Source organism: Dermacoccus sp. MPR-E5 (assembly GCF_058809565.1).
Genome location: NZ_JBXASS010000009.1, coordinates 1 through 57543, shown reverse-complemented (window position 1 = coordinate 57543; position 57543 = coordinate 1). Strand labels below are relative to the sequence as shown.

The window sequence follows — 57543 nt, the reverse complement described above, 5'->3', positions numbered from 1 at the left end:
CCTGTTGCTCGCACATGGGCTGGTGGGGGTGCGGTCGGCCGACTCACGAGGGGATCACGATCGGTTCGCGAGCGAGCGCGAGCCCCGTCACACGCTGACGCGCGTGCTCGGGGCGCTGGGTGCCGTGTCGTCGCTCATGAGTCTCGACCACGTCATGCCGGCGCCGGCGCCCATCCCGCGCGGGGTGGCGGAGGGCGTCTCGCTGCTGGCGCTCGCAGTTGCTCTCGTCGTCGTGGCGTTCGACCTGCTGCGACGCCCGCGCGACATCACCGCACCCTGACACACCCCGCCTCCCTCGATGTTGCCCGGGTGTCACGGCGCCCGCGCCCCAAGAAGTGGGCAACATCGCGGCCTTGGACGCGCGCCGCGCCACACGAGGAGTGGGGGAGTGCGCCTCAACCGCCGAGGCGGCGCAACGTCGGCCAGACGGCGCCCCATCCTCCTCGCGGGTCGGAACATCGCAGCATCGTCGTGCCGTCGAGGCCGAACGGGTCGTGCGGCGCGATGAGCCGTCCAGCGGGGTCGCAGCGTGTGAACGCCGCACGGATGCGGTGCTCGTCCCCACCGACGGCGAGGACGTCGTGCGTGTCCCCGTCGCTGCGTGGCGGCCCGAGGCTCCAGAGCGCGTTGTGCCACGAGGCGACGTCGGCACGCGGCACCCCGAGCGCAGGGCCGTACTGATGTGCAGCTCCGGCGAGGGCATACGAATCGGTGACGATGGCCGCACCCGTCGGACGGGCTGTCGCCATCTGGGCGGCGAGTGACGGCCAGTCGGTCTGGTCGCGCTGCATGGGGTCGAGGGCGGAGACGATGGAGAACGCCGGTGACGAAGCGGGCACGATCGGTAGGCAGATGAGGGCTGCGACGACGGCGTTCGCCGTCACGACGATGGGCGCGCGCCGCCACACGTGCTCCTCGTCCGCAGCCGCCCGCGCCCAGCCGACCGCGACAAGCGGCAAGAACACCGCGACCGCGTAGTAGGGCTGCGCAGGGGAGACGAGCGCGAACACGAGGACGATCGCGGCCATGACGGCGAGCACGGGCCCGGTGCGCTGTTGTGGTGGGTCCGGGGCGATGCGGCCGGCGTGACCGTCGTCGGTGGAGAAAGGATCGTTCGTGACGCCGCCGAACGCCTTGACGCGGGCGTCGTCAGCGGGACCGCTGCGCCAGCCGTTCGCCTCGGCGTGCCCACCGCCGTCGTCGCCGCCGTCAGCTCCGGGGTGGGCGGCACGACGACTTCCCGGGTGCCACCACAACCCCCGCCACGCGACCTGCACGAACGGCGGTCCGACGAACACGACGAGCAGCGGCACGACGAGCCATCGGTTGAGCGCGCCATGGCGGGCGACGACGTCGGCCGAGACGTCGAGCATCGGCACGCCGTGAACGATCTGCGCCCCCACTTGGAACCCGCCGACCGCGACGAGCAACGCGGCGCCGCACCAGGCGTCACGGGTGCGCAGCACCCACCGGGCGCACGCGGCGAGCGCGACGAAGACCGCCGCGACGAGCACGAGGACGAGCAGCTTGTTCCAGCACGCCACCCCAGCCGCCGCGCCGGCCCACGTCAGCGCATGGCGACGCCCCGTCAGCGCAGCGACGACACCGAGCACGACGAGCTGCCACGCGAGCAGATCGAGGCTCGCCGTCAGCATGACGTGCCCCATGAGCAGCGGATAGACGGTGAACGCATGCGCCCACGCGGCGATGCGCTGCACCCTCACATCAGCGCCGAGAAGCCGCGGAAACAGCCCCGCGACGAGCGCGCCCGCCCCCGCCGCGAGCGCGGCCGGCAGCCGTTGCACCCACACCGCGTCACTCACCGACGCCGCTGCGTGCGCGAGCCAGACGGTGAGCGGCGGCTGATCGTCGTACCACCACGCGGGCGGCAACATGCGAAAGTACAGCTCGTCGCCGTGAAAACCGTGGCGCGAAGCCGTCGCGAGCAGCACGATCATGACAGCCAGCGCTGCCGGAGCACCGGGGCGCCACCACGGCTGCGCCTCGACGAACCGCGCCGACACACGCCACCTCGATGAAATCGACGCGGACAGCGTCACGTCATGCCCCGCCGACGAACTGTTCGATGGCGGCGACGGCCACGCCCGCGCCGTCCTCGGTCGCCACCTGACGTCCGAGATCCGCTGCACGCTCGCGCATTTCAGCACTCATCGCTGCGCGCAGCCGACGCGTCAGCAACCCCGCGGTGAGCAATCGACGCGGCAGCGGCGCGGGTGCGGCGTCGAGCGTGTGGAGGCGGTGCGCCCAGTGGTACTGGTCGGCGAAGTGCGGGACGACGACGCTGGGCGCGCCCGTGGCGAGCGCGGTACCTGTCGTCCCCGACCCGCCGTGGTGGACGACGGCGCGCACCTGCGCGAACAGCGCGTGGTGCGGCTCGTCACCGATGCCGACGACGACGCCATCCGCCTCGCGCGGCGCACCGTCGAGCTGGACGAGCGCACGCACGCCGAGTCTCCGGCACGCCTCGGTGACGACGTCGACGACGCGGCCCGGTGAGTTCTGGTGCATCGAGCCGAACCCGACGGCGATCCACTCGTCACCGGAGGCGAGCAGCGCCCGGGTGCGCTCCGACAAGCCCTCGTGCGGCGCCTCGCGCCACCACCCCGTGACGACAGTGCGGGAGTCGTCCACCGGGTCGGCGAGCAGCGGGCTGTACGCGTGCAGCGAGCCAAGAGTCGCCGTCGTCAGGCCCGTGGGGTGGGCGGCGCGCAGGTCGAGTCGGCCGTCGGCCCATCCGCCGTCGACGCCCGCGAAGTACGGTTCGACGCGCCGCAGCGCTCCACGCGCGCGACGCCGCACACCGGTGGGCAGCGTCCACGCGTACGGCAGCAGCGGCATCGGCCCGTCGAGCCTGTCGAACTCGGGCCACAGGTGCGCGCGGACGACGGGGACGTCGGCGCGCATCGCCTCGTCGACGGCGGCGATCGCGAAGCTCGAGGCGACGAGGACGTCGGCGCCCGCGAGCGCCTCACGCGTGGTCGGCCCGAACGACTGCAGGAACTCGGCGAACACGTTGCGCGTGCGGTTGAGCGCGCGCAGATCACCACGCCGCAGTGCGGTGCCCGCCGGGCCGGCGAGGAGGGCACCCGGATCGCTCGCCACCGTCACGACGCGCGGGCCGTCCGGCATGACGTGCGCGAGCGACGCGTGGGTGACGACGGTGACGTCGTGCCCACGGGCGACGAGACGCGCGGCGAGCACCCCGAACGGGACGGCGTCGCCGCGGCTGCCGGCGGCGGCGATGACGACCCTCATGCAGCCCGCTCCGACGGGTGAACGCACGGGGTTTCGGTGCTCGCGTCGCGTTCGCGCGGGCGTCGGAATCGCATGGCACACCTTCGAATAGCCGGACGGGTGCCCTCATCGTAGTGCCGCCACGACGGCACGAACGGGCCCGCAGAGTCGCCGCGGCACGGTCGCAAACGCCAACCCCCATGGTCGAATTCCGTGATTTTCCAACGCCTCCGGGGCGCTCGCATCGGCGCGTCGGCGGCTATGCTCATGGTTCGGACCCGCGGGCAGGTCACCCTCACCTGCGACCGGCCGATGGACGTTCACACCCCGTCACCCGTGGAGGCACTCGTGACAGACCCCGAGGCCCTCCTCACGCATGGCTACCGCCAGGCGCGCGACATCACCCGCATGCACGGCACGACGTACTACTGGGGGACGCTGTTCCTGCCGCCGCAGCAGCGCCGCGACGTCTACGGCCTGTACGCCCTGTGCCGCCTGGCCGACGACATCGTCGACGAGCCCGACAAGGCCACCGGGCACGGCCTCGACGCATCGTTGCCGCCGGGGGAGCGTCTCGCGCAGTTCGAACAGCGCTTCCAGGCCGACCTCGCCGCGGGGCGCAGCGACGACCCGTTGTTCGCCGCCATCGTCGACACCGCCCGGCGTCTCGACCTCGATTCCGGTTGCTACGACCGCTTCTTCGGCGCCATGCAGCTCGATCTCGTCCGCACGTCGTGGGCGTCGTGGCCTCAGCTGCGCGACGAGTACATGGAGGGCTCGGCCGCCGTCATCGGCGAGATGATGCTGCCTGTGCTGCGCCCGCGCTCGCGGGAGGCCGCGTTCGCTCCGGCCCGCGCGCTGGGGCTCGCGTTCCAGCTGACGAACTTCCTGCGCGATGTCGGCGAAGACCTCGAACGCGGTCGCGTCTACCTGCCCGCCGACGAACTCGCCGCGCACGGCGCCGACCCGTGGCTGCGCCGCGTCACCCCGCAGTGGCGCGCGTTCATGGCCGAGCAGATCGCCCGAAACCGCGCGCTGTTCCACGACGCCGAAGCCGGTCTGCCGCACCTGCCTGCCTCGTCGCGACGGTGCGTCGGCGCGGCGCTCGCGATGTACTCACGCATCCTGTGCCTCATCGAGGCGGCCGACTACGACGTGTTCAGCACGCGCCACCGCGTCTCCGCAGCACGCAAGAGCGCCATCGCGGGAGCCGTCGTCGTCACCGGACGCGCCCGAACTGCGGCGCCGGTCGCGCCCTCGTCATCGGCCGTGGCGAACGAGCCGGCCGTGACGTCATCCGCGTCATGAGCGAGGTGCACCCGACGATGGAGACCGGCTCGACCCACCGCACCCCCTCGCCCACCGAAACTCGCCGAAGGAGCCGCAGATGAGACGCCCGCCCCGCAACCGCGCCGAACTGCGTGCCGAGATCGCGCGGCGCAACCCGATCCGACGCGTCCCGCAGCCGCCGGAGGAGCAGATTCGCTCGACGTGGCGTCAGGCCGCGGTGCCCCGCATCGAGCGGATGCTGGCGCGCGCCCTCGCCCAGGACGCGGGTGGCTGGCACGTCGCGGCGGCGAGCACGGACGTCGTCGCGGGGCGTTCGACGGTGCGCACGATCCTCGGACGCGAGATCGCGTTGTGGCGCGGCACCGACGGCTCGGCGCTCGCGGGGCCGGGCGCGTGCCCGCACATGGGTGCGCTGCTGGAGAACTGCCACACCGATGACGGCGACGTGCTGTGCCGCTGGCACGGGCTGCGGCTGCCGAGCGAGTGGCCGGGCGAATGGCTCACCTACCCCGCGCACGACGACGGCGTCCTGTTCTGGGTGCGGTTGCCCAGCGACGGCGAGACGCCGAGCGATGCGCCGGTGCTGCCCCCGCGCGCTCCACTCGACGAGGCGCTCGTCGCGGTCTACACGCGTGAAGCGCGCTGCGAGACGTCCGACGTCATCGCGAATCGCCTCGACCCGTGGCACGGGGCCTGGTTCCACCCATACGCGTTCAGCCACCTCGTCGTCGACGAGGACGCGAGCGATGACGACTGCCTCGTCACCGACGTGACGTTCCGCCTCAACCACACCTACGGCGTTCCGGTGCGCGCGGCGTTCACGTGCGCCGACAGCCGCACGATCACGATGACGATCATCGACGGCGAGGGCGTCGGCAGCACCGTCGAGACCCACGCGACGTGCGTGCAGCCGGCGAGCGCCGAGCAGCCGGCTCGCAGCGTCATTCACGAGGCGACGATCGCGCACTCCGAGCGCCCCGGTTTCCGTGCGGCGCGGGCATTCGCGCCGCTCATCCGCCCGCTCGTGCTGCGCACGCAGGGCCAGTTGTGGGTCGACGACCTCGAGTACGCGGAGCGTCGCTACGAACTGCGTTCGGGTTTCGCGAGGGACGGGCAGTCGTGACGGCGGCCGACGTCGTGGTGGGGTGGGCGACATGAGCCTGCCCGCGTCCTGGGATCCCTATCAGTACCTGCTGCTCATGGGTGGATGCCTGCTCATCACGCTGCCGCTCGAACTCGTCCTGCGCGCCCGCGTGTACTCACGCCCGCGACGGTTGCTCGCGGCGCTGCTGCCCGTCGTCGTGCTGTTCAGTGTGTGGGACATCGTCGGGATCGTGCGCGATCACTGGTCGTACTCGCCGCGCTTCACGTCGGGTTGGGATGTGCCGCTCACCCCGATGCCGATCGAGGAGCTCGTGTTCTTCGTCGTCATCCCGATCTGCGGGCTGCTGACGTACGGAGCCGTCGGGTTCTGCCTGCGCCTGCTCGCCGCGTGGCGCTCGAGCGGGAGCGCGAGAAGTGCTCTCGCCCGGGTCGATCCGCACGGTCGGGCGGGCGAGGGACGCCATGTGGCGGCTGATGGCTCGTCCGCGCGAGGCGATCATCGCCCGTCGAGGGAGGTGTGACGTGCCCGAGTACACCGTGCTGACCGTCGCGTCGATGATCGGCGTCGTCGCTCTCGAAGGGCGTTGGCGCACCGGCATCTTCACCTCGGCGCGCTACTGGTGCTCGATGGTCATCGTGTTCGCGTTCCAGATCCTCGTCGACGGCTGGCTGACGAAGCTGAGCGACCCGATCGTCCTCTACGGGCGCGATCAGTTCCTCGGCATCCGCTTTCCGTGGGACATCCCGATCGAGGACTTCGGGTTCGGCTTCTCGATGGTGACGCTGACGATCCTGCTGTGGGAACACCACGGCCGCCGCCGAAAGGAGAACGCACGATGAGCGCGACGATCGAGGCCTTCACGGCGGGGCTGCGACGGGTGCCGCCGTGGCGCCCCGGACGTGATGCGGCGGCCGAACGGCATGAGCCTGACGGTCGGGGTGGCCCTGCTGCGTCGAGGGTGGCGGACGCCGCGGCCCCCCACGTCGTCGTCGTGGGTGGTGGGATTGCCGGCATCAGCGCCGCCGTCGGGCTGGCCGAGCGCGGCGTGCGCGTCACGCTCATCGAGGCAGAAAGCAGCCTCGGTGGCCGAGTGCGCAGCTGGCCCGTCGACGTGCCGACCCCGGGCGCTGACGCGTCGGGCGCCCCGGACGATCGAGCGACGATGAGCCGCGGGTTTCACGCGTTCTTCCGCCAGTACTACAACCTGCGCGCGCTGCTGCGCCGCGTCGACCCGGGCCTCGAATGTCTGCGGCCCGTCGCGGACTACCCGCTGCGTCACGCGGACGGTACGCAGGATTCGTTCACGCAGATCGCGACGAGGCCGCCGCTCAACTTCCTGTCGTTCGTCGCCCGCAGCCCCTCGTTCGGTCTGCGCGACCTGTCGCGCGTCGACGCCGACCGCGCCCTCGACCTGCTCGACGTCGACTTCCCCGCCACGTATTCGCGCTACGACGGGGTGAGCGCCGCCGACGCCCTCGACGCGCTGCGATTCCCCGAGCGCATGCGCTCGCTCGCGCTCGAGGTGTTCGCACGCAGCTTCTTCGCCGACCCGCGCGACTTCTCCGCCGGCGAACTCGTCGCCATGTTTCACATGTACTTCCTCGGTTCCGGCGAGGGGCTGCTGTTCGACGTCAGCCGCGACGACTTCGACACGACGATGTGGCGACCGCTGCGCTCCTACCTCGAAGACCTCGGCGCGCACGTCGTGACGGGTTGTCGCGTCGAGTCGATCGAGCGCGACGGCGAGGGTTTCCGTGTCAGCGCCGGCGCGGCTGCTGCGGGTGCGGCGGGTATCGACGAGGCGAGTCGCGGCCGCCTTGACTTCGCCATCGACCGTGACGATGCCCATGGCTCGCTCCGCGCCGACGCCGTCGTCATCGCCACGAGCCGTGACGTGCTGCAGCGTCTCGTCGACGGCACCGACCTCGGCGACGAGGCCTGGCGTGCGTCCGTGCTGACCGGGGAGATGGCGCCTCGTTTCATCGTGCAGCGACTGTGGTTCGACCGCCCCGTCGCGGCGGGCAGCGCGCCGTTCGTCGGCACGGCCGCGTACGGCCATCTCGACAACGTCTCGCTCGTCCACGACCTCGAGGACGGCGCCGCGCAGTGGGCCGAGCGGTGCGGCGGCAGCGTCGTCGAACTGCATGCTTACGCGGTGCCCGACGACGTCACCGATGACGAAGTGCTCGCCGACCTACGACATCAGCTCGAGCGCCTGCACCCTGAGCTCACCGGGTGCGAGCCGGTGCACGAGGAGGTGCTCGTCGAGGCCGACTGCCCCCTCGCCGGTACGGACGAGTGGGCCGCGCGCCCGGGCGTCGTCACGCCGCAGCCGAAGCTCGTCCTCGCCGGTGACGGCGTGCGCTGCGAGCTGCCCGTCGCGCTCATGGAGCGGGCGGCGACGACCGGTTTCCAGGCCGCGAACGCGTTGCTGCGCCACTGGGGGTTGCCCGGGCACGAGCTGTGGAGCGTGCCGACGCGGGCGCGGTTCCCGCGGTCGCTGCGCGCCGCCCGTGCGGCGCTGCGCCTGCGCGAGCGTGGCCTCGCGACGGTAGGTCGCGATTCGTCAGGGCGTGGCCGATGAGCGGACGGCAGGACGACATCGCCCTCGACGCCGGACGTTTCGGGCGCGAAGGACTCGGGCTCGAGCGGCGCGCCGCGGGACGCTGCGACACCGAGAGTCGAGATGGAGGACGCCGCAGCGACGCGTGCCGTCTCACCGATGCCGCCAGCTTTCTCGACGCCGTGCAGGCGCGCTTGGCCGAGAGCCTTGCCTTCGCGGCCGACGCCGGCGGTGTGGTGACGGCCGGACTGCCCTCGTCAGCGCTGGTCGAGGCATCGTCGCTCGAGACGCTCGTGCGTGATCTTCTCGCAGCCGGCGGCAAACTCGTGCGGCCCCGGCTCGTCCGCCTCGGGTACCTGGCGGCGCGCGAGTGCACCAACCCCGACGACGACCCCGCGACCACCGACGCTGTCGTTCGTGTCGCTGCGGCGTTCGAGTTGTTGCACCTGTTCGGGTTGCTGCAGGACGACGTCATGGATGCCTCTGACACGCGACGCGGCACTCCGACCGCGCACCACCAGGTGAGAGCCGCCGCAGCTCAGCCCGACGGCCCCGACGCTGCGCGCCTCGGCGACAGCGTCGCCGTTCTCGCCGGTGATCTCGCGTTCGCGCTCGCGAACCGCCTCGTCCGCGCTCTGCCGGAGCACGTGGCCGACGCGTGGGACGCAGCGGTCGTCGAGCTCGTCACCGGCCAGCGGCTCGACCTCGTCTTCGCCGCCGAGGCACGCCTCGACGAGGTGAGCACACGCCGCGTCGCGCACGCAAAGTCGGGCGCGTACACGGTGCAGCGCCCCCTCGAGATCGGCGCGTTGCTCGCCGGCGAGAGCGCGCCACCGGCGTGGCTGAGCCAATTCGGCGCCGCGCTCGGTGAGGCGTTCGCGCTCGCCGACGACATCATCGGCCTGTGGGGCGAACCCGCCGTCACGGGCAAACCGGCGGGCGAGGATCTGCGCGAACGCAAGCCGACGACCGTCCTCGGCCTCGCCGACTCGGCCCTCGACGGCGAGCTGACGCGACGCCTGGCGCCGGGTCGCGAACCACTCGACGAGGCCGAGACACACGCCTGGTTGCAGCGCCTCGACGCGGCGGGCGTGCGCGCGCAGGCCGTCGCCCGCATCGCCGATCGCCACGCTGATGCCCTCGATGCTCTCGCGGCGCTGCCGCAGGGCGCGGTGCGTGACGAACTCACGCGTTTCGCCGACGAACTGGCGGTGCGCGATGCGTGAACGTCGTCAGGATCATCCAGCACCTCACGCCGACGACTCGAAAGAAGCACCCCCGATGCGCGAGACGCCGATGATCGACGCGCCCGGCAAGCCAGCGGAAGCGACGTTCGGTGCCGCGCCCGCCGCTCCTACTAGGGGTGTGCCGGCCGCGACCGACGACGTCGTCGTCCTGCTCGACGATGACGGCGCCGCGATCGGCACGTGCCCGCGCGCCGAGGTGCACACCCGTGACACGCCGCTGCATCGCGCCTTCTCGAGCTACCTGCTCGACGACGCGGGTCGCCTGCTGCTCACCCGTCGCGCGCTGACGAAGGTCGCGTGGCCGGGTGTGTGGACGAACACCTGTTGCGGGCATCCGCGCCCCGACGAACCCACGCAGGACGCGGTGAGCCGGCGCGTGCGTGAAGAGCTCGGGCTGGATGTGACGCAGTTGCGCGTCGTCCTGCCGAGCTACCGTTACCGTGCGGTCGACGCGTCCGGCATCGTCGAGCACGAGATCTGCCCGGTGCTGGTGGGGCGCATCGACCCGGCGCAGCTCGAACCGCACCCCGACGAGGTATGCGAGTGGGCCTGGGTCGCCTGGCCCGACGCGGTCCACCTCGCGCGTCGCACTCCGGCGCTGCTCAGCCCGTGGGCAGCCGAGCAGATCGTGCTGCTCGCCGAGCAGCTGGGGGAGAACGGCCTCTCGCCGCTCGCGCTCCCGCACGATGAGACCGCGCACGAGCACACGCAGCACGAAGAACACGAACCCCTCGATGAGAAGGATCTCGCATGAGTCGCGTCGTCGTCATCGGAGCCGGCCTCGCCGGCCTGGCCGCAGCCTGTCATCTGCGCGGCGCCGGGCACGACGTCGTCATCGTCGAGAAGCAGGCGCAGGCGGGTGGGCGTGGCATCCGCCTCGAGCGGGACGGGTTCACGTTCGACACCGGCCCGACCGTCCTGACGATGATCGACCTCGTCGACGAAGCCCTCGCGCAGATCGGCGTGGGCGTACACGATGTGCTCGACCTGACGCTGCTCGACCCCGCCTACCGCGCCTGCTACGCGGACGGTTCGACGATCTTCGTCCGCCACGGCCACGAGGCGATGCGCGAGGAGATCGCGCGCGAGTGCGGCGCGAAGGACGCAGCGGCGTTCGACGACTTCGTCGCGTGGCTGCGGCGGCTGTACGAGGTCGAGATGCCGCACTTCATCGACGCGAACTTCGACTCACCCCTCGACCTGCTGCGCAACCCGGCTGCAGCCGCGCGGCTCGTGAGGCTCGGCGGGTTCCGTCACCTCGGGCCCGTCATCCGCGAGCGCTTCGACGACGAACGCCTGCACCGCATCTTCTCGTTCCAGGCGATGTATGCAGGTCTCGCGCCGGAGAAGGCGCTCGCGCTGTACGCCGTCATCACGTACATGGACTCGATCGAGGGTGTCTGGTTCCCGGCCGGCGGCATGCGCGAGGTGCCCGAGGCGATGGCGCGTGCGCTCGGGCGCACAGGCGTCGAACAGCGCTACGACACGACGGTGACGCGCATCCTCACCCGCGCTGACGGCGCCGTCGCCGGGGTCGAGATGTTCGGCCCGAGTGGTGACGAGCGGCTGCCGTGTGACGCGATCGTCTGCACGACCGACCTGCCCATCGCCTACCGCACGCTGCTCGACGACCTCGAACCGCCGGCCGTCCTGAAGCGTGCGACGTACTCGCCGTCCGCGGTCGTCTGGCACCTCGGGGTCGAGGGTGTGCCGAGCGACGCCGCGCACCACAACATCCACTTCGGCACGGCGTGGGAGGAGTCGTTCGACGATCTGCTCGTGCGCGGCACGCGGATGCAGGACCCGTCGCGGCTCGTCACCATTCCGTCTCGTGACGACGCCACCGCCGCGCCGGAGGGTTGTTCGACGTTGTACGTCCTCGAGCCCGCACCCAACCTCGACGTCGGGCGTGTCGACTGGGCGGCCGAGCGGCCGCGCATGAAGGAGGAACTGCTCGCTTTCCTCGATGACGCCGGCTACCCGACGACGATCGTCACCGACGAGTTCGTCGATCCCACCGACTGGCAGGCGCAGGGTATGGCCGCGGGAACGCCGTTCGCGCTCAGCCACACGTTCCTGCAGACCGGCCCGTTCCGCCCGCCGAACGTCGAACGCCGCCGCCCCGGCGTATTCTTCGCCGGTTCCGGCACCGTGCCGGGTGTCGGCGTGCCGATGGTGCTCGTCAGCGGCAAGCTCGCCGCGGCGCGCGTCGAGGCCTACGTCGGGCGCTGACGGCTCGACGCTCAGGCGTCTCAGGGCGCCGGCACGAGGACGCGCAGGGCGTCGGGCAGCGCACGGAACGTCGTCGGCGACGCCTCGAGCAGGTCGCCGTCGGCATAGACATCCCCGACGTGGGGCGTGATGACGCGGATCTCGCGTCCGCGCAGCGCTCGAACACGTACCCCGTCGACATGGGTGCCGCGAAACAGGCGCGGCAGCATCGCCGGGTAGTGCCAGCGTGGGATGTCGGTGACCACGGTGACGTCGAGCAACCCGTCGCTCATCGACGCGTCGGGGTTGACGCGCATCCCGGCGCCGAATCGCCCCGAGTTGCCGATCGCGACGTTCCACCCGGTGAACTCGTGCGTCACCCCGTCGACGACGAGCGTCAACGGTCGCGGCAGCGCGTGCACGAGCGTTCGAGCGCCGCCGTAGGCGTAGACGAGCGAACTCGGCACCGCGCGCGGAGCGTCGTTGGCGTACGTGTTCGCCATCGAGTCGTAGCCGAGCGTCGCCACACCGAGGAAGACCGTGGCGGTCGACGGGTCGCCGTCGCCGGCCAGTCCGACGTCGAGGCGGCGTTCGCGCGCGACGGCGAGCAGCTGCGCGGCGCGTCGCACGTCGCCCGGGCCCCCGAGTGCGCGGACGAGGTCGTGCCCACGCCCCGCGGGCAACGGCGCCATGAGGCAGCCGCTGACGACGGCGCCCGCGGCCACCCGCCCGTAGAGCCCGTCGCCGCCGAGCGTGACGAGCAGGTCGTCGACGCTCGCGTCCGCGGCGACCTGCGACGCGTGGTCCGCCGACCGCGTGACCACGACGTCGACGTGCCAACCGTGCGCGCGCAGGATGTCCGTCACCGGATCGATCATGCGCAGCGTCGCACCCTTGCGCGCAGCCGGGTTGACGACCAGGGTGACGGGCCGCGTCATGACGCCCCGGCCTCGCACGCGTCGGGGGCGTCGTCGACCGGCGGAACGAGCTTGCCGGGGTTGAGGATTCCGGCCGGGTCGAGCTCGTTCTTCACCGCGCGCAGGATGCGCGCGCCGAGCTCGCCCATCTCGTCAGCGGCCCAGGCGCGGTGGTCGGTGCCGACGGCGTGGTGGTGCGTGATCGTGCCACCGTGTGCCGCGATGACGTCGCTCGCGGCCGTCTTGACGCGGCGCCACTGGGCGAGCGGGTCGCTCTCCTCGCGGCAGAAGAACGTGTAGTAGAGCGAGGCGCCGCCGTCGTAGAGGTGCGAGACGTGGCACTGGACGACGGCGTGCGGGCCGATCTCGGCGCTGATCGCATCGCGCACCGCGCGGTAGAGCGTCGGCAGGTTCGCCCACGTCGTCGCCGTCTCGAGCGTCTCGACGAAGATGCCGCGATCCATGAGGTGGTCGCGCTGGTAGGGCCCGCGGAAGCGGTGGCTGATCCAGTGCTCGGCGATCGACGCGGGCGCACGTCGCGCACCCGACGCGCGCAGCACGCGGTGCGCCTGTCGCCGGCGCCGACGCAGGGTGGTGCGGTCGGTGTCCTCCCAACGCAGCACCCCGAGCGACGGCTCGCGGGCGCCGCGCGCGGCGAAGGTCGCCATCGCCGCGAGCCCTCGCGCCGACTGGGCCAGGATCGTGCGTGATTCCTCACCGTCGGAGAGGCGGCTGACGTCCGGCATGACGCCGTGGCCGAGATCCTGCGCGAGCGCCCGGAACGCGTCGAACCCGTCGGTGAACGAGTCGAACGCCCAGGTCTCGTAAGCGAACTCGGTCGGTCCCTCGTGCAGCTGCAGCGTCATCTCGGTGATGACGCCGAGCGTGCCCTCGCTGCCGATGAGCACGTCGATGAGCTTCGGCCCGGCGGCCGTCGCCGAGCTGGGAGTCCGCCCGCCGAGCGTCAGCTCGCCCTCGGGCGTGGCGAGGGTGACGGCGACGACGTTCTGCTCGAACCGTCCGTACCCGGAGGACGCCTGCCCGGAGCTGCGCGTCACGAGATATCCGCCGAGCGTTGCCTGTTCGTAGCTCTGCGGGAAGTGTCCGAGCGTGAGTCCGCGCGGACGCAGCACGGCTTCGAGCTGGGCGCCGCGCAGCCCGGGCTGGAGCGTCGCGGTGCGCGACGTCTCGTCGATGCTGACGACGGCGTCGAGGCGCCGTAGGTCGAGACTGATGACGCTCGCGAACCGACCGCGCACGGGGTCGACACCGCCGACGACGCTCGTGCCACCGCCGAACGGGACGACGGCGATCTCACGCTGCGCGGCGAGGCGCAGCACCTCGACGACCTCGCTGCCGTCGGCGGGAAACACGACGGCGTCCGGCGCGTGACTGCCGTCGCCGGTGCGCAGCCGGTACAGGTCGGGGTAGCTCTTGCCCCCGGCGTGCTCGATGCGCTCGCGTCGTTCGACGCTGACGTGCGCGTCGCCGACGAGTGTGCGCAGGGCGGCGAGGTCGTCGTCGTCGAGGGTGGAGGCGGGCAGCTCGACGTCGTCGAGCGCGACGGGCGGAGTGTCCTGCTCAGCCGGTTCGATGCCCTTGGCGAGCTTCAACCCGCGCCAGACGAGCGGGGAGAGTTCTTTCTTGAGCTGCGGGTCTCCCCAGCCGTGCCACACCGAGCGCGGGGCGGTCTCGACGAGGTTCGCGTCATCCTTCATGTCTCCATCATGCCGTGCGTGAGACACTGACTCACGATTTGTCTCAATGTTTCATCGTTTCGACGGGCCAATCGTGGCGGCGACCGCACAGCGAGGAGGACGCATGACGCAGGACGATGCAATCCTGGCCGCAGTGCGGGCGGAGGTCATCGCCTACGGTTTTCGCCGCGCGACGATGACGTCGGTGGCCCGCCGCGCAGGCATGAGTCGGGCCACCCTCTACCGACGTGGCGCGACGCTCGACGACCTCGTGCGCGAGGCCCTCGTCGCCGACTTCGCCGCCGCCGCAAGCGACGCGCTGCCCCAGGTTCCCGCGAACGAACCCGCGGGCGAACCCGCAAACGACGAGGCGGGCGCCGTCACCCGCGACGTCATCGTCCGCGCCGCGATCACCACGCTCGAGGCGCTCTCGACGGAGTTCACGCAGGCGCTGATCGAGCACGACCCCGAACTGCTCCTGCCCTATCTCGTCGAACGTGTCGGGCGCAGCCAGCGCAGCATTCTCGACGCGTTGAGCGCCGCGATCGCCCTCGCGCAGCTCGATGGCTCGGTGCGCGATGCGCCGGCCGACGTCCTCGCGATGGGCGCGATGCAGGCGCTCATGCCCTACCTCGTCAGTCGTCGACCGCTCGAGCAGATCGCCCCTCGTCAGGTGTGGCTCGTCGAGGCGGCCCATCTGCTCGACGGGTACCTCGCGCCCAGCCCGGCAGCCTCTGACCACCGGACCACCCCCACGGAAGGCCGCTCCTGATGTCGACCGCCCCCTGCCACCCCGCCAGTGACCCCAGCGTGGGCAGCCTCAACCCCACCCAACGCGCTGCGGCACTGCACCGCCTCGCCCACGAGCGCTACGACGTCATCGTCGTCGGCGCCGGGGTGACGGGTGCCGGCGTGGGGCTCGACGCGGCGTCGCGCGGGCTGCGCACGGCACTCGTCGAGCGCGTCGATCTGGCGGCAGGGACGAGTCGGTGGAGCAGCAAGCTCATCCATGGCGGCCTGCGCTATCTCGCAAAGGGTGACCTCGCCGTCGCCTACGAGTCGGCGCGCGAGCGTCATCACCTGATGACGAGCATCGCGCCGCATCTCGTGCGGCCGCTGCACACGGTGGTGCTCGACACCGGCATCGGTGAGACGGCCGTCTCGAACCTCGGCATCACCCTCTCGGACGGGCTGCGCCGCGTCAGCCGCACGCCGTCGAACGTCCTCGCCGCGCCGCGCCGCATTCGGGTGCGTGACGTCGAGTCGCTCGTGCCTGGGGCAGTGCGCGGCCGCGCGGCGCTGCGCTACACCGACGGCCAGCTCGAGGACGACGCGCGCTTCGTGACGACCCTCGCGCGCACCGCCGCGGCGCACGGCGCCGACGTCGTGACGCGGTGTGCGGCGCGTCCGCTCGACTCTGAGTCCGTCGAGCTCACCGACCAGCTGACGGGGGAGTCGTTCGTCGCCCACGGCCACATCGTGCTCGCGACGGGGGTGTGGAGCGGCGAGCACGACGAGCGTCTCACCGTCACGCCCTCGCGTGGCTCGCACCTCGTCGTCCGGGCGAGCGCGGTGGGTGACCCTTCGGCGCAGCTCGTCGCACCGGTGCCCGGGCACTTTGGCCGCTACGTGTTCGCGATTCCGATCGCCGACGGGCTCGTCCTCATCGGGCTGACGGACGAGGCCGACCCGGACGCCGACCCGCTCGCGCCTTCCGTCCCGGACGAAGACGAGCAGTTCCTGCTCGCCACGATGAACGCCGTCCTGGCCCGTCCGCTGACGCGCGACGACGTCGTCGGGCGCTTCGCTGGTCTGCGACCGCTCGTGACGCGCGCCGACGCCTCGAGCGGGCAAGGCGCGACCGCCGACGCCTCGCGCAAGCACCTGCTCCTCGACGAGCCGGGCGCCCCGATCACCATCACGGGAGGAAAGTTCACGACGTATCGTCGCATGGCGCAGGACGCCGTCGACGCCGTCGCCCGGCGCGTCGGAGGCGTGATCGCATCGTGCCGAACGCGTGAGCTTCCGCTTCTCGGCGCAGCCCCGACTGACGTCCTCGCTCGCGTCGCGGCGCCCGAGCGGCTCGTGCGCCGCTACGGCACGTTGGCCCCGTCGGTGGCCGCGATCGCCGACGAATCGTCGTTCTACGCCGAGCGCGTCGTGCCCGGATCGTCGACGCTGGTCGCCGAGTTCGTCCACGCGGTGCGGCACGAGGGTGCCATGACGCTCGACGATCTCGTCGAGCGCCGCACGCGCCTGGCCTTCGTCGACGCAGACCTCGAGCCGGCTCGGGCCGTTGCGGCGGAGGTTCTGCGGCGCGAGATGGGTCTGGACACCTTCGCAGAACTCCCAGTCGTGCACCGCCGTGCCTGAACGTCCCTGACCGCCCTCGGCCAGTACCCTGAGGCCGGGAGGCCGATGCCGTGGCGTCCGACAACGTCGTCGCTCGGAGGTCGCATGCTGCTCGTCCTGCTGCTGGCTGTCGCCTCCAGTGCGTGTGCGGCGCTGTCGACGGTGTTCAAGCACCGCGCCGCACAGCATGCCGTGGAGCAGCCGGCGGCCGACGAGCGAGCAGACGGTGAGAAGCACCCCCGGCGCGGGTTGCGCGCCGCGGCAGTGGCCTGGGTCGCGAACCCGACGTTCGCCATCGCCATGGTGTTCGACGGGCTGTGCGTCGTCTTCCAGATCCTCGCCCTCAAGTACGGCAGCCTCTCGGTCGTGCAGCCGGTGCTGTGCATGTCGCTCGTCATCAGCCTCGGGCTCAACCACGTCATGCTGCGCACACGCCCGACACGTTCGGAGATCCTCCATTCGCTGACGCTCGTCGCCGGCCTCGTGATGTTCCTGCTCGTCTCCGACGCGATCTCCGCACACGGAGAGACGGCCATCGGTCGTCGCGTGCCCGCCATCATCCTCGCCGTCGTGGGCGGCCTGTTCGTCCTCGGCGCGGTGTTCGGCACGCGCTCGATGCGCCCGCGGATGCGTGCCCGGGCGCTCGCAGCGTCCGTCGCCATCGTCTACGCGACGACGGCCGGGTTGATGAAGTCGACGACGCAGATCTCACACCTCTTCGGTCTCGACGCGGTGCTGACGTCGTGGCAGCTGTGGGTGCTCATCGCGCTCGCTGCCTGTGGTCTGGCGCTCAACCAGGTGGCGTTCGCGGCGGCGCCTCTCAACGTCGTGCTGCCCGTCGTCGCCTCGCTCGATCCGCTGTTCAGCGTCCTCATCGGTGTCAGCGTCTACGGCGACCAACTGCGCGACACGCCCCTCGCCGTCGCCGGTGAGGTGGCCGGGCTCGCGCTGCTGCTGTACTCGGTCGTCAAGCTGAGCTCGGTGCGTGCCGCCCAGGGCGCGGCCGCCGAGGCCGAACTCGCGGCAGCGATGGACGGCGGCGCCACACCGCTGTCGATGCGCAACGAGTGACACCGGCGGCGCACACCTACCCGGCTCGATGCTCCGATGCGCGCTCGAGGTCCTGCTCGGGCTGGAAGTGACGCTCTCCGCCCACTGCTCCAGCTGCTGCGGGTCACCAACTGTTCACCTTCGCGGGACGCGTGGAATGAAGCCCGCGGGGCCGCTCGTGTTAGCGTGAGGGTGGTTGCTTTGCAGAACCCGGTTTTACCCCTGTTGTACATCACCTCAGGCGTTCACGGCATGCACATCAGCCTGAGCCTGCAAAAAGTGCAGGCTCAACGCAGAGAAACAGATTGAGGGATTTCCCATGGCACAGGGCACTGTGAAGTGGTTCAACGCTGAGAAGGGCTTCGGCTTCATCGAGCAGGACGGCGGCGGCGCCGACGTCTTCGTTCACTTCTCCGCCATCCAGACCAACGGCTACCGCTCGCTCGACGAGGGTCAGCGCGTCGAGTTCGAGATCACGCAGGGCGACAAGGGCCCGCAGGCCTCGAACGTCACGGCTGCCTGATCATCTGATCTCGTAGCGTTTTCGTACGAAGCCCCCAGCCGTTCGGCTGGGGGCTTCGTCGTGCGCCGACTCCGTCATGCTCGGGCGGGGCCCGTCACGCAGACGAGTGCGCCGCCCGTCCCTCGTGGGGTGGGCGGCGCAGCCGAGTCTGCGTTCAGTCGTGCGCACGATCAACAGGTGGCCGTGGTGTCGTCGATGGCCTGGTCGCTGCTCGACGAGCTGGTGCTCGCGCTGCTCGACGACGAGTTCGGGGCGGTCGACGACGAAGCGCTCGAGCTGGACTTCGGCTTCGGGGCCGGCGTCGAGCGATCCATGCCCTTCTTGATGAGGGCGCGCACCTTGTCGTAGTCGGGGTGGCTGTCGCTGATGACGGGGTAGGCGAGGTTGACGCTCTTCGTCTGGCCCTTCTTCATCGTGTTCGCGAGGTCGGCGAGGTCGGGCAGTTCGCTCTGCGGCAGGTCGAGCAGGATGTTCTCCTTGGCGACCTTCATGATCGAGGGGAACTGGTTGACCAGTGAGATGGGGTTGGTCTGGTCGATGAGTGCGTTGACCATGCAGCGCTGACGGCGCATGCGGTCGCCGTCGCCGGTCTCGACGCGGCTGCGTGAGTACCATAGGGCTTGCTGACCGTTCAGGTGTTGGCGTCCTTCGGGGATGCGGCCGGTGATCGAGCCGGGCACGATCGCGCCGCCCTCGATCTTGCCACCGATGGCGATGCCCCCGGGAGGGATCGTCATGTCGACGCCGCCCATGGCGTCGACGAGGTCCTGGAAGCCCTTGAGGTTGATGACGGTGGAGTAGTCGATCGGCATGCCGATGATCTCCTGCACGACGTCGCGCGTCGCGTTGAGGCCGGCGTACTGCTCACCGGGGAACAACTCCGGGTGCTGCGTGTCGGCTTCGCTCCACACCGCATCCATCCAACAGGGGTCGCCCGCACCACGTTCGGGGCAGTGGAAGCCGTTCGGGTAGAGCTTGTGCAGCGGGTTCGACTCGGGGAACGGGACGTAGTTCCAGTTGCGCGGGATGCTGATGAGGGTCGTGTCACCCGTGTGGGTGTCGATCGAGGCGACCATGAGCGAGTCCGTGCGGATGCCCGTGCGGTCGCTACCCGCGTCGGAACCGACGAGCATGAGGTTGACGCGGGCCTTCTTCTTGAACGCGTTCTCCTTGGTGGAGGCGGCGCCCTTGCCGTTCTTGATGAACATGGTGCCGAACGCGTCCTGCGTGACGGTGACGGTGCTGACGGCGCGCGCGAGCGGCATCGTCACGGCGAGGCACATGAGGGCGGTGAAGGCCTTGAACAGGATGTCGCCGCGGTGCGACCAGCCGTCGGTGTGCGTCGTGCGCGCGGTGAGAACGATCGACGTCAACCACAGCACGAGGGCAGCGGCCAGCGCGACGAGGGCGAGCTTGAGGCCGGTCGAGGTGAGGACGTTGGCGGCGCCGGTGAGGACGTTACCGCTCAGGAGGAAGATGCTGAGAGCGATGCCGGCGATGACGGCGATGAGCAGGAGGATGACGCCGACGGTGCGACGTTTCGTCCACATCAACCCGAGGCCGGGGACGAGGGTGCTCAGAAATGTCAACGACAGAGAGCGGCGTAGCGTCGCACGGCGGCGTTGACGCTCGCTCGAGCGGGTCACGTCGGACGGTGCGTGCGCACCGGATGGTTCGTGCTCCGCCTGCCTCGCCATCGTGGCCCTCTCTGTTGCGTGTGAGGGCACCGAAAGCTGCCCCTGACACTCCATCATGAGGGATGAAGGAGGAAATGTCTCAATCTGGTGACGAAGCTCGACGCCGGCCGAAGCCCAGGTGTGAGTCTCCTGTGTTGACGTGTCGGGGGGAGGCGGTTTGGTGTGGCGGGGCGGGTCGGATAACCTTTCAGGGCTGCAGCGAAAGCTGCGCGGAGGAGGCGTCGCCTAGTCCGGTCTATGGCGCCCGCCTGCTAAGCGGGTTTGGGGTTTATAGCCCCATCGAGGGTTCAAATCCCTCCGCCTCCGCCAGCGCGCGAAGTCGCCCCGGCGGGGCCCTCGTCACTCTCGCTGAATGGGTACGGGGGTTTTGAGGAGGAGGCACGACGCCCGCGAGCGAAGCGAGCGCGCGTCGCGCCGACGGAGTCCCTCCGCCCGTTCCGACAGCTCAACAACTCGCCCGGGCCGCCACAAGAGCGAAGCGAGCGCACGTCGCGCCGACGGAGGCCCTCCGCCAGCTCTGGCAGCTCGGCCGCCCGCCCGGGCGCCACGGCACCCCACCCCTCGGTATCGCACCTGTCTCGACGGGCCACGCGCCCACGTCGGGGTCGTTAGCCTCGCAGGTGGTGTGTTCGTGGAGTGGGGAGTTCGTCGTGTCGGTGGGTGTGCAGCAGCAGGTGGAGCACGTCGATGTCGTCATGGTCGGTGCTGGGTTGTCGGGCGTCGGGGCGGCGTGTCGCATCCAGGAGGCGAATCCGGGCGTCGATTACGTCGTTCGCGAGGCGCGGGATGCGCTCGGTGGCACGTGGGATCAGTTCCGGTATCCGGGGGTGCGTTCGGATTCGGACATGTACACGTTGTCGTATCCGTTCGCGCCGTGGCGTCAGGAGAAGGCGATCGCGGCGGGTGAGGACATCCTCGACTACATCCGTTCGACGGCCGACGCGTTCGGTGTGAGTGAGCGGATTCGTCTGCGGCACAAGGTCGTCAGCGCGGATTGGAGCAGTGCTGACGCGGTGTGGCGGCTGCGCGTCGACACACCTGACGGCGAGGTCGAGATGACGGCCGGCTTCATCTACGCGTGCAGCGGTTACTACAGCTACGCCGAGCCGTATGCGGCGGACATCCCCGCTCTCGCGGAGTTCGCGGGCCAGGTCGTGCATCCGCAGTTCTGGCCGCAGGATCTCGACGTGGCGGGCCGGCGCGTCGTCGTCATCGGCTCGGGTGCGACGGCGATGACGCTCGTGCCGGCGCTCGCCGATCTCGGCGCGGAGGTGACGATGCTGCAGCGAACGCCGACGTATGTGCTCGCGCAGCCGTCGCGTGATCCGCTAGCGGCGGCGTTGGCGAAGATCCCGGACGAGCGGCTCAGCCCGCAGCGCAAGCACGCCGTCATGCGGGCGAAGAACGTTGCGGCGCAGTGGGCTTCGTACCAGACGGCGCGGCGCCTGCCGCGGGCGGCGCGTGCGGTGCTGCGTGCGAACGTTCGTCAGGGCGCGGGTGAGGAGCACGTCGACAGCTTCACCGCGCCGTATGCGCCGTGGGATCAGCGGTTGTGCATCGTGCCTGACGGCGACCTGTTCAAGGCGGTCAAGCACGGGCGTGCCAGGGTCGTCACCGACACGATCGCGAGCGTCGAGCCGGGCGGGGTGCGTACGAGTTCGGGTGAGCTGCTCGAGACCGACGTCATCGTGACGGCGACGGGTCTGGCCGTCGAGTTGCTCGGCGGCGCGAGCCTGCGCATCGACGGCGAGCCGGTCGACGTCTCGCAGCGTCTCGTCTACCGCGGCTGCATGCTCGAGGGCGTGCCGAACGCGGCGCTCTGCGTCGGCTACATCAACGCGTCGTGGAGCTTGCGCGGTGACCTGTCGCACCGGTTCGTCGCGCGGATGATCCAGCATCTGCGTGACGGCCGCTACCGCAGCGCGACGCCCGTCCCGCCGTCAGAGCTCGGCCGGCGCCCGCTGCTCGAGATGGATTCGGGCTATCTGCGCCGCGCGGCCGACATCATGCCGCGCCGCAGCGACGCCGCGCCGTGGACGATGCGGCAGAACTATCTCGCCGAGGCGCGCGAGATGCGCCGCTTGGACGTGACGACGGACGTCGTCTTCGCCTGAAGCGGAACTGCGAAGACGGATCCCCACGGGCGGTGGAACCTGTTGTTGGACGCGGAGGTTGGCCGGACGGCCGAGTGCGGTGCTGAATGCATCACGAAGTTGGAGCATCGACGCAATGACCGGTAGCACCCGGTGAAGCGAGGACCTGTAGATCGGGGGACGGACTAGACGGGCCTCGATGGCTCGGGCGCACCGTGCGCCGCGCCCGTTCAGTCCCGGGCGGCGAAGATACGGCGGAACACCACGAAGCGGATGACGGTGGCGATGGCGTTGCCGACGGTCACCGTCACGGTATCCCACAGCGTCGAGGCGTGCGGCCACTGGTGATGTTCGAGGGCGAGGGCTCCGCTCGTCACGGCGAGCGTGACGACGAGGATGGCGAGGCTCTGCAGGTGAGCGTCACGGCCGCGTTCGTGGCCGGCCGCGTCGAACGTGAACCGCTGATTGACCCACGTGTTGAGCACCGTGCAGATGAGCAGCGCCAAGATGTTCGCGATCTGGTGGTTCATTCGCGTGTCGAGAACGGCGAACAACACCGTGTAGAGCACCGTCGAGGCGATGCCGACCATCGCGAAGCGCATCGCCTGCGCCGCTCCGGGGGAGCGCAGCGCGTCGAGGCGGCTGCTGCCTGGAGCGTTCGCCGTCATCGACTCGTCGCTCGAACCCGATGAGGTCGAAGCAGTAGAGACGGGCGCGGTCGTCGAACGGTGCGCGGTGTCCGCGCCGGGCGTCGGGTTCACGATCGGTCCTCCTGAGACGATGGCCGCGGATCTTCGAGGGGCAGGGACACCGTGAAGCACGTGCGTCCCGGCCGGCTCTCCACCCGCACGGTACCGTGATGCGCCGCGACGACCGCATCGACGATCGACAACCCCAACCCCGTCGAGCCCTCCGTACGCGTTCGCGCTGCGTCCCCGCGCGTGAACCGCTCGAACAGGTGCGGCATGAACTCGGGCGGGATGCCGGGGCCGTCATCGGTGACGGTGAGCAGCACGTCGTCATCGCGCCGCGCGAGGCCGGCCGTCACCGTCGTGCCCGCCGGGGTGTGACGCCGCGCGTTGGCCAAGAGGTTGATGACGACCTGACGCAGGCGCGCCTCATCGCCGATGACCTCCGGGAAGTCCTCCAGATCCTCCGGCAGGTCGAGATGCCACACGTGCTCGGGCCCAGCCGCGTGCAGATCGCTGACGGTCTCGACGACGGCGCGCGTCAGGTCGACCGGTTCGCGTTCGAGCTCGCGCCCTGCGTCGAGTCGGGCGAGCAACAGCAGGTCTTCGACGAGTGTCGTCATGCGTCCCGCTTCCGACTCGATGCGGCCCAGCGCATGCGTGACACCGACGGGAACCGGCTCCTTCTCGCGCCGCGACAACTCCGCGTAGCCGCGGATCGATGCGAGTGGCGTGCGTAGCTCATGGCTGGCATCGGCGACGAACTGGCGCACCTGCATCTCGCTCTCGTGACGCGCGTCGAGCGCCGAGTCGACATGGTCGAGCAGGTTGTTGAGCGCCAACCCGACGGTGCCGACCTCGGTGTGATCGTCGGTCAGCGCCACCGGCACGCGCTCGTCGGTGCGCACGTCACCACGCCCGAGCGGCAGTTCAGAGACACGTTCCGCCGTCGCTGCCACCTGCTGCAGCGGCCGCAGGTTACGACGCACGAGCAGGAACGAGGCGCCCCCGATCGTGACGAGACCGAGCAGCCCCATGAGTGCGATGTTGCCGGCGAGCGCGCGGATGTTGTCGTCGATCGGCGCGAGCGGTAGCCCGATGAACGCGATGTCCCCGTCGGGCTTCGGGACACGCACGACGCGGTAGCGGCCGAGGGAGCCGTCGAAATCCATCGTCTTCGGCGTCGTGCCCAGGTCTGCCGTCGCGAGACTGCGAATCTGCGCTTGCGACAACGTCAACTGTGTGCCCGTCGCGGACGAGACGTAGTTCTGGTCGACCACGAGCGAATCAGGCGTCGACGACGCGTCGAGCGTCAGCCGCAGCACACTGCCCCCGAGGCCTGGTGCGCGAGGGTGCGAGTCCTTGTCCGCTGGCCCGCCCTGCTCCGTGGTTCCCGCCGGCCCGCCGCCGACGGCGCGCTCGACGTCGATGAGTTGCTGATCGACCTGCTTCATCAGCGAAGTGCGCATCGACAGCACCGTCGCGGCGCCGATGAGCGTCAGCACGACGATGAACAGGGTGACGATGGACGCGAGCAGCTTCGAACGCAGCGTCCACCGGGCCGGGTTGAGGATCATGACGGGTCGCTGTCTCCCAGCTGCTCAAGGGCGGGTGGTCGTCTCCGCGTGGGGACGGGGACGGGCTCCAGGCCTTCATCTTCGCCCGTGATCGCGTCGTGCTCGACGCGTTCTCGGGCAACGATCGCTGACGACGGATGCCCGCCGCCGCGATCAGCCGGCCGGTTTGAGCACGTAACCGGCGCCGCGCATCGTGTGGATCATCGGTTCGCGGCCCGCGTCGATCTTCTTGCGCAGGTAGCTGATGTACAACTCGACGACGTTCGCCTGCCCACCGAAGTCGTAGTGCCACACGCGATCGAGGATCTGCGCCTTGCTCAGCACGCGCTTCGGGTTGCGCATGAGGAAGCGCAGGAGCTCGAACTCCGTTGCCGTCAGGTTGATCTCGGTGCCGGCGCGCATCACCTCGTGGCTGTCCTCGTCGAGCGTCAGGTCGCCGACGGTGAGCAGCGACGTCTCCTCCTCGGCGAGCTGCACCGAGCGACGCAGCAGCGCCCGCACGCGCGCGACCACCTCTTCGAGGCTGAAGGGCTTCGTGACGTAGTCGTCGCCGCCCGCCGTCAGACCGGCGACACGATCCTCGACGGCGTCGCGTGCCGTCAGGAACAAGACCGGCAGCGCCGGGTCCTCGTCGCGCATGCGCCGCAGCACCTCGAGGCCGTCGAAGTCGGGCAGCATCATGTCGAGCACGACGGCGTCCGGCTTGAACTCCTTGGCCGTCTTGACGGCCGAGTTGCCCGTGGCCGCCGTCTTGATGTCCCACCCCTCGTAGCGCAGGGCCATGGAAAGCAGTTCGGTGAGGTTCGACTCGTCGTCGACGACGAGGACGCGGACGTTCGAGCCGTCAGGACGCTTCAGGGCAGGGGCAGCGGTGCTCATGACTCCGAGTCTGCGCCACCTGACTGTGTCCTTTCAGTGCCGTTTCTGTGACGTTTCTGTGTGAGCGGCGAGCGGTGTCGTCCCACATGGCGCCGATGCGCACCGAGTGGGAGCGGGACGGGGAGGTCGACGTCGCATTCGGATGCGGTGGTGTTGCTCGCGGCGCTGCGCGCTCGTTCGTCGCCGAGACGGCCGCCGGGCCGATCGCGATGGCTCCGCCGGCCGATCTCCTCGGCGAGGTCGTCGATCGGGTGCCGCTCGTCGACGCCGTGGTACTCGCCGACGCGGTGCTCGCGCGTCATGAGCTGATGGCGAAGGACATGCTGAGCGAGTGGTCGACGAACCCACGCCTGCGCCAGGTTGCCCGTCTCGCCGACGGGCGCGCTGAATCGCCGATGGAGGCGCGCCTGCGTCCGTTGTTCGTGCTGGCGGGCTTGCCGACGCCGGTGCTGCAGCACTCGGTACGCATCGAGGGAGTGAACCGGCGCTTCGACCTCGCATATCCGCAATGGCACCTCGCCTTCGAGTACGACGGAGAGCATCACCACACGAGTGAGCGGGCGAGGCGCGCGTGACGCTTCCACATTGTGCAGATGCGCACCCGTGTGGGGAAGACGTGACGCCGCGTCGTCCCACTCGGCGTAGAACTGCACCGAGTGGGGAGAACCCCGACACGCGACGTCCCACTTGCCGCGCATCTGCGACAAGTGGGACGTGTGGTCGGCGCTCGTGCGGACGGGCCGTCAGCGGGTGGCGACGACCTTGCGCAGCTGCGGGCGCGGGTCCGGAGCGGACAGGCGGGCGGCGTCGGATGCCTCGTCGGTGTCGAGCTCCTGCGACTTCACCTCGGCAGCGACCCGCTCGGTGTATGACTCGACCTCGGCGTCGCGCTGCTCCTGCGTCCAGCCCAGGATCGGCGCGATGATGTCGGCGACCTCGGCGGCCGCGTCGACGCCGCGGTGCTTCGTCTCGATCGACATGCGCGTGCGGCGCGCGAGGACGTCCTCGAGGTGCATCGCACCTTCGTCCGTGACGGCGTACGCGATCTCGCAGCGCAGGTACTCGTCGGCGTTCGTGACGGGCTCGAGCAGCGACTCGTCGTCCTTCGACAGGGCGAGCACGTCGTACAGCTTCGAGCCGTAACGGTTGAGCAGGTGCTCGATGCGCCACTCGGGCAGGCCCGACTCGGCGGCGATCTCGTGCTTGAGGTTGAGCATCGCGGCGTAACCGTCGGCGCCGACGAGCGGCGTCACCTCCGTCACCGACTCCTTGATCGGGCCGAGGTCCTGGGCCGCGGCGTCGACGGCGTCGGCGGCCATGACGCGGTACGTCGTGTACTTGCCGCCGGCGATCGAGATGAGGCCCGGCTGCGGACGCGCGACGGCGTGCTCGCGCGACAGTGCGGAGGTGTCCTCGCTCTCGCCGGCGAGCAGCGGACGCAGACCGGCGAACACGCCGAGGATGTCGTCACGCGTCAGCGGCGAGGCGAGCACCGTGTTGACGTGCTCGAGAATGTAGTCGATGTCCTTGCTCGTCGCGGCGGGGTGCGCGACGTCGAGCGCCCAGTCGGTGTCGGTCGTGCCGATGAGCCACTGCTGGCCCCACGGGATGACGAACAGCACCGACTTCTCGGTGCGCAGGATCAGGCCGACCTCGCCGGCGATGCGGTCGCGCGGGACGAGGATGTGCACGCCCTTCGACGCACGCACGCGGAAGCGGCCCTTACCACCCGTCATCTTCTGGATGTCGTCGGTCCACACGCCCGTGCAGTTGATGACGACCTTGGCGCGCACGTCAGCCGTCTCGCCGGTCTCGACGTCGCGGATCTTCGCGCCGACGACACGGTCGGCCTCGGTGATGAGCGAGACGACCTCGGTCGAGTTGCGCACGATCGCGCCGTACTGCGCGGCGGTGCGGGCGACCGTCATCGTGTGACGTGCGTCGTCGGCCTGGCAGTCGTAGTAGCGGATCGAGCCGACCATCGCGTCGTTCTTGAGGCCGGGGAACATCTTCATCGTGCCGCTCTTCGTCAGGTGCTTCTGACGCGGGACGGAGCGGGCGCCGCCCATCTGGTCGTACATCGCGATACCGGTCGCGACGTACGGGCGCTCCCACGCGCGGTGCGACAGCGGGTACAGGAACGCGACGGGGTGGACGAGGTGCGGCGCGATGCGCGTCATCATGAGCTCGCGCTCCTTGAGCGCCTCGGCGACGAGCGCGAAGTTGAGCTGCTCGAGGTAGCGCAGGCCACCGTGGAATAGCTTAGAGCTGCGCGACGACGTGCCGCTCGCGAAGTCGCGGGCCTCGACGAGACCCGTGCGCAGACCGCGCGTGACGGCGTCGAGCGCAGTGCCGGCGCCGGTGACGCCACCACCGATGACGAGGACGTCGAGCTCACGCTCGGTGAGTTCGCGCCAGGACTCGGCGCGCGAGCTGGGGCCCAACTGTGCGCTGTACGGGTGCATGGTCATCGAAAACCTCCACTGCCGGGTCGAAGGCGCGTCGGAGATCGCCGAGCCGCGCCGATTCTCTGGTCTTCCTTCAGCTTAGACCCGCCTGTTCGTCCCCGATACCGCCTGCGGGGGTGTCATTCCTCACCGGACGGCGGCGCAGCTCGCCGGGCCGCGTGGGCCACGCCCTGCCACGTGGGCCTCTCCCGGCAGCGTGGGCCGCGACGAACTGCGCGAGTCCGATCGACCTGGTGGGTGGTCGACGAGATCGGTTGAGGTGCCGCTGGCCCCGTGCGAGCATGGGCGCAGAAGTAGACACGATCTCGAGGAGCTGTCTCATGGAGCACGCCATCACGTGGGTCCTGTGGGCCGTCACCGCCGTCGTTCCCTTCCTGGGCCTGGCCTGGTGCCTCACGTCGCCGCCGGCCGAGGTGCGTCGCACGCCTGAGATCGCTGAGACCTCGCCCGAGCGCTGACGTCGTCCCCGGCTGTCCCGAGGCGTGGGAACCGCCCCGGCTGCTTGATCCCTTGCGCGTGCCAGGGCCACGATGACGGGTGTGACGCGGAACATGTCCCCGTCCGACCTGCCGGGGTGCGCCTGACGTAGGCTTCATCGGTAGCATGAGTGGTGGTCGTCACATGCCACCGTCGAACGTCGAGAAAGGCACCCATGAGCCTCGGTCAGGTCTTCGTCAGCGAACTTCTCGGGACGGCGATTCTCATCGTCCTGGGTGTCGGGGTGGTGGCCAACGTGCTGCTGCCCCGCAACGGAGGCTTCGGGGGAGGGCCTCTGATGATCAACATCGGGTGGGGCTTCGCCGTCTTCGCCGGTGTCTTCGCCTCGTACAAGTCGGGCGCGCACCTCAACCCGGCCGTCACTCTGGGCATCCTCGCCTCGGGGGCCGATGAGTACGCGAAGGGCGTCGACATCAGCGTCGCGTCGACCTTCGTGTATCTCGCGGCGCAGTTCATCGGCGGCTTCATCGGTGCCGTCGTCGTCTGGGCCGCCTACAAGAAGCAGTTCGACGATCACGAGGACGCCCCGACGAACGTCTTCTCGACGGCTCCCGCCGTGCGCGCGCCGTTCTGGAACGTCGTCACCGAGGTCGTCGGCACGTTCATCCTCGTCTTCACGATCCTCGCGTTCACGAAGACCCCGAGCCAGGCCGGCCCGCTCAACGTCGCGTTCCTCGTCGTCGCGATCGGCGTCAGCCTGGGTGGCCCGACGGGTTATGCCATCAACCCCGCCCGTGACCTCGCTCCGCGTCTCGCGCACTTCGTCCTGCCGATCCCGCGCAAGGACGACTCCAACTGGGGTTACGCCTGGGTGCCGGTCGTCGGCCCCGTCATCGGTGGTGTGCTCGCCGGTCTCGCCGCCCACGCCTACATCGGCTGACGCAGAAGCGCACACTGGACACCAGCAGCATCGAACACGGATCGCACGAGGAGTGAACATGGCTGACAAGGCAGAGAAGAAGTACGTCGCCGCCATCGACCAGGGCACGACGAGCACGCGCTGCATGATCTTCGACCATGACGGCGAGGTCGTCGCCGTCGCGCAGATGGAGCACGAGCAGGTCTTCCCGAAGGCGGGCTGGGTCGAGCACGACGCCCTCGAGATCTGGACGAACACGCGCAAGGTGTGTGCCGAGGCCCTCGCGAAGGGTGACCTCGACTCTGACGATATCGCCGCCGTCGGCATCACCAACCAGCGTGAGACGACGCTCGTGTGGGACAAGAACACCGGCAAGCCGGTCTACAACGCGATCGTCTGGCAGGACACGCGCACCGACGCGATCTGCAAGGAACTCGCCGGTGACGCCGGCAGCGAGAAGTACAAGGACGTGTGCGGTCTGCCGCTCGCGACGTACTTCGCCGGCCCGAAGGCCAAGTGGATCCTCGACAACGTCGACGGCGCCCGCGAGAAGGCCGAGAAGGGCGACCTGCTGTTCGGCACGATGGACACGTGGGTCATCTGGAACATGACGGGCGGGCCGAAGGGCGGCGTCCACGTCACCGACGTCACGAACGCCTCACGCACGATGCTGATGAACCTCGACACCCTCGAGTGGGACGAGGACATCGCGGAGGACATGGGCATCCCCATGTCGATGCTGCCTGAGATCCGCAGCAGCAGCGAGGTCTACGGCAAGGTGCGTCACCGCGGCATCCTCAAGGACGTGCCGATCTCCGGCGCGCTCGGCGACCAGCAGGCCGCGACGTTCGGTCAGGTCTGCTTCGAGCCCGGCACCGCGAAGAACACGTACGGCACGGGCAACTTCCTCATCCTCAACACGGGTGAGGAGAAGGTGATGAGCAAGAACGGCCTGCTCACGACCGTCTGCTACAAGATCGGCGACGAGAAGCCCGTCTATGCACTCGAGGGTTCGATCGCCGTCACCGGCTCGCTCGTGCAGTGGCTGCGTGACAACCTCAAGCTCATCAAGGACGCCAAGGAAGTCGAGAAGTACGCGAAGGAGGTCGACGACAACGGCGACGTCTACGTCGTCCCCGCCTTCTCCGGCCTGTTCGCGCCGCACTGGCGTAGCGACGCGCGCGGCGCCATCGTCGGCCTCACCCGCTTCGCGAACCGCGGCCACATCTGCCGCGCCGCCCTCGAGGCCGTCGCGTTCCAGAGCCAGGAGGTCGTCAAGGCAATGAACGCCGACTCCGGCGTCGACCTCACCGAGCTCAAGGTCGACGGCGGCATGGTCGTCAACGAGACGCTCATGCAGTTCCAGAGCGACCTGCTCGACGTCGACGTCATCCGCCCGAAGATCAACGAGACGACCGCGCTCGGCGCCGCGTACGCCGCGGGGCTTGCCGTCGGGTTCTGGAAGGACCTCGACGACTTGCGCCGTCAGTGGGCCGAGAGCAAGCGTTGGGAGCCGTCGATGGACGACGCAGAGCGTCAGCGTCTGCTCAAGCGCTGGGGTCAGGCCGTCGAGCGCACGCTCGACTGGGCTGAGTGATCGCCCGCCCACGACCGACGACCGCACCCCCTGCCTCGGTGCAGGGGGTGCGGTCGTCGGTCGTCGCGGTGCGGTGAAACGTCCCCGGTGGGCGGCGTTGCTCGGTAAGGTTCGAGACATGTTCGTCGTCAGCGTGTGCAGCCTCAAGGGCGGGGTGGGCAAGACGTCCGTCGTGCTCGGCCTCGCCGCCGCAGCGCGGGCGAGGGGGCTGACGACGCTCGTCGTCGACCTCGATCCGCAGGGGGATGCGACGTACGCGTTGGGCGTCGACGCTCCCGGGGCCGTCAGTGCTGACGTGTTGGAGCGGCCGAAGCGCAAGGTGCTCGAGCGCGCCATCGTGCCGGCCGGCTGGCCGCGCGGCAACGCCGATCTGCACGTGCTGCCGAGTTCGGACGCGACGGCGAACCTCGACCGGCCCGACGCCGACGGCGAGCAGTTGCACACGCTGCGCACCGCGCTCGGCAAGCTCGACTACGACCTCGTTCTCATCGACGCGCCGCCGTCCCTGAGCGGCCTGACGCGCAGTGCGCTCGTCGCGAGCGACCGCGCCGTCGTCGTGACGGAGGCAGGTGCGTTCGCCGTCAACGCCGTGACGCGACTGTTCGCGGCGATCGACGAGATCCGCCGCACCGAGGCCGGCGGGTTGCAACCGCTCGGCATCGTCCTCAATCGGTACAAGCCGTCGATGGCGGAGCAGCGCGCGCAGCGGGCCGCGCTCGAGCGCGCGTTCGGCCCGCTCGTGCTCTCGCCGACGCTGCCCGATCGCGCGGTCGTCCCGAAGGCTCAGGGAGCACGTGCACCCCTCGACGCGATGTCCGGTGGCGCCGCGGCGCTCCAGGGCTTCGAGCTTCTCCTCGGACGCATCGAGCGAGCGTCGCGGCTGACGCGTCGCAGTGATCGGCGGGCGTCCGCGTCAGCATGACGCGTTTCTCATCGCCGACCCGCGCAACCCACATGGGTCTCATGCGTCTATACGGTCATGAACGGGGTGGACGGACGGCGCGTGGGGTGCGTGCCGAACGACAAGAGGATCGGCGAAGCTGCGCCACAATCCACCGCCATGACACCCTGTAGAGTCGGAACCTATGCATCGCTGAGCCCGGCGGGTTGCGCCCGCGCCCCGCGCCGAAGGGCGAGTCCACGCGCCCAACACGTGACGGGAGGAGACGCCATGACGTTGATCGTCGTGCCCATCCCCCTCCCCCCGTGGGCGATGACGGCCGGGGACGCGACCTCCCGTCGCGCGCGTCGCGACGGCGACGCTGCGTCGTCCCGCCGCGATTCCGCGGCCGGCATGCCGGATGACGGCCACGGCGAACCCGAGGGTCTCGACCTCGACGAGCTCTACACGAGCACCTACCACGACATGGTTCGGCTGGCGCGGCAGTTCGTCGACGACGTCGAGTCGGCGCAGGACGTCGTCCACGACGCGTTCCTGGGCCTCTACCGCAACCGTCACAACCTCGAATCGCCGGCGAACGCGCGCGCCTACCTGCGCACGGCCGTGATGAATCAGGCGCGCTCGGCGCTACGCCGTCGACGCACCGCGCGCGAACACATGGCCGTCGCCGAGCCCGAGACGGCACCCGGCTCCGACGAACCCGTCCTCCTCGCCGACGAGCACGCCGAGGTGCTGCGTCACCTCGACGCGTTGCCGGCGCGGATGAAAGAGGTGCTCGTCCTGCGTTACTGGGAGGGGCTCAGCGAGGCAGAGATCGCGAAGACCCTCGGCATCAGCACAGGAACCGTGAAATCGCAGGCTTCCCGCGCGATGAAGAAACTGACGGTATCCATGCGAGGCAACGATGGGTGAGTTGCGACCTGACGACTTCACCGCCTTCGAAGCGACGCTTCGAGAGGCGCTGTCGGCGCGGGCCCACACCGTCAGCCCCGCGACGCTCAACGTCGCGAAGATGGAAGCGCTGCGCGAAGCCCTGACGATGCCGCACGGGGCGGGAGGCTCCGGTTCTACGGGCTCGTCTGGTTCGTCCGGCGGCTCGGGTGGGTCCGGCGGTATCGGCGCGGGTGGCAGCGTGAGCACCTGGGCCGCAGGTGGCCTCGTCCTCACCGCCGCAGCATCGGCAGCGTTCGGCCTCGTCTACATGGGCAAGGATTCGGCGCGGTACGAGACGCGCACCGCTGCGTCCCAGACGAGCGCTGCCGGCTCGCAGGGCGCGCCGCCCACCTCCGGCGCGCCGTCCGGGACGCAGCCGACGGGCGCGGCGTCGTCCGAGGCGACGAATTCGTCTTCGGCATCGGTGGCGCCGTCGACGGCAGGTACGTCCGATGTATCAACGGCTCAGCCGACGGCGAGCGATGCCGGCGCCAGCCGTTCATCAGCTAACAGCGCGACGTCGCTGCCGCCTGTGCCCGTGCGCTCGGTGGCGGCCGCGCCGAGCGCTGACGCCGTCCCGACGGTGCCGCCGACGAGCGCGCCGTCGATGCCCACCGGGCCGGGCATCGTCGTGGCCGACCCTCCGGCGACGAGCCATTCGACCACGAGTGACGTCCCCACCGCATCGTCGACGGCTGCCCCGACGACGAGCACCGTGCCGCCCGTGACGCCGACGTCACCGGCCCAGCCGACTTCGTCACGTCCCACGGCACCGACGACGAGCATCGTCGTTCCGCCGACGACAGCGGAACCGACATCACCGCAGCCGACGAGCCCGGAACCGACGTCGCCGACGACGAGCATCATCAACCCGCCGACGACGACGGAACCGACCTCGCCAGAAACGACGACTCCACAGCCGACAAGCCCGGAACCGACGTCGCCGACGACGAGCATCGTCGTTCCGCCGACGACAGCGGAACCGACATCACCGCCGGCGACGAGCCCGGAACCGACGTCGCCGACGACGAGCATCGTCAACCCACCGACGACGACGGAACCGACCTCGCCGCAGCCCACGTCGCCTGAGCCGAGTACGTCGACCGGCCCGACGACGCCCCCTGCGCCGGGGACAGGCTTTGATCCGGCGTGGGGTCGGGGGCTCCAGATCGGTCGATGGATGTGCTTCGATCCGGTCCGTGTCGGAGGTACGAACGCACCTGCCGGATGGCAGGTGCTCGACCTCCAGGAGATCCAGGTCATCTTCCCGTGGGCGCAGTTCCCGTGGGGTGCCACGGCGTGGTGCGCGCCCATGACCCTCGGCAGCGGAGGCTGACCGGCCGCGCTGTCGTCAGCCGGGGTCGACCATGGTGACGCCGGGTCGCTGCGAGTGTGCGCGGACGCGTTCGGCGTTGGTCTGATCCGGTCCGAGGGCACGTCGTCGGGCGTCGGCCGGGTCGTTGCCGTACGACTCGTGGCGGGCCATGAGACGGGCCATGCGTCGCTCGGCTGAGGGAGTGAGCATCCACGCCACGTCGAACAGCAGCGCCAGGCGGGCCCACGGCTCCTCGTCGAGCAGCACGTAATTGCCTTCGACGATGACGAGTTGTGTGTCGGCGGGCACCTCGATCGCACCGGCCACCGCGTCTTCGATCTCTCGGCGGAACTCGGGGGCCCAGATCGTCGGATCGCCGGGTCGCTGGGCGTGGATGCGTTCGACGAGCGCGACGAAGCCGTGCGCGTCGAACGTCTCGGGCGCGCCCTTGACGTCTGTCATCGCCCGGCTTTCGAGGACGCTGTGCGCGAGGTGAAAGCCGTCCATCGGCACGACGGCGGCCGTGACGCCGGCCTGGTCGGCGTCGAGCAGCAAGCGGGCGGCCGCCGTCGACTTCCCTGCGCCCGGCTCGCCGGCAAGACCGAGCAGGACGCGTGAGCCGCTCCGACAGTGTTCCATGACGGCGGCGCTGGCCTCGTCCAAGGGGATCATGCGGTCATTCCTCTCGTCTCGGCGCAGCCTACCGCCAGCCCTCAGAGAGGGCCCGTGCCCGAGCCTGCGCCCGTCCTCAACGGCGATTCCTGTCCCCATCTGCGAATTTCGTCCACCTTCGCGATTCTCGTCCACCTCTGCGAACGGCGTCCCCATCTGCGATTCTCGTCCACCTTCGACGCCGCCACGGACGCCGAGGTGCTCCCGCCGGGCGCCGATGCGAATGTGACCAAGAATCGCGAAAGGGGACAGGATTCGCCGACGGGGACGAGGATCGCCGGGGGGACGGCGAAGCCTCCCGGGCGCTCGGGTGAGCACGCGGGAGGCTTCGTGACCGACGACGGCCAGTGACGATCGGCCGGGATCGCCACGTCGTGGGGGAGACGCACCCTGCTGGGCTTCACCGAGTCTGCCCCGCCCAAGCGGAACCTGCTGGCGCACGCCCCGCCGAAGCGGAACCTACTCATGCAGGCACCGAGGCGGCGAGCGTCTCCGTGATGGGCTCAGGCGCCGAGGCGCTCCTTGAGACCGTCGAGCTCGACCTGCAGCTGCACGGGCAGCTGGTCGCCGAACTTCGCGAACCATTCCTCGATCTGCGGGATCTCGGCCTTCCACTCCTCGACGTCGACGGCGAGCGCCTTCTCGAGCTGCGCGTCCGTCAGGCCGAGGCCGTCGACGTCGAGCGACTCGGGCGTCGGGACGTGGCCGATGGGCGTCTCGACCGCGGCGGCCTTGCCCTCGATGCGCTCGATGACCCACTTGAGGACGCGGCTGTTCTCGCCGAAGCCCGGCCACAGGAAGCCGCCGTCCTCGTCACGACGGAACCAGTTGACGTAGAAGATCGCCGGCAGCTTGGATGCGTCGGCGTCCTTGCCCACGTTGACCCAGTGCTGGAAGTAGTCGCCGGCGTTGTAGCCGATGAACGGCAGCATCGCCATCGGGTCGCGGCGCACGACGCCCACCGCGCCGGTCGCGGCGGCCGTCGTCTCGGACGACAGCGTCGCGCCCATGAAGGTGCCGTGCAGCCAGTCGCGGGCCTCGGTGACGAGCGGAACCGTCGTCTTGCGGCGGCCACCGAACAGGATCGCCGAGATCGGCACGCCCTGCGGGTCGTTGTACTCGTCGGCCAGGATGTCGCACTGGTCGATCGGCGTGCAGTAGCGGCTGTTCGGGTGGCTCGACAGCTCGCCCGACTCGGGCGTCCAGTCGTTGCCCTTCCAGTCCGTCGCGTGAGCCGGCGTGTTCTCCAGCTCCTCCCACCACACGTCGCCGTCGTCGGTCAGGGCGACGTTCGTGAAGACGCTGTTGCCCTTGTTGATCGCGGCCATCGCGTTCGGGTTCGTGTGCTCGTTCGTGCCCGGCGCGACGCCGAAGAATCCGAACTCGGGGTTGACGGCGTAGAGGCGGCCGTCCTCACCGAAACGCATCCAGGCGATGTCGTCGCCGAGCGTCTCGACCTTCCAGCCCGGGATGGTCGGCTTCAGCATCGCGAGGTTCGTCTTGCCGCAGGCGCTCGGGAAGGCCGCCGCGACGTAGTAGACCTTGTTCTCCGGGGAGATCAGCTTGAGGATGAGCATGTGCTCGGCGAGCCAGCCCTCGTCACGCGCCATGACGGACGCGATGCGCAACGAGTAGCACTTCTTGCCCAGCAGCGCGTTGCCGCCGTAACCCGAGCCGAAGCTCCAGATCGTGCGCTCCTCGGGGAACTGCACGATGTACTTCTCCTCGTTGCACGGCCACGCGACGTCCTTCTGGCCGTCGGCGAGCGGCGCGCCGAGCGAGTGCAGCGCGGGGACGTACTTGGCGTTCTCGCCGAGCTCCTCGATGCGCTTCAGGATCTTCGTGCCGCAGCGCGCCATGACGCGCATCGACGCGACGACGTACTCCGAGTCGGTGATCTCGACGCCGAACATCGGGTTCTCGGCCTCGAGGTGACCCATGACGAAGGGGATGACGTACATCGTGCGGCCCTTCATGCAGCCCTTGTACAGGCCACGCATGAGGTCCTTCATCTCGTTCGGGTCCATCCAGTTGTTGGTGGGCCCGGCGTCCTTCTCGTCGACGGAGCAGATGTACGTGCGGTCCTCGACGCGCGCGACGTCCTGCGGCGAGCTCGCGGCGTAGAACGAGTTCGGCTTCTTCTCCTCGTTGAGGCGCGTGAACGTACCCTGCTCGACGAGCTTGTCGGTGATCTGCTTCCACTCCTCATCCGATCCAGTCACCCACTGGATGCGGTCGGGGGTGGTCATCTCGGCGACCTCCGCAACCCAGGCCGCGAGGCCCTCGTGCGTCGTGCCGCCTTCGGTGGGAACGCCGGCCTTCGGCATGTCCATCGTCGTCATGTGGATCGGCCATCCTTAGTGTGCGATCGGGCCCGAGCGGGATCTCCGCGCGTGCCGTCCTGATCGCTGTCGTCGGTCACCCCGGCCGCGGACGTTTCGTGGCTGGCCACGATTGTTTTCCGCTGCACGAATGGGGACTCTTCGAACGTACGGGTATCTCGACGTCAAGATAAAATGGGCGATCGAACCAAGCTTGTGAGCTGAGTCACAAATGCATGGTGACCTGTTGGGTTTCAGTGTCGAATGTCGAAAGTGACGACGAACTCGCCGTTAACTCAACATTTCCACCCACGACGGTGACCTGTGGCACGGGTTGTTGGCGGGTTCGTTCGGAGGCGTTCGGAACGCTGCGCGGACGCTGAGTGCGAAACTCCCAAGCTTGGGCGTTTCGACGGTCGCGTGCCGCGGGCCGGCTGCGAAACTCCCAACCTCGGGCGTCTGAGGCCCAGGGGGTGGCGGGTCGGCTGCGAAACTCCCAAGCTCGGGCGTTTAAGGCCGGCGGGGGCGCGGGTCGGCTGCGAAACCCCAAGCTCGGGCGCTTCGACGGCCGCGCCCGCCAAGCTCCCAGGTCCTGTGGATAACTTTCGGCACGGTCGCAGCGAACCCGCGAGTCTGAGGGCATGACCACCTCTTCACCCGCAGCTGAAACGTCGTCCGGACAGCGCGCGTCCCGCCGAGCGGTAGCCGAGCGGCGACGCACCGCGCTGGGCGCATTCGGTCCGTTGCCCTTCACCTCGCAGGAGGCGCTCGCGGCGGGCCTGAGTCGGAGCGACCTCGCCTCCGATGACGTCCGTCGCCTCTTCCGCGGCTCTCCCTCGTCGACACCGTCGTTCTCGCCGATGCCGTCCTGCGCCTGAGGTCGGTGGATGCAGTGCGAGCTCGTGCTGCATGGGCGGAGTCGCTCGGGACGCGGCCCGGGCGCGGGCGGGATCTCGTGCGGCTCGTCGATGGGGCAGCAGAGTCGGCGATGGAGACGCGGCTGCGCGTGTTGCTCATCCTTGCGGGGCTGCCGCGACCGGTGGCGCAGGTCGAGGTGATGGCCGGCGGGCGTCGTCGTCGGCTCGATCTCGCGTACCCCGAGCTGAAGATCGCGATCGAGTACGACGGCGATCATCACTACACCACCGAGGCGCAGAAGCACGCGGACATCGAGCGAGAAGCGGCGTTGCGCGCCGAGGGGTGGGAGGTCGTCCGCGTCGTGTCGCACGGGAAGTCGCGCAGTGCGCTCGGGCATGGTGTGGCGGTAGTCCGCCAAGGTGAGAAGACCCGGCCCGGCGAAGACCCATGCGCGAGAACGGGCCCACATCGCCTCGTCGGCACCAGCGGCACGCGCGAACACGGCGCGACCCGGTGCGTCGAAGAGGTCCCAGGCGTAGAGCAGGTCGACCGCGGGGTCACCCACACCGAGCCCGCCGAAGTCGATGACCCCGGCCAGCGCGCCGCGAGCGTCGACGAGCACGTTCTCGGGCGACAGGTCGGTGTGCACCCAGGCCCCGGCCTTCGGCGCGGGGCCGACCTCGCGCAGCCGCTTCCACGCCAGGCGCACCTGAGCCGGGTCGAAGAGATCGCTCAGCTCATCGGCTGCTTCCTCGACCCAGCCGTCAGTGGTGTCGTTCACCGGCTCCCCACAGCGGTAGCCCCAGCGCTCGGCGCCGCCCACTTCGCCGCAGGTGTCGAGCGCGTGGAGCTCTGCGGTGAACTCGCCGAGCGTGGTGGCAAGCGCTTGCTGCATCGGCGCCTCAAGATCTCTGGGCGTGCGGCCTTCGAGCCATGTGACGACGGCCCATCGGCGCGGAAACACCGCACTTGGGCGCCCGGTGAACTCGATTCGGGGGATCGGTGTTCTCACGGCAGCTCCGAGCATCGGCAGCCACGTCACCTCCTTGGCGAGGTCGTCGGCGTAGGCATCGGAGCGTGGCAGCCGAAGCGCGAGGTGCTCCCCGATCCGGAAGACCCAGTTGCTGCTGCCGGACGTCTTGCTCGGGCGCACCTCGAGCGTCGAAAGGTGAGGTGCCTGTTCACGCAAGAGTCGGGCAGCGTCGGCAGCGTCGGGCTCAGAACTCATCATGTCGGGAGTTTTGCAGCCGACTCGGCGAGCGGCGACTCATTACCTCCCAACATTGGGAGTTCTAAAGCCAACTCGGTGAGCGGCGACGCATTTTCTCCCGATGCTGGGAGATGAGCGCCGGCATCACACGCGAGAGAGCACCAGCGTGATCTCGTGGCGGTTGTGCTGCAACTGTCGCGCGAAGGTGATGTCGTACGCCTTCGTCAGCATCGTCATCGCCTCGTCGGCCTGCTTGACGGGGTTGTTCGTGCCGAGCTTCAACGTCACGATCGCGCTGCCGCCGGGACGCAGCATGTCGGACGCCTCGAGCATCGTGTGCGCCGAAAGCTGCGGCGGCATGCGCATGTCGTTGACGATGAGGTCGACGCGCTCGCCGTGCTTCGCGACGAACTCGCCCGCCGTCGTCTTGTGATGCTCGACGCCGCCGAGGTTCATGACGCGCTCGTCGATGTCGGCCGGGTCGACGGCGTGCACCTGCGAGAAACCGTGCGAGCGCAGGATGCGCGTCCAGCCCCCGGGGCTCGCGCCGAGGTCGACGGCGACGTCTCCGCGCGGCACGTCGATGAGACCGAAGAGTTCTTCGAGCTTGAACTCGGCGCGGCTGACCTGCTCCTTGCGCGCGGCGAGGCGGATGCGCCCGCCGGCCCAGTCGGACAGGCCGAGGTGGGTCGGCGTCACCCCCGTCGTCAGACGATCCTCACCGAGGCAGAGCGACAGCGTGTGCTCGGCGCCGCCGGGGACGACGCGGACACCTTCGTCCATGAGCATCTCGAGCAGGGGGCGACGCACCTTGCCCGGCGCCCAGGGCGCCTGCCCCGAATCCCAGGTGTGCAGCGACACGGCGTCACCGGCCCGATATCGGCCCGCCTCGGTCAGCGCTTCGAGGCGCGTCGTCATCGCGTCGAGGGCCCACTCGGCGATCTCCTCGACGTCGTCGTGCCGATGCGCCTTCGTCGGCGTGTGCGCCTCGACGTTCGCGAGGTACTTACAGAACCTGAGGTAACCGCTCGTCGCGAGGTCGTGGATCCGTTCGAGGCCGCCGTCCTTCAACTGCACGAGCCCGGCGTCCTCGCCGACGCGCGTCACCTTCTCGATGTCGAGCTCACGGCGCAGCTCGACGACGGCGAAACGGTAGTAGTCGGGCGTGGTGGAGAACAGCACAGGAAGCTCGATCACCCGGTCAGTCTAGTGGCGAACGACATGACCCCCATCGCGCGTCGGCGGCCGTCGGCCACAACCGAACCTCCTGCACCGGCGACGTCACGAACCCCCACCCATCAGGCAGGTGGGGGTTCGTCAGGGTGCCGAGGTGAGGGTCAGTGTTCGTGGCCCTCGAGGCGTGCTTCCTCGGCGTCGAAGGCGTCGGGGTCGATCCTGTTCCGCACGAAGAACCACCCGATGACAAGGACGATCGCAACGATGGGGGAGGCGACGCAGACCGTCAGGAAGCCCTTGTTGTCACTGGTCGCCAGGAGCACGACGACGGCGACGAGAAACAGCAGCGCGAAGATGTCGCTCGCGGGGGAGGCCCACAGGCGGAACGCGGGCCGCGGGGCGCCGCCACGCTTCGACTTCACGACGAACGCGAGGTGGCTCAGCATGATGAGGCACCACACCGCGATGATGCACACCGACACGAAGTTGAGCGCGATCTCGAACGCCTCGCTCGGCCACAGATAGTTGATGACCACGCCGACAGCGCCGAGTGCAGCCGTCGCGATGATGCCGGCGGCGGGCACGGCGCGTCCGCTCATGACGCCGAGGAAGCGCGGCGCCGAACCGGAGACGGCCATCGACCGCATGACACGTCCCGTCGAGTACAGGCCCGAGTTCATCGACGATGCCGCGGCCGTGATGACGATGACGTTCATGACGTCCCCCGCGTGTGGCACGCCGGCTTGCGCCAGGGCGGTGACGAACGGCGACGTCGTCGACGAATACTCATCGGTGGGCAGCAGCAGCGTCAGCAGCACGAGAGAACCGAGGTAGAAGACGATGATGCGCCACAGCACCGAGTTGACGGCGCGCGGCATGACCTCGAGCGGGTTCTCGGCCTCACCGGCGGCGACGCCGACGAGCTCCATCGACGAGTAGGCGAAGATGACGCCCTGCATGAGCATGAACATCGGCGCGAGACCGTGCGGGAAGAACCCGCCGTGGTTGGTGATGTTGTGGAGCCCGGGTGCGGAACCACCGACGTGGTGGCCGGAGACGATGAAGTAGATCGCGAGGGCCATGAACCCCAGCAGGGCGGTGACCTTGATGATGGAGAACCAGAACTCCATCTCACCGAACAGCTTCACCCCGACGAGGTTGATCGCGACGGTCACGACGAGGGCGATGGCTGCGATGACCCACTGAGGGACGTGCTCGCTGAAGAAGCCCCAGTAGTGGAAGTACAGGGCGATCGCGGTGCAGTCGACGACGATCGTCGTCGCCCAGTGGATGAAGTGCATCCAACCGGCGGTGTAGGCAGCCTTCTCGCCGATGAACTCCCGGCTGTAGCTGACGAACGCGCCCGAGCTCGGGCGGTGCACGACCATCTCGCCGAGGGCGCGCACGACGATCATCGCGACGACACCGCAGATGGCGTACGAGATGAGCAGGGACGGCCCGCCCTTCTCGAGGCGGCCACCGGCACCGAGGAACAGTCCGGTGCCGATGGCGCCACCGATGCCGATCATCTGGATGTGCCGGTTCTTCAGGTTCTTCGCATAGCCGTGGTCACCGGCGTCGGCCGGGCGTCCCGCGGTGGGCGCCGGGTTGTTCTGGGTGTCGGCGGAGGTCGACATCGCTCCCTTTCACGTCGAGGCCGGGTGCGGCCTGGGCACGCACACACTAGGGGAGGCGTGCGGCGTCGTCGCACGCAGGGCCGTCATCGCCGTGAGCGATCCGGTCACGAGGAGGCGTCTGGAGTGCACAGACGTGACGCTTCGTCGTCGAACGCTTCGGAGTTGATGCGGCCGCGCACGAGGAACCAGCCGCCGACCATGAGCGCCGCGAGGACGGGCCCGCCGATGTAGACGGCCTTGGCGGCCTTCGGGTCGTCGCCGAACATGATGAGCAGCAGCACGGCCGCCATGAACAGCAGGCCGAAGATGTTGAGGAACGGCGCGCCCTTGAGCTTGAAGTCGGGTCGCTCCAGCTCGCCGCGCTTGGCCTTGCGCACCATCATGAGGTGGCTGATGAGGATGATCGACCACACGCCGATGATGCCGAGCGTCGCGAGCTCGAGGACCATCTCGAACGCGTCCGACGGCCACGCGTAGTTGATGCCGACGCCGATGAGGCCGAACGCGAACGTCGTGAAGATGCCCCAGTAGGGCACCTGCGTCTTGCTCATCTTCGCGAGGTAGCGCGGCGCGGTGCCGGCCATCGCCATCGAGCGCAGCACACGGCCGGTCGAGTACAGGCCGGAGTTCATCGAGCTCGCGACGGCGGAGATCAGCACGACGCTCATGATGTCGGCCATGTGGACGCCGCCGATGTGGAACCCGACGCGGTCGAGCACGGTGACGAACGGCGACTCGCCCTTCTTGTACTGGTCGGTCGGCAGCAGCAGCGTCATCAGGGTGATCGTGCCGATGTAGAACACGAGGATGCGCCACACGACGGCGCGCGCCGCCTTCGGCATGACCTCGCGCGGGTTCTCCGTCTCGCCGGCGGCGACGCCGATGAGTTCCATCGACGCGTACGCGAAGATGACGCCGGACATCAGCATGAACATCGGCGACACGCCGTTCGGGAAGAAACCGCTGTCGGTGATGTTGTGCAGGCCGGCCGTGGCGTGCTGACCGTCCGACGACAGATCCTTGCTCGTCACGATGAAGAAGATCGAGACGAACATGAACGCGATGATCGTGACGACCTTGATGATGGAGAACCAGAACTCCATCTCGCCGAACCACTTCACGCCGATGAGGTTGATGACGAGCACGATCGTGAGAGCCAGCAGCGCCAGAGCCCACTGCGGCAGCGCGTCGGAGATCGGTTTCCAGAAGATGAGGAACCCGGCGATGGCCGTCGAGTCGGCGATGACGGTGAAGCCCCAGTTGATGAAGTGGAACCACCCGGCGGCATAGGCCGCCTTCTCGCCGATGAACTCGCGACTGTAGGAGACGAAGGCGCCCGAGCTCGGGCGGTGCAGCACCATCTCACCGAGCGCACGCACGACGATCATCGCGACGGCGCCGCAGATGGCGTAGCTGAAGATCAGGGACGGGCCGGCCTCGTGCAGGCGCCCCGCGGAGCCGAGGAAGAGGCCGGAGCCGATGGCGCCGCCGATGCCGATCATCTGGATGTGGCGGTTCTTCAGGTGCTTGGCGTACCCGGTGTCACCGGCGTCGCGGGAATGCGGGGCGTCGGCGGGGCCGTTCGCGCCGGGAGCCGCGGACCCGGAGGTGGGCGCAGGCTCAGAGAGGAGGGAGGACATCGAGGGATGCCTTACTGCTCGAGGGCCGTAGCCCAGGCCACATGACTGGCACACTCTAGGCCACCGATGTGACCGCGTGCACACACGTGTCCGCTCTGAGATGACGCCATCGACGCGTGATGCCCCGCCTACGAACGTAGACGGGGCATCAGACGTGATGAGCGGAGGCTCACACCATGGCGTTGTCCTCGGAGTCGAACGCTTCGGCGTTGATCCGATTGCGGACGAGGAACCAACCGCCGATCATGAGAGCGGCCACGACCGGGCCCATGATGAGGACGACCTTCTGCAGCACGCCACCCTGCGTCGCCATCAGGACCAGGATGAAGCCGAGGAAGCCCAGCGCGACGATGTTGAGGAAGGGCGCGCCCTTGAGCTGGAAGTCGGGTCGCTGCATCTCACCGCGCTTCGCCTTGCGCACCATCATCATGTGAGAGATGAGGATCATGGCCCACACGCCGATGATGCCGAGGACGGCGACCTCCAGGACGATCTCGAAGGCATCCGAGGGCCACGCATAGTTGATGGCCACACCGATGAGACCGAAGGCAGCCGTCGTCGCGATCGCGGCCCACGGCACCTGGTGCTTGCTCATCTTGCGCAGGTAACGCGGCGCCGTGCCCGCCTCGGCCATCGAGCGCAGCACGCGCCCGGTGGAGTAGAGGCCGGAGTTCATCGAGCTGGCGACCGCCGTCACGAGGACCACGGTCATGATGTCGGCCATCTTCACGCCGCCGATGTGGAAGCCGATGCGGTCGAAGACCGTCACGAAGGGCGAGGTGTCCGCCTGGTAGGCGGTGTGCGGCAGGAGCAGCGAGAACAGCGTGATCGTGCCGACGTAGAAGATCAGGATGCGCCACAGGACGGAGCGCACGGCCTTCGGCATGACCTCGCGCGGGTTCTCCGTCTCGCCGGCGGCCACACCGATGAGTTCCATGGCGGCGTAGGCGAAGATGACGCCGGACATCAGGGTCCACATGTGGCTCGGCCCGTTCGGGAACATCCCGCCGTGATCGGTGATGTTGCGCAGGCCTGCGGTATCAGGGCCCAGCTGGTGCGACGTCGCGATGAAGTAGATCGCGACCACCATGAAGACCACGAGCATGGCGACCTTGATGATGGAGAACCAGAACTCGACCTCGCCGAACAGCTTGACGCCGATGAGGTTGATGGCGAGAACGATCGCCAGCGCGATGAGGGCGAGCGCCCACTTCGGCAAGGCGTCGGACACCGGCTTCCAGAAGTACAGGAACGTCGCGATCGCCGTTGCGTCCGCGATGAGAGTGAAGGCCCAGTTCAGGAAGTGGAACCAGCCCGCTGCGTACGCCCCCTTCTCTCCGATGAACTCGCGACTGTAGGAGACGAAGGCACCCGAACTCGGGCGGTGCAGCACCATCTCACCGAGCGCACGCACGACGATCATCGCGACGGCGCCGCAGATGGCGTAGCTGAAGATCAGGGACGGGCCGGCTTCGTTGAGACGCCCCGCGGAGCCGAGGAAGAGGCCGGAGCCGATGGCGCCGCCGATGCCGATCATCTGGATGTGGCGGTTCTTCAGGTGCTTGGCGTACCCGGTGTCACCGGAGTCGCGCGAATCGGACGCGGCCGAATTCTTCAGCGCGTCAGGAGTCGAGGACATACGTTGCCTTTCATGAACAGGAGGACACCTCGGCCTCGCGCGGGGACGCACGTCGCCGGTCAGGTGTGCCGCTCAGCACTGTAGGCCAGCGAGGTGACACCCCTCGCGCCCCATTGTTACGGGAGTGTTAAGGGGGCCTGTGAATGTCGCGTGGGTGACGCGGTCTGACGCTGCGGGGCGGCCTGGGCGAGCGCTCTGGACGCGACGCAACCGAGACCGCATCGTGACGATCGGCCGTCGACGCTGCGCTCGTACCCGGGGGGAGCCTGCAGGGTTGGACCGGGCGGACATACGACACGGGGCGCATCCTCGTCGTGAGGATGCGCCCCGTGACCAAGTAGGCAACGCTTCGGGCAATCAGCCCTTGAAGGCGTCCTTGATCTTCTCGCCGGCCTGCTTGAGGTTGGCGCCCATCTGGTCGCCCTTGCCCTCGGCCTCGAGACCCTGATCGTCGCTCGCCTTGCCGAAGGCCTCCTTGGCCTGGCCGAGCTTCTCGTCCTTGGCGTTGTCGAACTTGTCATCGATACCCATGACATGGACTCCTTTCTCTGGACAACAGTTGCCTCGACCCTACGCCGCTTTCCGGAGCGTGGCTAGAGGGTTTTCTGGGAGCTCAGTGCGAGGCGTTCTCCTGCCCAGCGCGAGCGCAGCATGCGGTCGTGGCTCGCGGCGACGACGGCGCCCGGGTAGTCGTCGAGAGCCCGTTCGACGTCCTCGGCGAGCAGCAGCGAGAAGTGGTTGGTCGGTTCGTCGAGCAGCAGCGCGTCCGGCGGCAACGCGAGCAGACACGCCAGATCGAGACGACGACGCTGCCCGACGCTGAGGTCGGCCAACGCACGGTTCTCGTCGCGTCCGGCGATGAGGCCGAACGTCGCGAGCGGGCGTCGCGCTGCCAGGTCGTCACCGACACGGGCACGGTAGGCGTCGAGGACGGTTGTGTCGGGCTCGAGGTGCGGGGCGTCGACGTCAGGGCCGCCAGAGGGCTGACGGTCGAACGCGAGCGGTGCCGTGTCCTGGCCGAGCAATCCGACGCTGACGCGGCGCTCGCGATGCACTGACCCCGTGACGGGCTCCAACTCGCCGGCGAGGACGCGCAGCAGCGTCGACTTGCCGCACCCATTCGGCCCCTCGACGAGGAGGCGCTCGCCGGCGGACACCGTCAGGCTCGTCGGCTCCAGACGCGCCGGAACGCTGACGGCGGACGCCGCGAGCAGCGGCCCGCCGGGAAGTTCGGACGGGCGTGAGGCCGCCGCGAGGGAACGCTCGGTGTTGAACCGCAACGTGGCCGGGGGTTTGCGCACCTGCGTCTTCTCGAGTCGCTCCAGCGCCGTGCGCGAATCGTTGACGCGGCGCGCGACGACGGTGGCGTTCTTGTCCGAGTAGAACTTCTTCGCCCCGCGCGCCTCGGTGCGGGGCCCTCGTTCGGGGCGCCCGACGGTGTGGTCTTCCCTCATCTTCGCGCGCAGCCGTTTGAGTTCGGCCTGCTCGTCCTCGTACTGGCGCGCCCAGCGTTCGTGCTCGTCGTGGCGAGCGAGGACGTAGTCGGAGAACGTGCCCGTGAAACGCGTGACGCCGTGGGCGGCGCCGGCGTCCGAGGCATCGGAGATGCGGGCGGCGACCCGGTGCGGCAGGGGCCGCGGGTCGAGGTCGATGAGGTCGGTGACGCTCTCGTCGAGGAAGGCACGATCGTGGCTCGCGAGCAGCACCGGGCCGGGCCACGTCAGGAGCATCGATGTGAGCAGCTGCGCGCCACGATCGTCGAGGTGGTTGGTCGGTTCGTCGAGCAGCAGCGTCTGCGGACGGCGGATGAGCATCCACGCCAAGGAGAAGCGGGCGAGCTGGCCGCCGGAGACCTCGTTCATCGGCGTGTCACGCGCGATTGCGCCGATGCCGAGGCCGTCGACGAGTCCGTCGATCGTGTGCTCGACGTTCCACGCATCGGCTCGCTCCGCCGCGGCGAGGGCCGCGTCGAGTTCGGTTGCGGCGAGCGCGTCCTCGGCGTTTCGCGCGAGACGCTCGCCCGCGACCTCGACCGCTCGCGCCAGAGCGTGGATCGGCTCAGCGGCGTCGTCGAGCACGTGCTGCGCCGTCAGCGTCAGGGCGAACGGCGCCTGTTGATGATGCAGACCGACGCTGCCGGGCGCGGTGATGCTGCCCGCATCCGGGCGCTCGAGGCCGGCGACGAGGCGCAGCAGCGTCGACTTGCCCGTGCCGTTCTCGCCGATGAGGGCGGCGCGTTCGCCCCCCGCGACGCTGAAGGAGATGTTCGTCAGGACGCGACGGTCGGGGTAGCTCTTCGACACGCCGTCGACGCGCAGGTGGCTGCCGGACGAGCCGCCGGCCGAGGGCAAGGACGATGAATACACAGGCCTCCTGGAGTGGTGGGAACACCCTCACGCTAGGCGGCGTGGCGGGGTGGCGTCACCCGATTTTCAGCGGGCTGGGCGGTCCGTCAGCCAGTTGGCCCGGCGACCTGACGCCCCGACGACGCGACGCCCCGACGACCCAGCGGGCACTCGTCAGCGGGGGCGACATGTCATGTGCCGTCGGGCAGGCGCCCCGCGCTCGTCACTCGGAGGGGCGGGGCTCGTCGATGTCCGCGGCGCCCGTGCCGCTCTCGCGCAGGTGCGTGTCGAGGCTGACGCGTTCGTCGAACACGAAGCACTCGCCGCGCCAGTCGACGTCGGCGTCCGGCATCTGCGCGAAGTAGTTGAGGATGCCGCCCTGAAGCTGGAAGACCTCGAGACCCAGATCCTGCATCCACGGGCTCGACTTCTCGCAGCGGATGCCGCCCGTGCAGTACATCGCGACCTTCGTCCCGCTCTCACGCCACGCAGGCGCGTGCGCCTCGACGTAGTCGGCGAAGTCGCGGAAGTTCTCGACGCCCGGGTCGATCGCCCCCTCGAAGTGGCCGACGCCGAACTCGAAGCTGTTGCGATTGTCGAGGACGATCACGTCGTCGCGCCGGATCAGCTCGCGCCATCGCTGCGGCGCGACGTCGGTGGCACGCACGTCCTCCATGCGGTTCGGCATGTCGAGCCCGTCGACGCCCAGCGGCACGATCTCGCGCTTCGCCTTGACCATCATGCGGCGAAACGGCGGACGTGTGAACGCGGTGCGCTTGGTGACGATGCCGTCGAACAGGGCCCGCGTGACGGCGTCGGCGCTCGCTGCCGCGCGGAAGGCGTCGACCTGTTCGGGCGCTCCGGCGAGCATGCCGTTGACGCCCTCGCTCGCGATGAGGACCGACCCCGTCAAACCCTCGCGCGCAGCGCACAGCTCGCGCACCCGCACGACGGCGGCGTCGACGTCGGGCACCGCGACGAACCGATAGAACGCGATGTGATCGCCACTCGACGGGAGGGCGGACGGAGCGGGAGAGGTCATGGGTGCGAGATCGTCGGAGGGAGCGCCGGGCATGGCGGCATTCTCTCAGCTTCTTCGAACCTGACGGCAGGCGAACGCATGGGCTCGCCTTGTAGTGCACATAGCTTCATCACAGCCGCGGCGGTCAGCGTGCATCCGTCGGGCCACGAACGGTCGAGGCCCACGGATGAAGGAGTCAACCATGGCGAAGAACGGTCGTAAGATCGCCGCCGGCGTCGGCGCAGTGAGCACCCTCGCGGTCTCGGGGGCGGCGCTCGCGAGCTCGCAGACGGTGAGCACCGGCACCTCCACCCCGAACACCACGACGCAGCAGGGCAGCGCCGCCGGCCAGGACGGGCACGGCATGCGCGGCATGCACGACAAGCTGGTCGCGGGGACCGCGGCGACGAACGTCAAGAATGCGGTGAAGGCGAAGGACGCGTCGATCACCGTCAAGGGCGTGCGTCAGGCGCCGGACGGTTCGTACCGCGCGTTCGGCACGAGGTCCGGCAAGCGCGTCATGGTCGAGGTGAGCAAGGACCTCAAGGCGGTCACCGTCCGCACCGGCCGGGGTCACGGCCACCACGGTCACCACCGCGGCACCGAGGTGACGGGTACCGCCCTGACCGGCGTCAAGAACGCCGTCAAGGCGAAGGACTCGGGCGTCACCGTCGAGAAGGTCTACAAGGAGAGCGACGGCACCTACCACGCGTTCGACACGAAGGCGGGTGCGCACGTGCGGATCGACGTCAGCATGGATCTCAAGACCGTGACTGTGACGGCCGGCAAGCCCGGCGGGCCGGGCGGGCATGACGGACCCCGCCACGATGGCGCGCCGAGCGGCCAGACGCAGGGTGGTTCGGGTTCGACGAGTTCGTCGACCACGGCGCCCACCTTGTCGAGCACGAGCGCGCAGGCTGCCTGATCAGTCGCGTCACGTGGCGCTGCCCGAGTCAGTCCTGACTGACTCGGGCAGCATCATGTGGCTCAGGCGGCGGACGGCTGACGCGATGCGCGCCGCGGGCTATTCAGTCTTCGTCGGCGTTGGCCGTCGGGTCGTCGGCGGCGAGGTCGAGCAGGCGCGGTTCGTCCCAGGCCACGAATCGCCAGGCGCCCGGCCGACCCTCGAGCGTCAGGACGGTCGTGTTGGGGATCCGACGCTGACGCACCTCCCGCGGCGTGAGGTTCTCGCACTGCGACGTCACCCATAGCCGCAGCACCGCGCCATGACTGACGACGGCGAGCGTCGCATCGTCGTCGAGCCCGTCCAGGGAGCGTTCGAGTGCCTCGGTGAACCGTTCGAGCGTCTCCGCGCCGGCGGGGCCACCCGGGATGCGCGCCTCGAGGTCACCGGTGGCCCACGCGTAGGCCGTGTCGAGGTAGATGTCGGCGGCTTCGTGCGTCGTCGCCATCTCGAGATCACCGGCGAAGATCTCACCGAAGCCGGCGTCCTGCGTCAGCGTCAGCCCGCGTTCGGCGGTGAGCGGTCCGGCCGTGAGACGCGCTCGATCGTGGGCGGACGCGACGACTCGATCGATGCGGCGATCGGCGAGGCGCGGCACGAGGTCGTCGGCCTGCGCGTGGCCGAGTTCGGTGAGCCCGGCGCCGGGCAGCGCGGTATCCAGCGCACCGATGACGTTGTTGGGGGTCTGGCCGTGGCGGATGAGCAGGAGGGTGGTCACCCGCTCATCCAATCAGCCGGGGGTGAACATCACCTGATCACGCACGAGCGTGCCCATCCACCGCGCCACCGGCTTCAAGGTCGCCCTGACGACCGGTTTCACCCGCGACGTCGCCGACATGGTGCTCGATGGGGTGGGCTGGCGCGTCGGGCCGCTCGAGGACGGCGGGATGGTCGATGCGCTCGTCACGGCCGACGAGGTGGCGGCGGGGCGTCCCGCGCCGTACATGATCTTCCGGGCGATGGAACGTGCCGGCGTCGTCGACGTCCGAAGGGTCGTAGTCGCGGGCGACACGGGTGCCGATCTCGTCGCGGGTACCCGCAGCGGGGCGGGTCTCGTCGCGGGGGTGCTCTCGGGTTCCGTCTCGCGCGAGACGCTTGAGGCGAGCCCGCACACGCACGTCCTGCCGTCGGTCGTCGAGGTGCTGCAGGAGGCCTGCCCGCAGTGATCTGCGCGACGGCGCGGCAAGAGCTCGAGGCGAGCGAATCTCGCCGCCCGGCAACGTGATCGGCGCTCCGGGCGGCGCCTGACGGTTGGGTTGTCGGCTCTCGGGTCTAGACTTGGACGCAGAACGATCACGCATGCGACGAAAGGGGAGCTCAATGGGTCTGTCACCCCTCGAGTGGCCCGTCCTGCGTCAGGTGCGATCGAAGGATTTCCTCGGTCGCGGCCCGGCAGTGACGAGTGAGAAGACTCGAACGCTCGAACCGCGCACGACGACGGCCGACCGCGTCGTGCAGTCGGTCTGCCCCTATTGCGCCGTCGGCTGCGGCCAGCGCGTGTTCGTCAAGGACGAGAAGGTCGTCGGGATCGAAGGCGATAAAGATTCGCCGATCTCGCGCGGCCGCCTGTGCCCGAAGGGGGCAGCGAGCGAGCAGCTCGTCAACAACCCCTCACGCGTCAAGCAGGTGCTCTACCGCAAGCCGGGTGGCACCGATTGGGAGCCGATCGAGCGCGACAAGGCCATTGACATGGTCGTCGACCGGTTCATCGCCAGCCGCCGCAACGGATGGCAGGAGACGGACGACAAAGGCAACCGCCTGCGTCGCACCATGGGAATCGCCTCGTTGGGTGGAGCAACGCTCGACAACGAGGAGAACTACCTCATCAAGAAGCTGTTCACCGCCGCGGGCGCCATACAGATCGAGAACCAGGCGCGTATTTGACACAGCGCCACGGTTCCCAGTCTGGGAGCCTCGTTCGGGCGTGGTGGAGCCACCAATCCACTGCAGGACATGGCGAACGCCGACCTCATCCTCATCGAGGGGTCGAACATGGCCGAGTGCCACCCGGTGGGTTTCCAGTGGGTGACGGAGGCCAAGGCGCGTGGCGCGAAGGTCATCCACATCGACCCTCGCTTCACGAGGACGTCCGCCGTGGCCGACAAGCACATCCCCATCCGTGGCGGAAGTGACATCGTCTTCCTCGGCGCGCTGATCAACCACGTGCTGACGACCGAGACGTACTTCCACGACTACGTCGTCGCGTACACGAACGCCGCGACGATCGTCAGCGACGACTTCGTCGACACCGAGGATCTCGACGGCCTGTTCTCCGGGTACGACCCGACCACGGGCCAGTACGACCAGAGTTCGTGGCAGTACAAGACGCCGCCCGGCAAACCGGATCAGGGCACCTCGAGTGACGAGAAGAGCGGTTCCTCGGGCCACCAGGCGAGCGGTGGCGCCGAGACGCACGGCTCGGGTGGCCCGACGCTCGCGCACTCGGCCGTGATGCGCGACGAGACGCTCACCGATCCGATGTGCGTGCTGCAGATCATGAAGCGGCACTACGCGCGCTACACACCGGAGATGGTCGAAGAGGTGTGCGGCGTCTCCAAGGAGGACTTCGCACTCGTCGCCCGCGAGGTCGTCGCCAACTCTGGTCGCGAGCGCACGACGATGTTCGCCTACGCCGTCGGTTGGACCCAGCACGTCGGCGGGGCCCAGATGATTCGCACCGCGGCGATCCTGCAGTTGCTCATGGGTAACGTCGGGCGTCCTGGCGCCGGCATCATGGCGCTGCGCGGACACGCGACGATTCAGGGATCGACCGACATTCCCACACTGTTCAACCTGCTGCCGGGCTACCTTCCGATGCCGCGGGTCTCCGACCACGAAACGCTCGAGGATTACATCGACTCGATCGTGTCGAAGGACGCCAAGGGGTACTGGGCGAATGCCGACAAGTACGCCGTGTCGCTGTTAAAGGCCTGGTACGGCGAGAACGCGACAAGTGCGAACAACTTCGGGCTCGACTACATGCCGCGTCTGTCCGGCGCGCACGGGACGTACCAGACGGTCATGGGCATGATCGAGAACCAGGTCGAGGGTTATTTCGTGCTCGGGCAGAACCCGGCCGTCGGCTCGGCCAACGCCCGTATGCAACGTGAGGGCCTACGCCACCTCAAGTGGCTCGTCGTGCGCGACTTCCAGCTCATCGAGACCGCGACGTTCTGGAAGGACGCGCCGGAGATCGCCTCCGGGGAGTGGAGGAGTGAGGACATCGACACCGAGGTCTTCTTCTTCCCCGCGGCGACGCACGTCGAGAAGGCCGGTACGTTCACCCAGACCCAACGCCTCGTGCAGTGGCGTCACAAGGCGGTCAACCCGCCGGGCGACGCGCAGAGCGAGCTCGACTTCTTCCACGAGGTCGGGGTGCGCATCCGTGCCAGGCTGGCCGATTCGAGCGACCCCATCGACGAGCCACTCAAGGCGATCACGTGGGATTACCCCAAGGACGAGCACGGCGAGGTCATCGCCGAATCGGTCATGGCCGAGATCAACGGAACCGACGCGGAGGGCAAGCCCCTCGCGACGTACGCGGATCTCAAGGCTGACGGTTCGACGACGTCGGGATGCTGGATCTACGCCGGCATCTACAAGGACGGGGTCAATCAGGCCGCGCGGCGCAAGCCTGGGTACGAGCAGGACGAGACGGCCGCCGAATGGGCGTGGGCGTGGCCCGCGAACCGCCGCACGCTCTACAACCGCGCCTCCGCGGACCGTGAGGGCAAGCCGTGGAGCGAGCGCAAGAAGCTCATCTGGTGGGACGAGGAGAAGGGGCAGTGGGTCGGCAAGGACAACCCCGACTTCCCGCTCAAGACCGCCCCGTCCTACCGTCCGAAGGAGGGTGTGGGTGGGCCCGACGGCCTCGCCGGCGACGATCCGTTCATCATGATGGCGGACGGCAAGGGCTGGCTCTACGCGCCGCTCGGTCTCGTCGACGGCCCGATGCCGACGCACTACGAGGCGGCGGAATCGCCGATGCGCAACCCGCTCTACAGCCAGCAGTCCAACCCGACACGGGTGACGTTCCGTCGTAAGGACAACCTCAACGCGCCGAGCGAGGGCATGCCGGGTGGCGACGTGTACCCGTACGTGTTCCAGATCGGGCGCCTGACGGAGCATCACACGGCCGGCGGCATGAGCCGTTGGTTGCCGTACCTGTCGGAGCTGCAGCCGTCGATGTTCATCGAGGTCTCACCCGATCTCGCGGCCGAGAAGGGCCTCGAGAACGGCGACTGGGCGACCGTCGTGTCGGCTCGCGCGGCGATCGAGGCGCGCGTGCTCGTCACCGACCGCATGGTGCCGCTCAAGATCGGTGGTCGCATGGTGCACCAGATCGGCATGCCGTACCACTGGGGCAGCGCGAAGTCCGCTGAGGTGCATGGTGATTCGGCCAACGACCTGCTCGGCGTGGTGCTCGATCGCAACACCCAGATCCAGGAGGGCAAGATGGGCATGTGCGACATCCGCCCGGGCCGCCGTCCACAGGATCGGGACGAGTACGAGCAGCTCGTCAGTGAGTACCAGAGCCGCGCCGGCGTCACCGTCGAGACGGGCAACGAGATCTGCCAGGAGTGTGACTGATGAGCCTGGTGACCGAGTACATCCGTTCGCAGTTCGCGGGTGGAGGTGACCCGTCGAAGCAGGCGGGTTGGGGCACCCCGGAGGCGACGACGCTGACGGGTGGTGCGCCCAACGACGTCCTCGCCGAACGCATGGGCTTCTTCACCGACACCTCGATCTGCATCGGCTGCAAGGCCTGCGAGGTCGCGTGCAAGGAGTGGAACCGCAACCCCGAGGACGGGTACGAGTTCACCGGCTACTCCTACGACAACACGGGTGAGCTGGGTGCCGACACGTGGCGTCACGTCGCGTTCGTCGAGCAGTCGGGCGAGCAGATCGCGCGGGCCCGTGAGTCGGGGCGCAAGCTCGTCGACCTCGGCATGCCGACGCTGCGGTCGGCCTCCGGCGCCGGTGCAGACGCTGCGGGCGGCTCGGGCGAAGCGTCGCACCTCGCCGACCTGCCGGATGACGCCGCGCGCGCCATCCGCGTCGCCGGTGGGCACACCGACTACGCGACCGACGCACCGTCAGCGCTCGACCCGGGCGCCCCGGCGCTCGACGTCGAACGGGCGCAGGTGACGGACGAATTGGCGGGGGTCAACGTGCTCGACATCGTCGCGACCGACAACGGCGTCATGCCGACGGCGCTGCACGAGGCTCAGGATTTCCGGTGGCTCATGGCGTCCGACGTCTGCAAGCACTGCACGCACGCCGGGTGTCTCGACAACTGCCCGACTGGCGCGCTGTTCCGCACCGAGTTCGGCACGGTCGTCGTGCAGGCCGACGTGTGCAACGGCTGCGGCTACTGCGTCGGCGGGTGTCCGTTCGGCGTCATCGAACGGCGTGAGAAGACGGCGACCGTCAATCACGGCAACGCGCAGAAGTGCACGCTGTGCTACGACCGATTGAAGGAAGGCCAGACGCCCGCGTGCGCGCAGACGTGCCCCACGACGTCGATCAAGTTCGGCACGCATGCGGAGATGGTCGCGATCGCGGAGGAGCGCGTCGCGCAGCTGCACGCGCAGGGCATGACGGAGGCGCGCCTCTACGGCGCGAACCTCGACGACGGCGTCGGCGGCACCGGTTCGGTCTTCCTCCTGCTCGACGATCCCGAGGTGTACGGACTGCCACCGGACCCGGTGGCGCCGTCGAAGACCTTGCCGGAGTCGTACAAGCGGATGGCGATGGCGGCCGGCGGAATGATGGCCGCAGCAGCGCTGGCGTTCGTCGGAGGTGGTGTGGCGTGAGCGTGAATTCCCTTGATGCGTATCGGGATCCTGAACCCGAGGGTGGGCGGCGCCGTCGCGGCGGGCGTGGCGGCAAGCGTCGCCGTCCGACCGACTGGCTGAACGGTCGCGAGGGCCGCGGTGAGCGCGCGCTCGTGCCGGACGTCGAGTTCCAGAGCTACTACGGGCGTGGCGTCATCAAGCCCGTGCCGTGGGAATGGCCGATCCCGACGTACCTGTTCTTCGGTGGCCTCGCGGGCGGTTCTCAGCTGCTCGCGACCGGCGCGTACCTGACGGGCAACGAACCCCTGCAGCGCGTGACGCGCCTGACGACGGCCGTTGCGGTCGCCGTCTCGGGTGCGTCGCTCATCGGCGACCTGGGTCGCCCGGAGCGCTTCTACAACATGATGCGCGTGGCGAAGCTCAGTTCGCCGATGTCGGTGGGCACGTGGATCCTCTCCGGTTTCAGCGGCGGTGCGATGCCGCTCGCGGCCCTCGAGGTGCTGCGGATGCTGCCGCTCAAGCGAAGCGGCACCGTGACGGGTCTGGTCGGCGCGCTCGATCGCGTGGCCGGGGCTGCAGGCGAGGTCGCGTCGGCGTCCTCGCTCGAGGTGCCGGGGTCGCGGTGGTTGCGGCGGCAGTCGCGTGCTGCGGGTCGTCGTGACGCCGGGTTGCGCGTCAACGGGGCACTCGTCGGCGTCGAGAAGATGCTCGGCGTCACCGAACCGGGATTCGTCGCGCTCGGTGCGTCGATGGCGGCGCCGCTGGCGACGTACACGGCGGTGCTGCTGTCGAACACGTCGACGCCGACGTGGCACGAGTCGCGGCTGTACCTGCCGTTTGTGTTCGGCGGTTCAGCATCGGCCGCGGCGAGCGGCAACGCGATGATGTGGACGCCAGTCGAGAAGGCTGGCCCCGCCCGGGCGCTAGCGCTCATCGGGTCGGCCGTCGACCTCGGCGTGCTCAATCGTCTCGAGAAGCACCTCGACGCCGAGGGCGTCGGCGAGCCGCTGCACCACGGTACTGCCGGCAAGCTCAACAAGGCGAGCATGGCGCTCAACGTCGCCGGGTTCGTCGGGACGGCGCTGTTCGCGCGACGCTCGCGCGTGGCGTCCGTCGTCTCCGGGGCCTGCTTCGTCGCAGGCTCGGTGTGCACACGCTTCGCGGTGTTCGAAGCCGGCATGGAATCGGCGAAGGACCCGAAGTACACGATGGGGCCGCAGCGCCGCCGCCTCGACGCGCGTGGCGGGACGGAGAACATCACGACAGGCCCGCGGCTGGCCTCGGCGGATGACGCCCCCCGCACCGCGGATGGGCGCCGACCGCTGCCTGGCCCGGACGGCAAGCCCGTCAACCTCTGAGCGCTCGCGTGTCTGGCGGGTCGGCTCGTCGGCTGGCCGGGTCTGTACACGAGAAATGCGCATCTGCACCGGGATCGTGACTGCTGATACCCGTGCAGATGCGCATTTCTCGTGCAGCTGTGCTGTTCGAGTCAGCGCACGCTGATGCCGGGGGCGCCGCCGTCGAGGGGGAGGGTGCGGCCGATCACGGGCGCGCCGGGCACCTCGCCGATGACGAGGAGGCCGCCGGACGTCTGAGCGTCCGCGAGCAGCAGCAGTTCGTCTTCGCCGATCCCGTCGGCTGCGGTGATGTGCTCACGCACCCAGTCGAGGTTGCGACGCGTGCCGCCGGAGACGTAACCCTCGGCTGCGGCGTCGCGGGCGCCTTCGATGTACGGCACGGCAGCGGAGTCGATCTCGGCGCGAACGCCCGAGGCGCGGCACATCTTCCACAGGTGGCCGAGCAGACCGAAACCGGTGACGTCTGTCGCCGCCTTGACACCCGCCGCGACGGCGGCGATCGACGCGTCGCGGTTGAGCGTCGTCATCACCTCGATGGCCTGCGGGAAAACCTCGCCCGTCGACTTGTGCTTGTTGTTGAGCACACCGACGCCGAGCGGCTTCGTCAGGGAGATGGGCAGGCCCGCCTCGGCGGCGTCGTTGCGCATGAGCTTGCCCGGGTCGGCGATGCCGGTGACGGCCATGCCGAACTTGGGCTCCGGATCGTCGATCGAATGGCCGCCGATGACGGGGCAGTTCGCCTGCGCACCGACGTCGGCGCCGCCTCGGAGCACCTCGGCCATGATGTCGAGGCCGAGCACGTCGCGCGGCCAGCCGACGAGGTTGATGGCGACGACGGGGGTGCCGCCCATCGCGTAGATGTCGCTGAGCGCGTTCGCGGCCGCGATGCGACCGAAGTCGTACGCGTCGTCGACGACAGGGGTGAAGAAGTCAGCCGTCGAGAGCACCGCCTGCTCGCCGACGCGCACGGCGGCTGCGTCGTCACCGTCGTCGAGGCCGACGATGACACTCGGATTCGGCTGCCCCACGAGGTGCTTCACCGCCTCCTCGAGCTCGCCGGGCGGGATCTTGCACGCGCACCCGCCACCATGGGCGTACTGCGTCAGACGAATCGATTCCATGCATCCGACCCTACGCCGTACCCCTGACAACGACCCCGACGGGTACGCCGCGCGGACCCCGCCCGCC

Annotated in this window: 49 protein-coding genes and 1 tRNA gene (1 of these 50 only partly in view); 28 read left to right on the top strand and 22 right to left on the bottom strand. The window is 69.2% G+C overall.

The window, feature by feature from the left end:
- Positions 1 to 280 carry the 3' end of a DUF998 domain-containing protein gene (locus AC1RS9_RS08560; RefSeq protein ID WP_074046431.1) on the top strand. The gene continues 443 nt to the left of window position 1, outside the view, so the window shows 280 of its 723 coding nt (coding positions 444-723); its start codon lies beyond the left edge, outside the window; it ends in the stop codon at positions 278 to 280.
- A 115-nt stretch (positions 281 to 395) separates the two neighbouring features.
- Here AC1RS9_RS08560 and AC1RS9_RS08555 read toward each other — a convergent pair whose 3' ends face one another.
- Positions 396 to 2024 (bottom strand): hypothetical protein, encoded by a 1629-nt coding sequence (locus AC1RS9_RS08555; RefSeq protein ID WP_492921145.1) that lies wholly within the window; start codon positions 2022 to 2024, stop codon positions 396 to 398.
- Between the two features lie 37 nt (positions 2025 to 2061).
- Entirely contained in the window at positions 2062 to 3276 is a 1215-nt protein-coding gene (locus tag AC1RS9_RS08550; protein ID WP_492921143.1) for a glycosyltransferase, read from the bottom strand.
- Positions 3277 to 3603: 327 nt separating this feature from the next.
- On the opposite strand from AC1RS9_RS08550, the gene AC1RS9_RS08545 reads away from it, so the two are divergent.
- From AC1RS9_RS08545 to crtI, 8 genes are all read left to right on the top strand, one after another.
- On the top strand, positions 3604 to 4563 hold the full coding sequence (locus AC1RS9_RS08545; RefSeq protein ID WP_136788579.1) for a phytoene/squalene synthase family protein: 960 nt from the start codon (positions 3604 to 3606) through the stop codon (positions 4561 to 4563).
- A gap of 79 nt (positions 4564 to 4642) precedes the next feature.
- Positions 4643 to 5668: a Rieske (2Fe-2S) protein gene (locus tag AC1RS9_RS08540; RefSeq protein ID WP_062256476.1), complete on the top strand. Its 1026-nt coding sequence runs from the start codon at positions 4643 to 4645 to the stop codon at positions 5666 to 5668.
- Between the two features lie 31 nt (positions 5669 to 5699).
- The gene (locus tag AC1RS9_RS08535; protein WP_074039799.1) at positions 5700 to 6170 is read left to right on the top strand and encodes a lycopene cyclase domain-containing protein; all 471 of its coding nucleotides are present in this window, start codon (positions 5700 to 5702) and stop codon (positions 6168 to 6170) included.
- Position 6171: 1 nt separating this feature from the next.
- Positions 6172 to 6489 carry a lycopene cyclase domain-containing protein gene (locus AC1RS9_RS08530; RefSeq protein WP_038566746.1) on the top strand — a complete coding sequence of 106 codons (318 nt, stop codon included), beginning with the start codon at positions 6172 to 6174 and terminating at the stop codon, positions 6487 to 6489.
- A complete protein-coding gene (locus tag AC1RS9_RS08525; protein WP_136788577.1) occupies positions 6486 to 8234 on the top strand; it encodes an FAD-dependent oxidoreductase in 1749 nt (582 codons plus the stop codon). The genes AC1RS9_RS08530 and AC1RS9_RS08525 overlap by 4 nt, the downstream gene beginning before the upstream one ends.
- Positions 8231 to 9439: a polyprenyl synthetase family protein gene (locus AC1RS9_RS08520; RefSeq protein WP_115296604.1), complete on the top strand. Its 1209-nt coding sequence runs from the start codon at positions 8231 to 8233 to the stop codon at positions 9437 to 9439. The genes AC1RS9_RS08525 and AC1RS9_RS08520 overlap by 4 nt, the downstream gene beginning before the upstream one ends.
- A gap of 55 nt (positions 9440 to 9494) precedes the next feature.
- Entirely contained in the window at positions 9495 to 10214 is a 720-nt protein-coding gene (gene idi / locus AC1RS9_RS08515) for an isopentenyl-diphosphate Delta-isomerase (protein ID WP_074046427.1), read from the top strand.
- Positions 10211 to 11692: a phytoene desaturase family protein gene (crtI, locus tag AC1RS9_RS08510; protein ID WP_131940459.1), complete on the top strand. Its 1482-nt coding sequence runs from the start codon at positions 10211 to 10213 to the stop codon at positions 11690 to 11692. The genes idi and crtI overlap by 4 nt, the downstream gene beginning before the upstream one ends.
- A gap of 20 nt (positions 11693 to 11712) precedes the next feature.
- On the opposite strand, the gene AC1RS9_RS08505 is transcribed toward crtI, so the two are convergent.
- Both AC1RS9_RS08505 and AC1RS9_RS08500 read right to left on the bottom strand, forming a co-directional pair.
- Entirely contained in the window at positions 11713 to 12609 is an 897-nt protein-coding gene (locus AC1RS9_RS08505) for a diacylglycerol/lipid kinase family protein (RefSeq protein WP_131940461.1), read from the bottom strand.
- The gene (locus AC1RS9_RS08500; RefSeq protein WP_062256465.1) at positions 12606 to 14306 is read right to left on the bottom strand and encodes an FAD-binding oxidoreductase; all 1701 of its coding nucleotides are present in this window, start codon (positions 14304 to 14306) and stop codon (positions 12606 to 12608) included. The genes AC1RS9_RS08505 and AC1RS9_RS08500 overlap by 4 nt, the downstream gene beginning before the upstream one ends.
- 103 nt (positions 14307 to 14409) lie before the next feature.
- Here AC1RS9_RS08500 and AC1RS9_RS08495 point away from each other — a divergent pair, with 103 nt between their 5' ends.
- The 4 genes from AC1RS9_RS08495 to AC1RS9_RS08480 all read left to right on the top strand — a co-directional run bounded on the left by AC1RS9_RS08495 (position 14410) and on the right by AC1RS9_RS08480 (position 18210).
- A complete protein-coding gene (locus AC1RS9_RS08495; RefSeq protein ID WP_062256463.1) occupies positions 14410 to 15057 on the top strand; it encodes a TetR/AcrR family transcriptional regulator in 648 nt (215 codons plus the stop codon).
- Positions 15057 to 16658, top strand: coding sequence for a glycerol-3-phosphate dehydrogenase/oxidase (locus tag AC1RS9_RS08490; protein ID WP_492921138.1), 1602 nt, complete (start codon positions 15057 to 15059; stop codon positions 16656 to 16658). Before AC1RS9_RS08495 ends, AC1RS9_RS08490 begins: the two co-directional genes overlap by 1 nt.
- An 84-nt stretch (positions 16659 to 16742) precedes the next feature.
- Positions 16743 to 17708: a DMT family transporter gene (locus AC1RS9_RS08485; protein WP_062257042.1), complete on the top strand. Its 966-nt coding sequence runs from the start codon at positions 16743 to 16745 to the stop codon at positions 17706 to 17708.
- Positions 17709 to 18006: 298 nt separating this feature from the next.
- Positions 18007 to 18210 carry a cold-shock protein gene (locus AC1RS9_RS08480; RefSeq protein WP_006946709.1) on the top strand — a complete coding sequence of 68 codons (204 nt, stop codon included), beginning with the start codon at positions 18007 to 18009 and terminating at the stop codon, positions 18208 to 18210.
- Positions 18211 to 18380: 170 nt separating this feature from the next.
- On the opposite strand, the gene AC1RS9_RS08475 is transcribed toward AC1RS9_RS08480, so the two are convergent.
- Positions 18381 to 19907, bottom strand: coding sequence for an LCP family protein (locus AC1RS9_RS08475; protein WP_170957228.1), 1527 nt, complete (start codon positions 19905 to 19907; stop codon positions 18381 to 18383).
- Between the two features lie 214 nt (positions 19908 to 20121).
- On the opposite strand from AC1RS9_RS08475, the gene AC1RS9_RS08470 reads away from it, so the two are divergent.
- A tRNA-Ser gene (locus tag AC1RS9_RS08470) sits at positions 20122 to 20216 on the top strand.
- A gap of 314 nt (positions 20217 to 20530) precedes the next feature.
- Entirely contained in the window at positions 20531 to 22021 is a 1491-nt protein-coding gene (locus tag AC1RS9_RS08465) for a flavin-containing monooxygenase (RefSeq protein ID WP_492921135.1), read from the top strand.
- Positions 22022 to 22230: 209 nt separating this feature from the next.
- Here AC1RS9_RS08465 and AC1RS9_RS08460 read toward each other — a convergent pair whose 3' ends face one another.
- The 3 genes from AC1RS9_RS08460 to AC1RS9_RS08450 form a co-directional block, all read right to left on the bottom strand.
- Positions 22231 to 22761, bottom strand: coding sequence for a GtrA family protein (locus AC1RS9_RS08460; RefSeq protein WP_062257044.1), 531 nt, complete (start codon positions 22759 to 22761; stop codon positions 22231 to 22233).
- Positions 22758 to 24266: a sensor histidine kinase gene (locus tag AC1RS9_RS08455; RefSeq protein ID WP_131940467.1), complete on the bottom strand. Its 1509-nt coding sequence runs from the start codon at positions 24264 to 24266 to the stop codon at positions 22758 to 22760. Before AC1RS9_RS08455 ends, AC1RS9_RS08460 begins: the two co-directional genes overlap by 4 nt.
- Before the next feature lie 153 nt (positions 24267 to 24419).
- On the bottom strand, positions 24420 to 25145 hold the full coding sequence (locus tag AC1RS9_RS08450) for a response regulator transcription factor (protein WP_062257047.1): 726 nt from the start codon (positions 25143 to 25145) through the stop codon (positions 24420 to 24422).
- A gap of 74 nt (positions 25146 to 25219) precedes the next feature.
- Here AC1RS9_RS08450 and AC1RS9_RS08445 point away from each other — a divergent pair, with 74 nt between their 5' ends.
- Positions 25220 to 25720 (top strand): putative endonuclease domain-containing protein, encoded by a 501-nt coding sequence (locus tag AC1RS9_RS08445; RefSeq protein WP_131940470.1) that lies wholly within the window; start codon positions 25220 to 25222, stop codon positions 25718 to 25720.
- Between the two features lie 168 nt (positions 25721 to 25888).
- Here AC1RS9_RS08445 and AC1RS9_RS08440 read toward each other — a convergent pair whose 3' ends face one another.
- Positions 25889 to 27616: a glycerol-3-phosphate dehydrogenase/oxidase gene (locus tag AC1RS9_RS08440; protein WP_006946713.1), complete on the bottom strand. Its 1728-nt coding sequence runs from the start codon at positions 27614 to 27616 to the stop codon at positions 25889 to 25891.
- A 317-nt stretch (positions 27617 to 27933) separates the two neighbouring features.
- Here AC1RS9_RS08440 and AC1RS9_RS08435 point away from each other — a divergent pair, with 317 nt between their 5' ends.
- The 5 genes from AC1RS9_RS08435 to AC1RS9_RS08415 all read left to right on the top strand — a co-directional run bounded on the left by AC1RS9_RS08435 (position 27934) and on the right by AC1RS9_RS08415 (position 32380).
- The gene (locus AC1RS9_RS08435; RefSeq protein WP_006946717.1) at positions 27934 to 28071 is read left to right on the top strand and encodes a hypothetical protein; all 138 of its coding nucleotides are present in this window, start codon (positions 27934 to 27936) and stop codon (positions 28069 to 28071) included.
- Between the two features lie 194 nt (positions 28072 to 28265).
- Positions 28266 to 28991: an MIP/aquaporin family protein gene (locus AC1RS9_RS08430; RefSeq protein WP_006946749.1), complete on the top strand. Its 726-nt coding sequence runs from the start codon at positions 28266 to 28268 to the stop codon at positions 28989 to 28991.
- Positions 28992 to 29049: 58 nt separating this feature from the next.
- On the top strand, positions 29050 to 30567 hold the full coding sequence (gene glpK / locus AC1RS9_RS08425) for a glycerol kinase GlpK (RefSeq protein ID WP_131940472.1): 1518 nt from the start codon (positions 29050 to 29052) through the stop codon (positions 30565 to 30567).
- A gap of 118 nt (positions 30568 to 30685) precedes the next feature.
- The gene (locus AC1RS9_RS08420; protein ID WP_074039769.1) at positions 30686 to 31489 is read left to right on the top strand and encodes a ParA family protein; all 804 of its coding nucleotides are present in this window, start codon (positions 30686 to 30688) and stop codon (positions 31487 to 31489) included.
- A gap of 249 nt (positions 31490 to 31738) precedes the next feature.
- Positions 31739 to 32380, top strand: a complete 642-nt coding sequence (locus AC1RS9_RS08415) for an RNA polymerase sigma factor (protein WP_492921130.1) — start codon at positions 31739 to 31741, stop codon at positions 32378 to 32380.
- Positions 32381 to 32866: 486 nt separating this feature from the next.
- Here AC1RS9_RS08415 and AC1RS9_RS08410 read toward each other — a convergent pair whose 3' ends face one another.
- A complete protein-coding gene (locus AC1RS9_RS08410) occupies positions 32867 to 33481 on the bottom strand; it encodes a hypothetical protein (RefSeq protein ID WP_492921128.1) in 615 nt (204 codons plus the stop codon).
- A 100-nt stretch (positions 33482 to 33581) separates the two neighbouring features.
- Between AC1RS9_RS08410 and AC1RS9_RS08405 the strand changes: the two genes are divergently transcribed.
- Positions 33582 to 33737, top strand: coding sequence for a hypothetical protein (locus AC1RS9_RS08405; RefSeq protein WP_006944151.1), 156 nt, complete (start codon positions 33582 to 33584; stop codon positions 33735 to 33737).
- Positions 33738 to 33752: 15 nt separating this feature from the next.
- Here the strand turns inward: AC1RS9_RS08405 and AC1RS9_RS08400 are convergent, their stop codons facing one another.
- A complete protein-coding gene (locus AC1RS9_RS08400) occupies positions 33753 to 34388 on the bottom strand; it encodes a nucleoside/nucleotide kinase family protein (RefSeq protein ID WP_051805585.1) in 636 nt (211 codons plus the stop codon).
- Positions 34389 to 34442: 54 nt separating this feature from the next.
- Between AC1RS9_RS08400 and AC1RS9_RS08395 the strand changes: the two genes are divergently transcribed.
- Positions 34443 to 34739 carry a hypothetical protein gene (locus tag AC1RS9_RS08395; protein ID WP_150112709.1) on the top strand — a complete coding sequence of 99 codons (297 nt, stop codon included), beginning with the start codon at positions 34443 to 34445 and terminating at the stop codon, positions 34737 to 34739.
- 152 nt (positions 34740 to 34891) lie between these two features.
- Here the strand turns inward: AC1RS9_RS08395 and AC1RS9_RS08390 are convergent, their stop codons facing one another.
- From AC1RS9_RS08390 to trhO, 9 genes are all read right to left on the bottom strand, one after another.
- Positions 34892 to 36730, bottom strand: a complete 1839-nt coding sequence (locus AC1RS9_RS08390; RefSeq protein WP_038566783.1) for a phosphoenolpyruvate carboxykinase (GTP) — start codon at positions 36728 to 36730, stop codon at positions 34892 to 34894.
- 205 nt (positions 36731 to 36935) lie between these two features.
- Positions 36936 to 38798, bottom strand: coding sequence for an aminoglycoside phosphotransferase family protein (locus AC1RS9_RS08385; RefSeq protein WP_492921125.1), 1863 nt, complete (start codon positions 38796 to 38798; stop codon positions 36936 to 36938).
- Between the two features lie 123 nt (positions 38799 to 38921).
- The gene (locus tag AC1RS9_RS08380; RefSeq protein ID WP_235006077.1) at positions 38922 to 39974 is read right to left on the bottom strand and encodes an SAM-dependent methyltransferase; all 1053 of its coding nucleotides are present in this window, start codon (positions 39972 to 39974) and stop codon (positions 38922 to 38924) included.
- A 140-nt stretch (positions 39975 to 40114) separates the two neighbouring features.
- Complete coding sequence (locus AC1RS9_RS08375; protein ID WP_074040599.1) at positions 40115 to 41590, bottom strand: amino acid permease; 1476 nt, start codon at positions 41588 to 41590, stop codon at positions 40115 to 40117.
- 104 nt (positions 41591 to 41694) lie between these two features.
- Complete coding sequence (locus AC1RS9_RS08370) at positions 41695 to 43230, bottom strand: amino acid permease (RefSeq protein WP_492921123.1); 1536 nt, start codon at positions 43228 to 43230, stop codon at positions 41695 to 41697.
- Positions 43231 to 43399: 169 nt separating this feature from the next.
- The gene (locus AC1RS9_RS08365; protein WP_006945676.1) at positions 43400 to 44869 is read right to left on the bottom strand and encodes an amino acid permease; all 1470 of its coding nucleotides are present in this window, start codon (positions 44867 to 44869) and stop codon (positions 43400 to 43402) included.
- Positions 44870 to 45226: 357 nt separating this feature from the next.
- Positions 45227 to 45400, bottom strand: coding sequence for a CsbD family protein (locus AC1RS9_RS08360; RefSeq protein ID WP_006945671.1), 174 nt, complete (start codon positions 45398 to 45400; stop codon positions 45227 to 45229).
- 62 nt (positions 45401 to 45462) lie between these two features.
- On the bottom strand, positions 45463 to 47220 hold the full coding sequence (locus AC1RS9_RS08355; RefSeq protein WP_492921120.1) for an ABC-F family ATP-binding cassette domain-containing protein: 1758 nt from the start codon (positions 47218 to 47220) through the stop codon (positions 45463 to 45465).
- Positions 47221 to 47437: 217 nt separating this feature from the next.
- Positions 47438 to 48289, bottom strand: a complete 852-nt coding sequence (gene trhO, locus AC1RS9_RS08350) for an oxygen-dependent tRNA uridine(34) hydroxylase TrhO (RefSeq protein ID WP_492921118.1) — start codon at positions 48287 to 48289, stop codon at positions 47438 to 47440.
- A 148-nt stretch (positions 48290 to 48437) separates the two neighbouring features.
- Between trhO and AC1RS9_RS08345 the strand changes: the two genes are divergently transcribed.
- A complete protein-coding gene (locus AC1RS9_RS08345; RefSeq protein WP_286697416.1) occupies positions 48438 to 49160 on the top strand; it encodes a hypothetical protein in 723 nt (240 codons plus the stop codon).
- A 103-nt stretch (positions 49161 to 49263) separates the two neighbouring features.
- Here the strand turns inward: AC1RS9_RS08345 and AC1RS9_RS08340 are convergent, their stop codons facing one another.
- Positions 49264 to 49917: a histidine phosphatase family protein gene (locus AC1RS9_RS08340; protein ID WP_006945659.1), complete on the bottom strand. Its 654-nt coding sequence runs from the start codon at positions 49915 to 49917 to the stop codon at positions 49264 to 49266.
- 49 nt (positions 49918 to 49966) lie between these two features.
- On the opposite strand from AC1RS9_RS08340, the gene AC1RS9_RS08335 reads away from it, so the two are divergent.
- The 4 genes from AC1RS9_RS08335 to nrfD all read left to right on the top strand — a co-directional run bounded on the left by AC1RS9_RS08335 (position 49967) and on the right by nrfD (position 56355).
- Positions 49967 to 50365: an HAD hydrolase-like protein gene (locus AC1RS9_RS08335; protein ID WP_006945734.1), complete on the top strand. Its 399-nt coding sequence runs from the start codon at positions 49967 to 49969 to the stop codon at positions 50363 to 50365.
- Positions 50366 to 50519: 154 nt separating this feature from the next.
- Positions 50520 to 53789: a formate dehydrogenase gene (gene fdh, locus AC1RS9_RS08330; RefSeq protein ID WP_286697417.1), complete on the top strand. Its 3270-nt coding sequence runs from the start codon at positions 50520 to 50522 to the stop codon at positions 53787 to 53789.
- A complete protein-coding gene (locus AC1RS9_RS08325) occupies positions 53789 to 55015 on the top strand; it encodes a 4Fe-4S dicluster domain-containing protein (RefSeq protein WP_006945686.1) in 1227 nt (408 codons plus the stop codon). The genes fdh and AC1RS9_RS08325 overlap by 1 nt, the downstream gene beginning before the upstream one ends.
- Positions 55012 to 56355, top strand: coding sequence for an NrfD/PsrC family molybdoenzyme membrane anchor subunit (nrfD, locus tag AC1RS9_RS08320; protein WP_006945724.1), 1344 nt, complete (start codon positions 55012 to 55014; stop codon positions 56353 to 56355). The genes AC1RS9_RS08325 and nrfD overlap by 4 nt, the downstream gene beginning before the upstream one ends.
- 131 nt (positions 56356 to 56486) lie before the next feature.
- Here the strand turns inward: nrfD and selD are convergent, their stop codons facing one another.
- The gene (gene selD / locus AC1RS9_RS08315; RefSeq protein ID WP_006945665.1) at positions 56487 to 57476 is read right to left on the bottom strand and encodes a selenide, water dikinase SelD; all 990 of its coding nucleotides are present in this window, start codon (positions 57474 to 57476) and stop codon (positions 56487 to 56489) included.
- Between the last annotated feature and the right edge of the window lie 67 nt (positions 57477 to 57543).

Bases quoted from the DNA above. Each gene is read 5' to 3' on its own strand.
- AC1RS9_RS08550 (WP_492921143.1), bottom strand. From the start codon at position 3,276: ATGAGGGTCGTCATCGCCGCCGCCGGCAGCCGCGGCGACGCCGTCCCG.
- AC1RS9_RS08540 (WP_062256476.1), top strand. From the start codon at position 4,643: ATGAGACGCCCGCCCCGCAACCGCGCCGAACTGCGTGCCGAGATCGCG.
- AC1RS9_RS08535 (WP_074039799.1), top strand. From the start codon at position 5,700: ATGAGCCTGCCCGCGTCCTGGGATCCCTATCAGTACCTGCTGCTCATG.
- AC1RS9_RS08525 (WP_136788577.1), top strand. From the start codon at position 6,486: ATGAGCGCGACGATCGAGGCCTTCACGGCGGGGCTGCGACGGGTGCCG.
- AC1RS9_RS08520 (WP_115296604.1), top strand. From the start codon at position 8,231: ATGAGCGGACGGCAGGACGACATCGCCCTCGACGCCGGACGTTTCGGG.
- idi (WP_074046427.1), top strand. From the start codon at position 9,495: ATGCGCGAGACGCCGATGATCGACGCGCCCGGCAAGCCAGCGGAAGCG.
- crtI (WP_131940459.1), top strand. From the start codon at position 10,211: ATGAGTCGCGTCGTCGTCATCGGAGCCGGCCTCGCCGGCCTGGCCGCA.
- AC1RS9_RS08505 (WP_131940461.1), bottom strand. From the start codon at position 12,609: ATGACGCGGCCCGTCACCCTGGTCGTCAACCCGGCTGCGCGCAAGGGT.
- AC1RS9_RS08500 (WP_062256465.1), bottom strand. From the start codon at position 14,306: ATGAAGGATGACGCGAACCTCGTCGAGACCGCCCCGCGCTCGGTGTGG.
- AC1RS9_RS08495 (WP_062256463.1), top strand. From the start codon at position 14,410: ATGACGCAGGACGATGCAATCCTGGCCGCAGTGCGGGCGGAGGTCATC.
- AC1RS9_RS08490 (WP_492921138.1), top strand. From the start codon at position 15,057: ATGTCGACCGCCCCCTGCCACCCCGCCAGTGACCCCAGCGTGGGCAGC.
- AC1RS9_RS08485 (WP_062257042.1), top strand. From the start codon at position 16,743: ATGCTGCTCGTCCTGCTGCTGGCTGTCGCCTCCAGTGCGTGTGCGGCG.
- AC1RS9_RS08480 (WP_006946709.1), top strand. From the start codon at position 18,007: ATGGCACAGGGCACTGTGAAGTGGTTCAACGCTGAGAAGGGCTTCGGC.
- AC1RS9_RS08475 (WP_170957228.1), bottom strand. From the start codon at position 19,907: ATGGCGAGGCAGGCGGAGCACGAACCATCCGGTGCGCACGCACCGTCC.
- AC1RS9_RS08455 (WP_131940467.1), bottom strand. From the start codon at position 24,266: ATGATCCTCAACCCGGCCCGGTGGACGCTGCGTTCGAAGCTGCTCGCG.
- AC1RS9_RS08450 (WP_062257047.1), bottom strand. From the start codon at position 25,145: ATGAGCACCGCTGCCCCTGCCCTGAAGCGTCCTGACGGCTCGAACGTC.
- AC1RS9_RS08440 (WP_006946713.1), bottom strand. From the start codon at position 27,616: ATGACCATGCACCCGTACAGCGCACAGTTGGGCCCCAGCTCGCGCGCC.
- AC1RS9_RS08435 (WP_006946717.1), top strand. From the start codon at position 27,934: ATGGAGCACGCCATCACGTGGGTCCTGTGGGCCGTCACCGCCGTCGTT.
- AC1RS9_RS08430 (WP_006946749.1), top strand. From the start codon at position 28,266: ATGAGCCTCGGTCAGGTCTTCGTCAGCGAACTTCTCGGGACGGCGATT.
- glpK (WP_131940472.1), top strand. From the start codon at position 29,050: ATGGCTGACAAGGCAGAGAAGAAGTACGTCGCCGCCATCGACCAGGGC.
- AC1RS9_RS08420 (WP_074039769.1), top strand. From the start codon at position 30,686: ATGTTCGTCGTCAGCGTGTGCAGCCTCAAGGGCGGGGTGGGCAAGACG.
- AC1RS9_RS08415 (WP_492921130.1), top strand. From the start codon at position 31,739: ATGACGTTGATCGTCGTGCCCATCCCCCTCCCCCCGTGGGCGATGACG.
- AC1RS9_RS08405 (WP_006944151.1), top strand. From the start codon at position 33,582: ATGTGCTTCGATCCGGTCCGTGTCGGAGGTACGAACGCACCTGCCGGA.
- AC1RS9_RS08400 (WP_051805585.1), bottom strand. From the start codon at position 34,388: ATGATCCCCTTGGACGAGGCCAGCGCCGCCGTCATGGAACACTGTCGG.
- AC1RS9_RS08390 (WP_038566783.1), bottom strand. From the start codon at position 36,730: ATGACGACGATGGACATGCCGAAGGCCGGCGTTCCCACCGAAGGCGGC.
- AC1RS9_RS08385 (WP_492921125.1), bottom strand. From the start codon at position 38,798: ATGATGAGTTCTGAGCCCGACGCTGCCGACGCTGCCCGACTCTTGCGT.
- AC1RS9_RS08375 (WP_074040599.1), bottom strand. From the start codon at position 41,590: ATGTCGACCTCCGCCGACACCCAGAACAACCCGGCGCCCACCGCGGGA.
- AC1RS9_RS08370 (WP_492921123.1), bottom strand. From the start codon at position 43,230: ATGTCCTCCCTCCTCTCTGAGCCTGCGCCCACCTCCGGGTCCGCGGCT.
- AC1RS9_RS08365 (WP_006945676.1), bottom strand. From the start codon at position 44,869: ATGTCCTCGACTCCTGACGCGCTGAAGAATTCGGCCGCGTCCGATTCG.
- AC1RS9_RS08360 (WP_006945671.1), bottom strand. From the start codon at position 45,400: ATGGGTATCGATGACAAGTTCGACAACGCCAAGGACGAGAAGCTCGGC.
- trhO (WP_492921118.1), bottom strand. From the start codon at position 48,289: ATGCCCGGCGCTCCCTCCGACGATCTCGCACCCATGACCTCTCCCGCT.
- AC1RS9_RS08345 (WP_286697416.1), top strand. From the start codon at position 48,438: ATGGCGAAGAACGGTCGTAAGATCGCCGCCGGCGTCGGCGCAGTGAGC.
- AC1RS9_RS08325 (WP_006945686.1), top strand. From the start codon at position 53,789: ATGAGCCTGGTGACCGAGTACATCCGTTCGCAGTTCGCGGGTGGAGGT.
- selD (WP_006945665.1), bottom strand. From the start codon at position 57,476: ATGGAATCGATTCGTCTGACGCAGTACGCCCATGGTGGCGGGTGCGCG.